We start from the raw sequence: 57,468 nt of genomic DNA, 5'->3' as shown, positions 1-57,468 counted from the left end.
CCAAGCAGGAGATCGTCTGGGCGAACGGACCGACGGCGAGGGCGTCCGACCCGAGATACACTCCCCCTCGCCCCAGCCGACGACCAGGGGACTGCCCTGTCGCCCACCCAGCATCAGATCAGTCTCGGCCTCGATGAGGACGGCCAGCGCATAAGCTCCTGTGAGGCGATCCAGAACCTGGCCCAGCGCCGTGACTGGATCCGGCTCCGTGGTCAAGGCCTGGTCGAGGAGATGAGCGATTGCCTCGGTGTCGGTGTTGCTTTCGGAGGTTCGGCCTTGAGCGCGGCGAAAGTCTCGGTGATGCCGTTGTGCGCCAGGCCAACCTTGGCGGCGCGAAGCGGGTGGGCGTTGGCGGTCGTCGGCGCGCCCTGTGTGGCCAAGCGTGTGTGGCCGATGCCGAGGTGGGAAGATGGGGGGTTCGGCTGCGACCACGGCCTCGAGCTCGCGGATCTTGCCCTGGCGTGACGCCGTTCGATACGGCCTCCACGAGCGCCAACACGCAGGCGGAATAGTAGTCGCGGTACTCCAGTCGTTTGAGGCTTTCGATCAGCCTCTCACACACCCGGTTGGATCCCGACGATCCCGGACATGCCCACCCCCCGGTAGCGTTCGAATGGTGCACGCTCCGAGGGAACGTCTTGCTCGCGGCATTCTGGAACACCGTTCTGCCGCCGGTTCCGGATTCGCCATTTCTTAACCGATTCACAAGTGCGAAATGATCTGAACCGACTCGCTGAAGCCGTATCGGATCCGGAGGCGCTAGCTGATCCCTTTGCGCTGCGGTATGGCCATGGTTGAAACATCCTGGAGACGAAGATGCTGCGCACCCTCCTCATCGCACTGCTGGGCTTGATGTTCGCATCTCTGGTCGCCTCCTGCGCCCAGGGCGTCATGGCATCCGGGACGAGCGCCGAGGCTGCTGCCGATACACGGGTCATCGAGGAGTACCGGCTGGGGGTCGCTGACAAGGTGCGGGTGACCGTCTTCGGCGAGGCCGCCCTGACCGGCGAGTTTCTGGTGGGCGGCAACGGCAGGATTTCCCTGCCCCTGATCGGCGAGACCCAGGCCAGCGGCCTGACGATCGGCCAGTTCCAGCAGGAGGTGGCCACCGCGCTACAGGACGGTTTCATCACCAATCCGCGGGTCAGCGCCGAGGTCCTGAACTACCGTCCGTTCTACATTCTAGGGGAGGTCAACACGCCAGGGGAATACCCTTACACCAATAGTCTGACGGTGCTGAACGCCGTCGCTACGGCGGGTGGCTTCACCTATCGCGCCGACAACCGCCGCGTCTACATCAAGCGGGCGGACGGGGACGCCGAAGAGGAATTCCCTCTGACGACCTCGACCCGCGTGGCGCCCGGCGACACCATCCGCATCCGCGAGCGGCTGTTCTAGCCCGGGTTTCTCGGGGACTGCGGCACCCCGCGATCGCGGAGGACAGCCGAAGGTTTCTGTTGCGGGGAATTGCGGACAGCCCCGTCCCGGTGACAGGCACGGTCCTCCCTGCGGCGGATCGTATCGGTCAATCCGTCGGCTGACGGACGCGCCGGATCGGGCGTTGTGCGCGGCCCTCGTCGTCGCCGGTTGATGTTGACCGTTCAGCCGAGCCATGGCGACAACAGGCTCCACCAGACCGCGACGCTGAAAACAATGGCGATCGTCCAGGCGAGAACCTTCCACGCCGGTGATCGGGGGGGATCAGGGGTCGGCATTGGCCTGTTCCTCAAGTTCCGCGTCGGGTTTCCAGTTCGAACAATTCGTGATCCGCACCCAGCTCGACTCTCCGGGAAAGATCGGTCTGCTTGGACGGGAACTGGCCACTCCAGTTAGCTTCTTCCACCCAAATTAAGCGCCCCGCCAGTCTCTCAAATCCGTCGATGGTCGCTCTATATCGGCCTGGTCTGGCCGGGCCGCATCAGACCGAGGGGGGCGGCCTGCTCGGCCGAGAGGACGCCCCCGATAGAGAATTCCCTCCGCAGGGCGGGAAGTCGCCGCTTGAGCGGATCGCGATCAAGACCTGCGCCTCAGTGTCAGCCCTGACCGCCCACAAACATGCCGATGTCGAGGCCCGGCGTGTTGGGGGCCGCTCCGCTTACAAAATAGCCCGACATGTCTCAGCCCCCGGGAGCAAGACAAGTTGTATACCTTCATTAACTTCTGCGTCCACCGTTCCCTGAGCACCAGATTGCTAGTGTTAACACGGAGCCGGTCGGCACGGGCGAACCCGCCACACCCGAACCTGCGGCGGGGCGGCGCAGGTTCCCCGCAGTGTCGACCTTTTGCAAACCATCTCCCTACACGTCGTTTTCGGAGATCGGCGGCTAAGCGGTTTTCCTCTCGCTGGAGCCGCTCATGACCCCAAACCGCCTTGTCGCCCTTCTGCGCATCTGCGCCCTTTGCTCGGCGGTCTGTCTCACCATCCTGTTCCTCGGGCCGTTCACCTATCTGGTCGACGTCTTCCACGTCACGGACAAGGAGGCTCACGCCCTCGCCTTCTTCGGCGTGACGCTTGGGCTGTTCGCCATCGCCCCCCGGTGGCGCAGAACCGACCTGGCGCTGGCCGCCCTGGCCTTCGGCGTCCTCATCGAGCTGGCCCAGGGCCTTACCGGACGCGGCGTCTCCCTGACGGACCTGATGGCGGACGGCGTCGGGATCCTGGCCGCGCTCGTCCCCGGCATCGTCGAGCGGCTCAGACATCATCTGCGAACCTCACCCGACATCGATTTCGCCAGCATCCGGGCGAGGGACCGTCGCTCGCGGACCGCACCCGTCCCCGCCTCGCTCATCCAGCCCGAGACCCCAGCGGCTGTCCGGGCGCGCTGACTATTTGGCGCCTGCCGTTTCCACTCTCTCGTCGCCACAAGACAGGATCCCGCCCCTCCCCATGCTGTTGCGCCTGTTTGCCAAACGATCCGCCAGGCCGGCGTCGCGCACCCCGCCCGACTGTGTCGTCTGGGCGGTGGGCGACATCCACGGACGCTCGGATCTGGCCGACCGGCTGATCCAGGCCATCCGCACCGACCTCCATGCGGCGGTAGCCTCGCGCAGGGTGGTGGTCTTCCTCGGCGACTATGTCGATCGCGGGCTCGATTCCCGAGGGGTGCTGGACCAACTGGTCAACCTGGCCGCCGATCCGGCGCTGGAGGTCCATCTCCTGCGCGGCAACCATGAAGACCGGATGGAGGCCTTCCTCGACGATCCGCAGATCGGCCCGTCCTGGTGCGACTACGGCGGGCGCGAAGCCCTGGTCTCCTACGGCGTCGATCCGCCGCCGATGCGCGGCGATGCGCAGGCCTGGGCGGAGGCGTCTCGCGCGCTGGGCCAAGCCCTGCCGGCCCCGCACCTCGCCTTGCTGGCCGGTCTGGAGACCTCGGTCTCGATCGGCGACTATTTCTTCGCCCACGCCGGCGCCCGGCCCGGCGTGGCGCTCGAGGCCCAGTCGCCAGACGACCTGATGTGGATCCGCCAACCCTTTCTGAATCACACCGGCCTATTCGAACAGGTGGTCGTCCACGGCCACACCCCGACTGAGACGGTATATTCCGATGCCCGCCGCATCGGCGTCGACACCGGCGCCTATGCGACCAATGTCCTTTCGGCGGTCCGCCTCGAGCGCGAGACGCGCATCCTGCTGCAGGCGACGGGGCGCGCCGGCCGCATCGCAATCACGACCTCGGCCCTGGCTCATGGCTCGAAGAGCCGTTGAGCATCGCCCGGCCGCGAAACACTGACGGTCTTGCGGGCACGCTCTGTTCAGGGCGACGCGGATCCGGTTCAGCGGCGGCCCCTTTACAACGACGGCCTCTCGCCTGCAAATATCGATAAATCAACGACCTATTGCCGCCGCCCTGAGGGTTGTCACGAACCGACGACCCGACTCTGGCCTTACGGTTGCAGGCGTTGGACACACGTGAAGCGATCGTCCCGGGGGGAGACACAATGCCAGCAGTTGCCGACCAGGTTTTCGCCGCTGTGATCGGACTGGGGGTGATCGGGATAGGCTTGTTCGTCCGCGCCATCATCCGTTGGGGCAATCGGCGCATGCCGATGAAGTTCTGACAGGCGGCCTGAAACGTCCGGTCGCCTGAGCACGATCTGTGGGTCTGGGCTGCGGACCAGACCAGACAACGCCGCCAGCCCCCCCTTCCCGCGGCCACCGCAGCGATCGAGGGCCTGTCGCGCCGGCCTTGCCTGAGGCGCTCGGCAGACGCCTTGTGCAGGTCTAGAGGAACCGGCTGAGAAACCCGACGATCACCACACACGCCAGGGAGGCTGCGATCCAGCGCCACGCGGTCTTGCGTTGGGCCTTGGGCGGCGCGGGCCAGAATGGATTTTGACGGTCGTGGCTCATGGGCATCGTCGATCCTTACGGCATCGTCGCCGGTTCGGCCAAGACCGACCTGATCCCGACGACGGAAGCGGCGCAGGCGTGCCGGGCGTCCGCGAGAGGCTGTCCCGCCACCCAGACCCGAAGCCGGCCGTCATGACTTCAAGCGAGCGTGGCCCCGTTCCAGGCGTCGTGCGCCGCACCCCGGAACGTCCGGAGCCTCGACCGGCGGATCAGATGTCGGTGGGCGCCCTGGACCTGCCGACCGGAGACCCTGTGTCATCGGTCTGGCGGCGCCCCGATGCCGCTGTACGCGCGGGGCCGCCCGCCCCCTGCCCCCGAATGCAGGCCTCCAGACAACCGGGGTGGAGACAGGTCGCGATCGAACGGGCGCGCGGACCAAATTTAACGACCCTGGTCGAGCCCCCGCGGGCCGAGGATTTCAACCAGCCCGGTCTTCGACAGGGACAGCCCGACCGTCCGCCCCGTGACCGGCAGGGCTGCACCCGTCCGCAGGCGTCCGTAGTGCTCCATGCCGCCCTTGTCCCGCACCACCACCCAGGGCGAGGCGCCGGCCTCGTCGTGAAAGCCGGTCCTGACCACGACGCCCCGGACGGTTTCGGCGCTCAGCGGACGGATGTCCCGGGCCCCTTCAAGTCGGCGCTGGTTCAGGGTGCGGATCACGTCGCGCCGAACCTGCAGTGTGCGCAGCCTCGTCTCCATCTCATCGTCGAGCCGGTATCGTCGCCCCGACCGCACCGCCAGTCCCAGCGCCTCCAGGTGACGCAGCCGCCCCCGCGTCAACGCCGCCCAGGCGTCGCTTGCGCCGACGCCGTCATCCACCATGCCCGAGGCGTCCGCCGCCGCGAGCAGCCGCCTGTCGAAACGGGTGAACCGGTCGGCCCCGGTCTCCTTCCAGATGCGCCGCTCGGCCTCGACCCGGGACAGATCGCCGAGCCGCTCCTGGGCGACCTCCTGGGCCCGGCCGCGAAATCCGTAGCCCATGTAGTCGCGCGGAATGACCAGATCCCGTCCGTCCCCTCGCCGCCCCCGCACCAGGACATGGGCGTGCGGCTGATCGGTGTCGTAGTGGCAGGTCGCGAACCAGTCGAGACCCGGCTCGCCGAGGTCCGCCGAAACCCGGTCCAGGACCTCCCGGACCCAGGATCCGAGATCCAGCCGGTCGCCGTGTTCCGGCGAGAGGATGAACCGGAAATGGTGCCGGTCGTCGCTCCAGTCCCTCGTCCTCGCTTCGGGTCGAAACCCCTCTTGCGACTGATCGAAGAACGCCGGCCGTTCGCCCTCGACCCCTGCGCCGGAGCGACCGAGGTAGATCGCATGTTTGGCGAGACCGGCGGCCCGGCCCGCCCCCTTGCCGAGATGGCGGCAGACCAGGGCCTTGACGATCACCCGCTGACGGACGTCCAGCCGGAAGGCGCGACCGGAACGGGTCTGCGCCGCCTTGAGGACGCCAGAACGGTCGCCCAGGGCGAAGAGCCGGGAACTGGCCAGACGTCGAAGCATCCCCGTCCTGACGTTCATCCGCTCGGTCTTGAGGCGCAGGGGCAGGCTCACGTCCGGTCCTGTCGCCCGGGCGTCGGAGGCCGCCGACAGCCGGGTCTCGATCGCGTCGCGAAGCAGCATGAGGCCGTGTCCGATCCCGCCCCGCGACGCGCTCCGGTGATCGACTTGCCGCAAGTCGTTCGACACCGCAGATCAGGCCGCCAAGCCACGGACAAGATACGGGAAACAGCAACCGCCAGACACCTCCTTTTATCTTGCCCTCCACCCCTTCTGACGGATTTTTCCACATCGCTGTCATCACCGACCCTATCCGATCAAACCCGATCGACAGCTCCCGCTGAGCCGTTCCAAGACGTGGCTACGCGGCTGCCGGACGCTGGACGTCCCCGGATGACAGACAAAAACCCGCCCGGCCGAAGCCGAGCGGGTCGATAATTCCAGCGGTGTCGGATCAGGCCGCGCGCGCCTTGATGGAGACGTGCCGCAGCCCGGACTCCGTCGCCTTCTGTCCGAGATTGAGCGCCGGTCCGAATGGCCGTCCGTCCGCCCTCCCCCGGTCCACCGACTGGACCAGAGTGAGGCAGACCTCCGGCTCGAGCGCGATCAGGTCGTCGTTCGCCCGGAAGGGAGCCGCCTTGCCGTGGGTGTCGAAATCCGCTCTGGCGAGGATCAGCTTCACCCCCTTCTGCTGGGCCCATTTGATCGCCAGTTTCTCGGAGCCCTTCGCCCCGGTCGTGGCCAGGGCCATGTCCGGCCATTCCTGCTTCGCCCAGTTGAGAGCGTCGAAGATCCGCCCCGCATCCTCGGCGCTGTCAGCCGTCGGCGCGCCCCGGAAGGCGACCACCGGACTACCCGGATCGGCCTCTCTGGACCGCCGTTGCCGGATCGCCCGGATCGCCTGTTTCGCCTCCAGTTGCGCCGCCGTCAGATGCGTGCCGCGCCGGCTACCGCGCCAGGCCGTCCAGACCTCCCCGGTCGCGACCGTCCAGGTTTCGGAAGCCGCGTCCCGGATCAGTTCGCAGGCCTGCGTCGCCGCATCGCCGGCCCGGGCGTTGGCCGTGGCTTCCTGGAGTTCGGTGTCCGCCGCCTCGGATCCGTCGAAGTCGCGGTCGAGCGATCGCATCGTATCTCGGGCCCGATCCGCGTCGCGTTCGATCCGCCCGGCCGCCGAGTGGAAGGCGCCGATCAGGGCCTCCCCGATGATCGTCTGATAGTCCTCGAGCGCGGTGTCCGTGATCACGTCCACCAGTTCGGTCATGAGAGCGCGCCCGAGCTGGACCAGAGCCTCCTCCGTCGGGTGCGGACGGTGATCGCCGAGCGACGCCGACAGGTCGTCGAAGGCGGAGTCGGACTTCTGGGAAGCGGAGGCGGTGAAGGGAGGGCTGTAGAAGGTCATTGGAACATTCCTTTGAGAATGCCGTGCGCCCCATGCGCAACGACCCCGGTCTTGGCCATATCGGGGTCCCCGGTAGTCACCGGAGCGGGTCGCCGCTTGCGACCCGCGGAGGGGAACGGCGCAGCCGTTGACTTCCGGGGTGATATGACAAGATCGGAGGGCGTTGTGTGGGGGCAAGTCGTCGTCGCCCGTCGCGACGACGACACACCTCGGCGCATCGCTTGCGCCGATGCGGACGACGACCCGGGCCCGGCGTCTCCCGACGGCGGCGCGCCGCCGTCCCGTCCGGTGGACGACCCGGACGGCATAGCAAGACGGCGGCCCCCGCGAGGCCGCCGTCGATCATCATCGCTTATGTTGAAAAAACGAAGTCTGTCCTCAACCCAGTCCGGCAAGGTTGAGCAGCGACGAGGCGCCGCCCGGCGGCGTCCGATAGCCCACCGCCGCGTGGCCGATGCAGAAGGCGCCCCGAGCCACCGGCCGGCCGCACAACGAGAAGCCCGCCTGGGCAGGATCACCGTAGGGCCACCGGCACTGCCCGCGCCTCACCGTCAGGATCGTCAGCCCGCCGGTCGGCAGGTCGGGCGCCTGTTCGGCCGGGACCGATGCGGGGCCGGCCGCCCCCCGATCGGCCGGTCCCGCCATGGCCCTGCCGATGCGCGGCCGGGGCGCTGCGGCCTGGGAGACAGCCGGCCGACCCGGCCGACCGGCCGACAGGCCGAGCCGGTGCACCTTTCCCAGGACCGCACTGCGGCTGATGCCGTTCTGCAGCTCGCCGGCGATCTGCGCGGCGGTCCGGCCCTCGAGCCAGAGCGTCTTGAGGCGACCGATCCGAGCGTCGGTCCAGGCGTATGTGGTCATGGCGGAACTCCGAAGCCGGCAGGCCCGATCGGCCCGCCCCCCTCCGCCCTTCCTCCCGCCTTCCGGCCGCCGCCGGTGACGCCGGCGCCGCAGACAAACGGCCCGGGTCGAAGGAACCCGGGCCGTCTTTCACGCGGCAAGCTGTCAGAACGGAATGTCGTCGTTGAGGTCGTAGCCGCCGGCCGGCTCCTGGACCTGGCGGTCGCCGGGATCAGCCTGCGGGTCCGCGGCCCGCCGGTTCTTCAGCCGGATGTCGCTGACGATCAGGCGCAGGTCGTAGTGTTCGACCCCGTCCTTGCCGGTCCAGGTGTCGTTCTCGACATGGCCCTGGAGGACGACACGGCTGCCCTTCCTGGCGAACGGCGCGATGTAGTTCTCGGTCGTCGCCTCGCCGAAGCAGACGCAGTTGAAGCCGGTGGTGCGCTCGCCCGGCGTGCCGTCGGCCTTGCGGTAGCGGGTGGTCTCCAGCACGCGGAAGCTTGCGCGCTTCCGGCCCGAGCCCTGGGCCGAGAGGATGGAGGGATCGGCGGCCAGATAGCCTTCGATGACGAGGGATTGCATGGTCAGTCTCCTGAAGATGAGGATGGGAAAAGGTCAGGCGGCGGCGCGGTCGGACGCCGTCTCGGGGTCGCGATCTTCGGCCCAGTCGAGGACGGTCAGCCGGTTCACCACCAGTTCCTTGGCGGTGCGTTCCTGGCCGTCCTTGGTCGCGTAGGCCGTGTCGATGAAGGCGCCGGTGACGACGGCCTCGCAGCCCTGGGCGAGCCCGCGCGCGATGACCTTCTCGTTGAGCCCCCTCGACCAGCTGACGCAGTTGACGCCGACGAGCCGGTCCTTGCCGGACGCATCGACGCCCCGCTTCTCGAGCAACCGGAAGACGGCCTTGCCGAAGTCGTCGCTGATCTGGGGGTCGGCCGCCAACCGGCCCGTGAACACCATGGTCTGCATGTCAGTCTCCTTGTGATCCGAAGCCGCCGGGGGAGCCGATCTCCCTCATCCCGCTTCACCCGGAGCCGCCCTCCCTCCGGTCTTCGCCTCGCCGGACGGGGCCTTCGTCCCGCCCGGCCGCCGTCAGGCCGCCGTCAGGCCGCCGCGCCCTCGAGGACGCTCTGGACGGGATGGCGACCCAGCACCGCCTCCACCACCTCCGGCCGGTCCACCGGTACGAAGACCCGGGGCGTGAAGGCGATGATCTCGACGAAGCAGCCGAGCGCCACGAGCGCATCGCGATCGGTGCGGCCACCGACCACCTCGATGCGCCAGCGATCCATCACGCGCGCCCGCCTGAGCCAGAGCCCGCCTTCCAACGACAGCTGGACAGTGCGGTCCAGCAGTGTCGTGGCCGTCCGGGCGCCGTCGGCCCAGGCCTCTCCCACCCCGGTCAGTCCCAGCGCGGCCTTCAGGCTGCGCGCCTGCACGCCGTCGAGCACCCGGCCCAGCCACCGGCGGCCATCCGGCGCGCGGACGCGCCGCACCGAGCACCCGCGTGCGGGCAGCCGGCCCCAGATCGGCAGCAGAAGACCCGTGGCCAGGGTCAGTTCACGTGTCCTCCAGGGGTCGGTCCCGGCGACCTCTTCGTCCCAGACGCGCCGCCACTGACCGACCTCGGCGGGCTTCCAGGCGGATTCGTCGAACGCCTTCTCGGGCAGCGTCTGGCGATCATCGGGTCGCACCAGCCGCACAGCCGTGATCAGACGGTTCTCATCGGTCGAGGTGGTCAGGCCCAGCTCGGCGATCGCGGCACGGCCCGACTTCTGGTTGATGACCAGCTCATGGGCGACGTCTTCGGCACACATCAGGGCGTCGTCGGAGGCGAGCAGCTCGCGACGGACCTTCAGCGAGAAGGTGATCAGAGCCGTCTCGGCGCCCGTCGAGACATCAGTCCGGATCACTTCCTCACCCGTGACGTCGAGTTCTTCGGCCTCGATGTCCTCCAGTCCCCGATCCAGATCGCCCGAGGCGGCCGCCCGCTCGAGTATGCCCGACAGGATGCGGTCGAAATCGGCGAACAGGGCGTTCTGGTCGGCGATGCGCAGCGCCAGCAGCCGGTTCAGGAAGGTATGGATCGGCGGCAGGTCGTCCGGCGGCTTCAGCCCGCCGTCGTCGTCGAGCAGCTTCAGGCTCGTCCTGGCCGTGAAGGTCTCCAGCGTCATCGACGCAAGCTCCCCGAAGGTCAGGGCGCCGTAGAAGACCAGCAGGGCGCGGCGCGCCCAGGGGCTTTCGAGGTTGTCCTCGGCCCGGAACAGGCCCGCCCCCGCCGTCCGGCGCTCTCCGCGCGTCAGCGCACCCAGAGAATCCAGACGTCGCGCGATCGTCGAGGTAAACCGCTTCTCGCCCTGGATGTCGGTGGTGACCGGCCGGAACAGGGGGGCCGAGGCCTGGTGCGTGCGGTGGCTGCGGCCGAGGCCCTGGATGGCCGCGTCCGCCCGCCAGCCGGGCTCGACGAGGTAGTGGACACGCCGCTGCTGGTTCCCGGCCGAAAGGTCGGCATGGTAGCTGCGACCGGTCCCCCCGGCGTCGGAGAAGACGAGGATACGCTTGCGTCCGCCCATGAAGGCGTCGGTCTCGGCGCGCGCGGCCGAGGCGCCGCGTCGCTCGACCACCCGGCGGCCGTCCCTCGCCACGACCCGACGCGACCGGCCCGTGATCTCGGCGACGGCGTCCGTGCCAAACGCCTCCAGCAGGGCGTCCAGCACCCCGGGGACGGCGGGCAGGCAGGCCATCCGCTCGATGAGCGCCTCGCGCAGCCCCAGCGCATCCTGGCTTACGACAGGGCGGCCGTCGTCCATGACCGGGACCAGGACGACGTTCCCGTCCCCGTCTTCGATCGCCTCCATCCGATGCACCGGGAAGGCCTCGCGCAGATAGTCGAGGACATATTCGCGCGGCGTCAGGTCGATGGAGAGGTTGTTCCATTCCTCCGGGGGAATGGAGGACAGCCGGCGCTCCATCACCGCCTCGTTGGTCGAGACGATCTGAACCACGGCGGATCGCCCGCACGAGAGGTCCTCCCGGATGGAGGCGACCAGGCTCGGCGCCTTGAGGCCCGCCAGCAGATGGCCGAAGAAGCGCAGCTTGGCGCCCTCGAAGGCGGAGTGGACGGCCGAGGCGGCCTGGCCACTCCGGGCCTTGCCCGCCTCGTCGCTCAGGCCCGTCGCCTTCAGCGCCTCGGCGAGGTTGGCGTGGATGAGCTGGAAGGCGTCGGCCCAGGCGTCCCAGATGCCGACGTCGTCGGCCGTGAGCGGGTGGACGAGCGGCGTGTACTCGACGCCCTCGAACGACAGCGACCGCGCGACGTAGAGGCCCAGCGCCTTGAGCTCGCGCGCCACCAGTTCCATGGCCGCCACCCCGCCCCGGTCCATGGCGTCCAGGAAATCGGCACGGCTCATGAACGGCGCGTCCGGACCGCCCCACAGGCCCAGACGGGCCGCATAGGCCAGGTTCTCGGCCGTGGTCGCCCCGGTCGCCGAGACATAGAGGACCCGGGCGTTGGGCAGCCTGTTCTGCAGCGCCAGCCCGGCCATGCCCTGGAGCGAGGCCTTCTTCGTCCCCCGCGCGCCCTTTCCGCCCCCGGCCGCATTGGCCATGGCATGGGCTTCGTCGAAGGCGATGACGCCGTCGAAGTCCTCCCCCAGCCAGGCGACGATCTGGTCCAGGCGCGACGGCCGGGCGCCGCGCGCCGGCTGGCGCAGGGTCGCATAGGTCGTGAACAGGACGCCGCGATCCAGACGAACGCCATCACCCTGTTTCCAGCTGGAGAGAGGGACGATGTCGTGGGCGCCGCCCCCGATCGCGGCCCAGTCGCGGCGCGCATCCTCCAGCAGGGCGTCGTTGCGGGACAGCCAGAGCGCGCGGACGCGGCCCTGGGCCATGTTGTCGGCGACCACGGCCGCGATCTGGCGGCCCTTGCCGCAGCCGGTCCCGTCCCCGAGGAAGAAGCCGCGCCGGAACTGCACGGTATCGTCCTGGTCGTCGCGTGCGAGCGTCACCTCATGGGCGGCCTCGCCCCGCCGGAACCGGCCCGGCAGGAAGGCCGCATGGGCCTCGCCCGCATAGATCACGGTCTCGACCTGCGCGTCCGAGATCCGCCCCTCACCGCGCAGGACGGGGGGCAGGACCGGCCGGTAGGTCGGGGCCGGCGGCGCGACCGAGGCCATCGGGCCGGACTCGACCAGGGGCGACGGATGCGGCCGGGGATCGGGCAGGACGATCCGCGCCAGGGCGTGGGCCTGATAGAGTCCGACGTCGCGACCTTCCCCCGCCCAGGGCGCCACCTCATAGGCCAGGGGCGTCGCTCCGGCGAGGAAACCGAGCCGGCCTGCAGGCAGGGCGAGGCCACGATCGCGGGGCGCCAGGACGGCCCCGGCGTCCATCGCCAGCCGCGGCCGCGGACGCGCAGTTCTCCGCGGCGGCAGGCCCGCAAGGATGCGGGCCGTCGCCTCCAGGTCCCCCGGCTGGTGCAACCGTCCGTCCCCGCCACACGTCCCGCCGCGATCCATGACCAGCAGACCTGTCTCGACGGAGGTGCCGTGCCTCGTAAAGGCGCGTGCGGGGAAGGCGACGGCGGCCACCATGGCGCCGTGCCCCGCGAGCGCGCGCCTGAGGCCGGTGTCGGCCAGGACGGTGAGGGGCACGATGGCCGCCATGCGCCCGCCGTCGGCCAGGCACCCGAGGGCCGCGACCAGATGGGTGTGGAGGTGCGAGAAGGGCGGGTTGCAGACGACCGCGTCGAACGCGCCGGCCCCGTCCAGAAGATCGCGCAGGTGGCGGCCGTCGTGGCGCCGGCGCACGGCGCCGGGGAACAGGCCGTCGAGGAGCGCGGCGCGCGCCGGCGCGATCTCGTTCAGGGTGAGGCGCGCCCCACAGGCCTCGGCGACGGCGGCCAGCAGACCGGTGCCCGCAGAGGGTTCAAGGACGAGATCGCCCGGCCGGACCTGGGCCGCAAGGACCGTGAGGGCGGCGAGCTCGGGCGGGGTCGAGAACTGGTCGAGCGCGACCTGTTCCTCGCTGCGGCGGCTGTGGGTCAGGCCGAGCGCGGAGACCCCGGCGAGAAGGGCGACGATTCCGGCCGGCGCATCCTCCAGCCGCGCGACCTGGGGCGTGAGGCGGCGGATCTGAAGCACCGTCGCCGCCTCGATGGCGTCATAGGCCTCACGCCAGGCCCAGCCGCCCTCGGCGTCCGACGCGCCGAAGGCGGTGGTCATGATCCCGGCGACCAGACGGCGATCGAGCGGCCGGGACCGCGCCAGGTGGATCGCGAGCGTGCGCGCCGCCGCAAGGAGGTTGGCGGGGGCATCCGCCGATACGCGATCGGAGAACAGGGACAGGCTGGGTTGCGAGGTCATGGCGAGGGCTCCGGCGCCTGGAGCGGAGGGCGCCTCCCTCTCGGTCCTCCAGGCCTGCCGTGCCCCGTCCTTCCTCCCCCTTTGCAGCTCCCGCCGGCCGCCGGCTCCCTGGCGCAGAGCACCCCCCGGCGGGAGGCCGGGGCGGCGCCCGGCAAGGCCTTCGATCAGGCGGCGGCGCAGCCGATCACGGCCAGGCCCTGAGGCGTGATTCCGAAGGCGCCCGCACCATCGTCGTCGCTCCGACCTTCCGGCAGGGCGCCCTCAGCCTCAGGGGGCGCGTCACCGTCCTGCGGGCTTTCGGACCCGACGGCGGGATCAGGTGCGGGATCGTTCCCATCCATCGGGGCCGCCCACGACAGGGCGGCCGGAGCCCAGCCCCGCTGCGCGGCCTGCTCCGCGACCCAGTCGACCAGCTCGGTCTTGCGGAGCGTCGTCGCCCGCGCGTCCGCCGACCCCATGGCCTCGAGCATCCCGGTCAGCAGCCCCTTGGAATGGGGCTGCAGGAAGGGTGCGTCGGGCGTCCAGTGCAGGGCGATGTCCGCCTGACACAGGGCAGCGAGCTCCGCCGCCTCGGCCCGAGCGCTGCGCCGGATCAGGTCCTTGCGCGCCTCACGGACGTCGAGGCTGAGGGCGACGAGTTCCGCCAGCAGCCCCATCTTCTCGCCATGAGGCAGGCCATGGACCCAGGCGATGACGGTCTCGCCCGAGGTCTCCCAGGCTGCGCGGCGGTCGTCGAGCCGCCGGCGAACGTCGCCGTCGAGGGTCTCGATGACCCGGCCGTTCGTCGGGTCGAACCCGGTGGCCGTGATCGCCAGGGCGGACTCGGAGCGGGCCGCGTGGGCGCGCCGGACAAGGATGGTGAACAGCCGGGCGACCAGGGCGGTCAGGGCCGCGCCCGGATCATCGGCCAAGGCGCGGATCAGGCCCCGCGTCGCCACATCGGTCCGCACGGCATGCAGGGCGTGGTTTACGCCCTCGGTGTCCGGCTCGGGCATCTCGGCCACGGGCGGCGCATAGGCGGGGGGAGCAAAGGGACCGACGGGGGGCCCTTCCCCAGCGTCGTCATCCTCGACCGCGGCTTCGGGCGTCTCGGGCGTGTAGCACCGGACGTCCACACCGGTGTCGGCCGCGGGCCAGAGCACGAGCGTCGTCACCAACCGCCCACCGCACCCGGTCTGGTCGGCGGCGATCCTGGCATGGATCATGTCGACGATCGCCAGATCGGCGACATCGGGGTGATCCCTGTCCTCCAGAGCCACACGGGCGGCCTCCGCCCGTTCGCGGACCATCTCGCTCTGGGCGCGGTAGCGGGACAGGACCTCGGCCGGAAGGGAGCCCCCGTAGACGTAGCCGAGCGCTTCGAGATCGTCGGGGAGTTCGGGCTCCGGTCCGGCGGTCACATGGACGGCCACCCCCTCCGCCTCCAGCACGCCCGCGATTCCGCGCGCACGTTGCAGCCAGAGGTCGGTCAGGATGTCGGGGTCGAGCAGGACCGGGACGAGTTCGCCGAACAGGTCGGCTTCCGTCCGGCCGCCGGCTTCGGCGTAGGCCCGGGGACTGACGAGGGCGCACCGGCGGTCCCGCGGGGTGACCCGGGCGTCGTCCAGCCGCTCGAGGATACGCCAGTCCTGGAAGCCGCGGCCCTCGAGCGCCGCCTCGGCCAGCTGCGCGCGCTCGGCCTTGTCAGGCAGACGCGCGAGCAACCGGGCCTGTTTCAGGGACATGCGGCCGATCCGGAGCGCATGGAGCGCATCCTGCGGCAGGTCGGACAGGGCGGCCAGGCGCCGGATGTCGAGCTCGGCATAGCCCAGCGCCCGCGCCATGGCGGAGATCGTCAGCTTCGACTTGAGCATGCGGCTGATCGCGGCGATGACGTCGGCGACGTGGACCGGCACGGCGGTGTTGGTCAGCAGGACCGCCGCGGCCTGGCGGGCCGGGTCCGTCTCGACATAGGCCCGGACGGGATAGTCCTCGTCGATGTCGCCGGCCTCGAGAAGGATCGCGAGAGCCAGCCGACGGCGGCGACCGTCCAGCGCCATCCAAGGCTGTTCCTTCCGGCCGCGCCCCGGCCGGACGGTGACGGGCTGCAGCTGACCGGCGGCCTTCAGGGTGGCGGCCAGTGTCGGGATATCGTCGTCCGGGGGTTCGGCCCAGCGCAGGTTCTCGCGGGCGATGCCGAGATCGCCGAGGCGGACGACGCGCTCGACAGGAGTGAAAATGACGGCGGGCGCGCCCGGCGCCGGGGTAAGGACGGGAACGAGGTCGGTCATGAGATCTCTCCGGCCGGGCGACGAGGCCATCCCCGCCGCTCCGGCGCACCCCGGCGCCCTCCCTCCCCCCTTTGCGAGGCTGCCGCGACCGCGACCTCGTTCCAGTCGCCGAAGGGCGGTTCGGGCCACGTCACGCGGACATCCAGGCCCTGGCGCACCAGGCGGCGGCGCAGCTTCGCCGCCGCCGCTTCGCCGGCCGCGCCCCGGTCCGCGGCGATCAGCACCCGGCGCACCCCGGCGGGCGGCGTCCAGGCCGCCAGGTTGTTGGCGGCCATCAGGGCCCAGCCCGGCAGATGGAACCGGTCCATGGCCGACAATGTGGTGACGACCCCTTCGCCCACGAGCATCTCTCTGGCCGCGGGCGACAGCCGGACGGCCGCGCCCGGCGGGACCTGGCCCACGGTCTTTCGACCCAGCCGCAGGCCCGTGGCGGGCAGACCGTTCGGATCGAGATACGTCAGCTCGACCGCCGTCAGGCGATCGTCCGCGTCGCTGATCCGGGCGACCAGCGCCGGTCGCGTGCGTCCCCCGCCACGGTAGACAGCAGTCGGAGCCGCGGGGTGAAGGCGAAGGTTGGAGACGCCCGCGCCGCCCACCACCGCCCGGCGCCGAACGTAGACGCCGGCCGGTCCGCAGGCGGCCGGTGCGGTGGTCCCGCTCCACAGACGCAGGGCCGTCGCGACTCGCAGACGGCGGTCGGGCCGGGGTGACGATGGCAGGCCGCGCCCGCCCCCCGTGAGCCGGCCGGCGGCGTCCAGGAAGCCCCGGGCCCGCAGGTCATCCCGGGCGGCGCGCCAGTCCGCGCCGCCGAAGCCATGGATCACGACGCGGCCGTCCGTCAGCCAGAGGGAGACGGACCGGTCGGCGGCGCTGTGGCCCGGGGCCGGGATACTGGCGCGCGAGCCTGCGGCGTAGAGGTCGCCGCCCAGGGCGGCCACGATGGCGTGAAGGGTCATGTCCGCCTCAGATCAGGCCGAGGGTCTTGAAGCTGGCCGTGCCGTCGCGCCCGATCACGAGGTGATCATGCACCTGAAGGCCGAGAGCCCGGGCGGCCTCCACCACCTTGCGGGTCATCTCGATGTCGGCGCGCGACGGCGCCGGGTCACCGGACGGGTGGTTGTGCACGAGGATCATCGCCGAGGCCGAGAGTTCCAGCGCGCGACGCACCACTTCCCGGGGATAGACCGGGGCATGATCCACGGTGCCGTCGGCGACCCATTCGTCGCGCAGCAGGTTGTTGCGATGATCGAGGTAGAGAACCCGGAACTGCTCTCTCGGAAGATGCGCCATGGCCGTCCGCGCATAGGCCAGGAGAGCGGTCCAGGACGCGATGGCCGGCCGTCGGCAAGCCTCCTCCCGGGCGAGCCGTACGGCCAGTTCGCGCAGGACCTTCAGGTCGCCAAGACCGGCGGGCCCGGCGTCGCTCGACCGCGTCAGTTCCGACAGGTCCGCCGCCGCCACCGCGCCCAGGCTGCCGAAGCGCGCGAGGAGCCCGCCCGCCAGCCGGTCGGGATCGGCGCCGGACCGGCTGAGCACGAGGGCGAGCAGCGTCTGGTCGTCCAGGGACTCGTACGCGAGCATCGGCATCGAGGGGGCGGTACGTGCCGCCTTGCGGCGAAGAGGGTCGGGGGCCGGGTCGTTGGCCGGTGTCATGGCGGTCTCCTTTTCCGCTCCACCACGGAGCGTCAGCCGCCGGCCTTCCTTTCCCCTCCGGCGGGGTTGTCTCCACCCTCCGGCGACGGCAGGCTGGGACCATGAAATGGCTTCTGATCCCCGCCGCCCTTCTGCTGTGCCCGGCGGTCGCGAAGGCCGATCCGTGCGAAGGCCGGCTGCCCGATCGCGCGGGGCAGACCTTCTCCGGGGTGGTCCGCTACATCGGCGACGGGGACAGTCTCTGCGTGGGTCCCGGCAATGACCCGTCGACCTGGATCGAGGTCCGGCTCTCGGACTTCGACGCGCCGGAGCTGCACGGTCCGCTGGGCCGGGCCGCTCGCGACCGGCTGTCGACGCTCGCGCTCAGCCGGACCCTCAACTGCGTCGCGGTGCGTGGCCGCAGCGGCCGGATCATCGTCTACGACCGGGTCATCGCCGCGTGCCGCCTGAATGGCCGAGGGGTCGGCGACCTCCTGCGGGCGGGAGGAGGCCGGGAGGGCGGAAACTAGCCGCCTCCCCGCGCCCGGCCCGACCCTCAGGCCGCCCCCTCGTCCCCGGACGGTGGTGATGATGTACGTGACCTATCCGCTGTCCCTCCGGAACGTAGAGGACCTGCTGGCCGAGCGCGGCATCGACATCCGCCACGAGACAGTGCGGCTCTGGTGGAACCGCTTTGGGCCGATGTTCGCCGCCGAGATCAGCCGAAAGCGCGTCCAGCGGATGCGATCGTTCACGCCCTGCCGGTGGCGCCTCGACGGATGACCGATCAGGTCGCGCTTCAGACCATCGCGGCGATCGCCGAGCGGGTTCGTGAAGAGGCGCCGGCTGACGGGACGCCGTGATGCGACACGGTGCGTGCGCTGAACCCGCTCCCGTCCTTGAGGGACTTCGGCGCCATGAGCGACTGGGAAGCGATGAAGCTGTTCGCAGTCGTTTTCGATACGCTGCACCTTTCCGAGGCGGTCGCCAGGGCGCCGCTCAGACCATCGCCCACGTTGTTGCGCTGAGAGACCGCGGGGATGTCGGCGATGACCAGGAGAGACGAGGTCGGCACGCGAGCCTGGCTACAGTAGATAATACGCTCCAGCTCCGACCCGCTCATTGGGCCAGGCTGGCGGGTATCGGCGGTCGGACCACGCCGCCGTTTGCGACGATGAAGGCGCCGATCAGGGCATTGTAGTGATGCGAACGCTCCAGGAATCCCATGTGGTTGGCGTTCGAGACCCGTTGCAGCTCGCCTGTCGAAGACTGCGCCCGGATCGCCTCGCCAGCCTCCAGCCTGGTGACCAGATCCTGCTCTCCCCCGATCACCAGCACCGGGCCCGTGAACCCGGCCATCGCGCCCGTGGCGTCCCAGTCGAACATCGCCAGATTGCCCTTGGCGAGCACGGCCGGCGAGTTGCGCGTTCCCAGCAGGGTCGTGTGGTCCAGCTGGCTGTAGGTCACGGAACCCGCGAACTGGAGACGGTTGGCCAGATGTGACATGCCGTTGAAATAGCTCTGCCAGGCGCTGAGCCAAGCCAAAGGCTTGAGCAGGATCGTCAGCCTGAACATCGGCTCGAGCACCGGTTTGCGCAGCGCCTGAGCCAAACCGCTCAGAATCATCGTCTTCAGCGGGTTGGTGTAGGTCGTGTTCACCAGCACAATGCCGGCGACCCGATCGCGGACCAGGGCGGGCGCGTCCCGAACCAGGGTCTGGATTGTCATCCCGCCGATGCTGTGGCCGATCAGGATGACCGGTCGCGGTGCGACCCTGACGATCAGCGTCTCCAGATCGGCGGCGAAGTTTTCCAGCGTGATGCGGCCATCCTCCGGAGCCTTGGACCGACCCACGCCGGCCAGGTCCCAGGTGATGAGCTGGTTCGGGGCCAGTGTGCGCGCCTCGGCCAGATCGCGCTTCAGGTAGCGCCAGATCGTGCTGTCCAGGCCCCAGCCATGGTTGGCGATCACGACCGGGCCCTCCGCCGCGCCGTCGACTTCCACATAGAGTTCGGCGCCCGTCGGGCTGGCCACCATTTCGCCCCGCGCACGCATGGCCCGCGTGGGGTCCGTGTCTGGCTTGGCGATGAGCAACAACATGGGGACACGACCGAGCGCGCTGAACGCCACGAGCGCCAGCGCCGTCCAGAGCCGCCAGTCCTCGCGCACCCTTATGGTCAGGCCGGGGTCGTAAACGACAAGCTCGCCGGACCACCAGGTCCACAGCAGCCAGGCCACCGAAGCGATGAGAACGAGGCCCGCGAGAGACAGAAGGGCTCGAAGAAGGGGGATAAACGGCATGACGAAGTCCTCGGCGATCGAGGCTGGCCCCCGGCTTCCAGACGAAGGCTTCGCAGCGACGGACGTTCCAGTGTCGCGCAGGCATCACAAGGGTTTGCGCCCAGGCTGCCGCGCACAACGTCGGGTGGAGCACAGAGGAACGATCTGCGCCGCGCCGGCTTCATCCGGCCTCAGCTCTTTCGGAAAACACCGCATGTCCATCATCGACAAGATCGCCGCCGCCGTCACGCCCCAGCCCAATGAGAACAAGCGCGCAGAGGCGACAACGGACGCACGCGCCGCAGCGACGCCGGGCGACTGGCTAAGCCTGGTCCTCGACCACCATGACCAGATTCGCGAGGCCTTCACGGCCGGCAAGCTGGCCAAAGGGGCGGCCAATCGGACGGCTGCGATGAAGACGCTGGCGCTCGTCCTGAACGGCCACTCCCTCGCTGAGGAAGTCGTCCTCTATCCCGCCCTTGGCGCGGCTGACGAGAAGGCGCACGCGGCGCAGGCCTATCTCGAACAGACCGTGGCCAAGAACCAGATGGCCGAACTGGAGCGCATTCCGCCGTTGCAGGAGGCCTGGCTCGACAAGTGGGAGCATATCGAAAGCGCGGTCCTGACCCACATGTATGAGGAAGAGTCCGGCTGGTTCCTCGAGCTGCACGAAAAGGGCGACGACCAGGACCGGCTGACCCTTCGTTACGCCGAAGAATACGACCGGTACGTGGGTTGATGCGAGCGGAGCAGCCCTGATGACGCGCGGCAGAGTTCTGGTCACGGGCGGGGCCGGCTATATCGGGTCCCACACCTGCAAGGCCCTGGCCCGGGCCGGCATTGAGCCGGTCGTCTACGACGACCTCAGCAACGGCCACGCCGAGGCCGTGCGGTGGGGCCCCCTGATCCAAGGCGACGTACGCGACCGGGATCGTCTGGCCGGCGCCATGAGCAGCCACGCCGTGTCGGGCGTCATCCACTTCGCCGGGCTGATCGAGGTCGGGCGGTCGATGCACCGGCCTGACCTATACTGGGACCACAACGTCAACGGCGTCGCCGCCGTGCTTTCCGCCATGCGCAGCGCCGATGTCGGGCGGTTGATCTTCTCGTCCACGGCGGCGGTCTATGGCACGCCCGCAGGTCTGTCCGCCCTGTCGGAGACCGATGTCCTGAACCCGATCAACCCGTATGGCGACAGCAAGCTGGCGGGCGAGAAGATGATCGCCGCCAGCTGTGTGGCCTTCGGGCTGGAGGCGGTGGCGCTCCGGTATTTCAACGCATCGGGCGCCGACCCCGAGGGCGAACTGGGTGAGGCGCATGATCCCGAGACCCATCTGATCCCGCTCGCCATCGAGGCGGCCTTGACCGGCTCGCGGCCATTGACGGTGTTCGGACAGGATTTCCCGACGACAGACGGGTCCTGCGTTCGGGACTACATCCACGTGGCGGATCTGGCGCGCGCCCATGTTCTGGCGCTGGGTCTGGACACCATCAGTCGCGGCTTCGAGGCGATGAACCTCGGGCGCGGACGCGGGACGTCGGTCCTGGACGTCATCGAGGCGGTGGGCCGGGCCTGCGGTCGGCCTCCCGCCTATGCGGTCGGGCCCCGACGCGCCGGCGACCCGCCGATTCTGGTGGCCGATCCGGCGCGAGCGATGAAGCGGCTGAACTGGGCGCCGGAGTTTGCCGACTTCCAGGCGATCGTGGATACGGCCGTGGCGTGGAGGCGGAGCCGGCGGTTCGACGCCTCGACCCCGCTGCCGGCGGCGGCATGACCCCGGCCCGGCCGGCGCTCTGGGGCGGGCACGAGTGCACCGTGAATCGCATCGGGGACGTCTGGAGCGACCAGACCCGTCTGACAGGCCACCAGGACCGGATTTACGACATTGACCGGTTCGCGGGCCTGGGCGTGGCGGCCGTCCGCTATCCGGTGTTGTGGGAGCGTACGGAGACCGCGCAAGGGCAGTGGGACTGGACATGGCCCGACCTGCGGCTGATCCGGCTGCGAACGCTAGACATACGCCCGATCGTGGGTCTGCTGCATCACGGATCCGGTCCGGCCTGGACCGATCTGCTGGACCCGGGCTTCGCCGAAGGTCTCGCCGAGCACGCCCGTCGGACCGCCGAACGCTATTCGTGGGTGCGGGACTGGACCCCGGTCAACGAGCCGCTGACCACCGCGCGGTTCAGCGCCCTCTACGGTCACTGGTATCCGCACCAACGCGACGAGCGGGATTTCTGGCTGGCCCTGCTGAACCAGATCGACGCGACCCGCCTGTCGATGCGCGCGATCCGGTTGATCGTGCCGGACGCCCGCCTGATTCAGACCGAAGATTTCGGGGCCACGCACGGGACGACCCCTTGCGCATCGCAGGCGCGGTTCGAGAACGACCGGCGACTGATGACCTGGGACCTGCTGTGCGGGCGCGTCACGCGGGAGCATCCGTTGTTCGACCGACTGGTCGAGTTCGGCTTCGAGGACCGACTGCGGGTCATCGCGGACGCCCCCTGCCCTCCCGACGTGGTCGGCGTGAACCACTACGTCACCAGCGATCGCTTCCTCGATCACAGGCTGGATCGCTATCCGGCGCATACGCACGGCGCGAACACCGAGCTCGCCTACGCCGATGTCGAGGCCGTGCGGGCGATGGAGCCTCGACCGGGCGGGTGGCGTGAATACCTGTCGACCCTGTGGGCACGATACGGCCTGCCCCTCGCCGTCACGGAATGCCACCTGGCGTCCGAGCCCGAGGAACAGATTCGTTGGTTCGACGAGTGCTGGCGCGCAGCGTGCGACCTGACTGACGAAGGGGTGCCGATCGAGGCGGTGACGGCCTGGGCGCTCCTCGGCGCCGTCGATTGGGACAGCCTGTTGACGAACCGGCGCGGACGCTACGAGCCCGGAGCCTTCGATGTGTCCTCAGGCCGTCCGGTTGCGGGTGCGTTCGCCGCCTGGCTCAGGGAGTCGGGGAGCAGGCGTGGCGCCGACCAGGCCTCGGACTGCGGCATTGGCTGGTGGTCGAGGGACGACAGACGCTGTTTCCACCCGGAATGCGACAACGCCGCGACCGCGCCCATGGCGGCCTAGACAATGTCGGAAAGCCGACATCTTAAACTCGAAACTCCATTCAATTTCAAAGCACTGGAACCCATTCAGGCCACGGCCTGTTCGGTGGACCGGACCGGAAGGAACGCCCGTGACGACGATCATTGCTGAACATAAGTCCCTGCCCGATTCCACCGTTGTAGAGCTGGCCCGTGCGGGCGCTCGCGACCCTGTGGTCTGTTTCTCTCACCTGCGTTGGGACTTCGTCTTCCAGCGACCGCAGCATCTGATGACGCGTTTCGCCCAGTCGCGTACCGTCATCTATTTCGAGGAACCCCTGCCCGACGACGGCGACGTGGCGTGGATCCAGACGCGCGTCTGTCCGATGAGCGGCGTGATCATCGCGACTCCGCGTCTGCCGCTCGGCCTCCCCGAGGGCGAAAAGGCCCCGACGCTGAAGTCGCTGCTGGACGGCCTGCTGGCCGAACAGTCCGTGGTTCACCCGGTGCTCTGGTACTATACGCCGATGATGCTGCCGCTCTCGCGGCATCTGCAGGCGGCGGCGGTCATCTATGACTGCATGGACGAGTTGGCCAACTTCCGCTTCGCGCCGCCCGAACTGCGCCCACTGGAACAGGAGCTGATCGCCACGGCCGACGTGGTCTTCACCGGTGGTTACAGCCTCTACGAGGCCAAGGGGCATCTGCACGCCAACATCCACCCCTTCCCGTCGAGTGTAGACCGGGCGCACTTCGCAAAGGCTCGCGCGATTGCGACAGACACCACGCCGACGCTCGGCTTCTACGGCGTAATCGACGAGCGGATGGACCTCGAAATGATCGCCGCCGTCGCCGACGCGAGGCCGGACTGGACGATCGTCATGGTCGGTCCCGTGGTGAAGATCTCGGAGGACGAGCTGCCCCGCCGGGCCAATATCGAGTATCTGGGCGCACGGTCCTACGATCAACTGCCCGCCGAGCTCGGTCGCTGGCACGTCGCCCTGATGCCGTTCGCAATTAACGATTCGACCCAGTTCATCAGCCCGACCAAGACCCCGGAATATCTCGCCGGTGGCCGCCCGGTGGTCTCCACCCCGATCCGGGACGTCGTGCGCCATTACGGCGCGCTGGAAGCGGTCGCCATCGCGGCCGATGCCGAGGCCTTCGTCGAAGCCTGCGACGCCGCCCTATGCCTCGCTGCCGATCCGACCGGCTCTTGGCTGGCGGACGCAGATGCTGCGCTCGCCGACCTGTCGTGGGATCGGACCCAGATCCGCATGAACACTCTGGTGGATCGCGCCGCGAACGCCCGTAAGACCGCCGTGCCGTCGCGAAGGCCGCGTGGCGCCCGGATGACCCACTATGACGCCCTGGTGGTCGGAGCCGGGTTCGCCGGCGCCGTTCTGGCCGAACGGCTGGCATCGGATGCCGGCCTCTCGGTGCTGGTCGTCGATCGCCGTCCTCACATCGGCGGGAACGCCTACGACCGACTGGACGACGCCGGCGTGCTGATCCATGAATATGGACCGCACATCTTCCATACGAACTCGGCCGACGTGTTCGCCTATCTGTCTCGGTTCACCCGCTGGCGGCCCTATGAACACCGGGTGCTGGCCGAGGTCGGCGACAAGCTGGTGCCGATGCCGATCAACCGCACGACGCTCAACCAGTTGTACGATCTGGATTTACAGACCGATGAGGCCGCCGCTGAGTTCCTGGCCGCCCGCGCCGAGCCTGTCGAAAAAGTGCGGACCAGCGAGGACGTCGTCGTCTCGGCCGTGGGCCGCGAGCTCTACGAAACCTTCTTCCAAGGCTATACCCGCAAGCAGTGGGGACTCGACCCGTCCGAGCTCGACAAGTCGGTCACCTCGCGCGTGCCGACGCGGACCAACACCGACGACCGCTATTTCACCGACACCTTCCAGGCCATGCCGCTGGAGGGCTACACCAGGATGTTCGCGCGGATGCTTGATCACGAGAACATCCGCGTCGAGACCGGCGTCGACTATCGTGACATCGTCGACGAGATCACCTTCGACCAGCTGATCTACACCGGTCCGATCGACGAGTTCTTCGACCACTGCCACGGGCCCCTGCCCTACCGCTCGCTGCGCTTCCAGCACGAGACCCTGGACCAGGAGCAGTTCCAGTCGGTGGCGACGGTCAACTCCCCGGACGAGGCGACGCTCTATACCCGGGTCACCGAATACAAACACCTGACCGGTCAGGTTCATCCGAAGACCAGCGTCACTTTCGAGTACCCGACGGCCGAGGGCGACCCCTACTACCCGATCCCCAGGCCGGAGAACCAGGCGCTGTTCAAGCAGTACGAGGCCCTGGCGGCTGGTCGCACCGACGTTGTGTTCGCCGGGCGACTGGCGACCTACCGTTACTACAATATGGACCAGGTCGTGGGTCAGGCGCTGGCGACCTATCGCAAGATGGCCCGTGTCGTTCCTGCCGTTTCGAAAGGGCTCGAAAACGGCGCCGTGGCGGCCACCCTCTAGGGGCTGCCAAGCCGTCGAACCGAGCAAGGAAAAGCCCGCCGCGTGTCTCGCGGCGGGCTTTTCAATGTCAGCGTCGAAGCTATCGAGCGGTGGTGAGACCCTCATACCGGTCGCGCGCCTTGACCGGATCATAGAGGATCTCGGTCTGCCGGGGTGGTGCAATCACGTAGTACATGGTGATGGGCGCGAAGGTGGTGCGTTCGCGCTGCCAAAGGGCCACGCCGTCGACGCCCTCGAGCCGCGTCCAGGTTCCGTCTTCGTTCGGATGAGAGGGGACAGCGGCCATCGGTGCATTCTTTCTTTGGAGGTCAGCAACAAACGCGCCTGGCGCCGATACGACCCTGTTCCACGCCATTGAAAGTCAAAATGGCCTTGGGGGCCTCTGAACTGTTCGAGCATCAGCGTGGCGAGACCTGGGTTGGGCCCGGCGACGCGGACGGTCTACATAAGCTTCCTGTTGCGCGTGAACATGGCGCGATCCTGACCCGCCCCAGTAAAACACCGATCACCAGGTCAGCGATCCTGCGGCCCGTCGGATGAACCGGGTTTGCGGCATTTCGCGAAACGTAACCGCCACTTCCCGGACTGACAGCACTATCGTTGGACTGCCGGCAGCAAGCTGCGAGCCGTCATTATTTTAGACGCCCATTCCGGCCCATAAGGCTGGTCCGTGGCCGCAGCGATCGGTTTTCAACAGATGGAGATGTGCATCCGCCTGCTGGCCGCCTGAAGCCGTTGTTACTGCGAGCCAGTTGAGATCAGGGCCACCGAAGGCGCAGCAGGTCGCATGCTGCGTTGCAAGAGAGACGGCCTTCAGCGAGGAACCGTCCCGCCCAAAGGCCCGGAGCGTTCCGTCTCCGTACTGGCTGGACCAGAGGACGCCGGCGCTGTCGACACACGCGCCGTCGGGCCGGCTTAGGCTCCCGGCAGTCTGAAACGGACTCTCGAGTTGGAAGACCTGCGCCGTCCGTGGGTAAGGAGTCCGCCAGATCGATCCCAACCGGCTGTCAGAGACGTAGGCGGTGCTTGTCCCAACATCGAAAGCCAAACCATTGACCGCTGAAAGACCTGAAGCAAGACGCGTGAGCGCCCCGGAGGCCTCCAGCCGGAAGACGCTTGCAGGAGGTCCGTCGGCCGCAGTCGACAACTCCCCGACGACGAACCGCCCCCACGGATCCACCTTCCCATCGTTCAACCTGAGGCCCGAGGCCATGTCAGGGGCCGCCACGAACACATGGTGGCCCTCCAGGGGCCGGAACAATCCGATTTCGCGCGCGGCCGCGACGAGCAGCCATTCCGGATCTTTGGTCAGGGCGAGTGAATAGACCGGGCGACCGGTCGGGTAGCGCGTAACCTCGCGGGTTGACCAGTCAAGGCGCAGGACGACGGCCTGGCGGGTATCCGTCCACCAGAAACTGTTGCATCTCGAATCCCAAACGATGCTTTCGCCAAGGGCATTGTCAACCTTAACGACCTCCACCGGGCCTGTAATCATTCGACGGCTGCAGTCCAGGCGGCGACCAACGCCTGCGCGCGGGCCGAAACGACCGAAGGGCTATCGCCTGGGCGATAGAGCGTGGCCCCTATTCCCACACCTGCGGCTCCTGCCGATCGCCACCCGGCAAGCCGGGACACATCGATTCCGCCGACAGCATAGACGGGCGTGAAGGCAGGCAAGACAGCGCTCAGAGCCTTGAACCCGGATACACCCACGACATCGGCCGGATAGAGCTTCAACCCCGAGGCTCCGGCCGACAGCGCCTGGAAGGCCTCCGTCGGCGTCATTATACCCGGAAGCGATACGGCTCCGAGATCGCGCGCGCGTGCAATCACGGCGGCGTCGCAGTTGGGGGAGATGATCAGGCGCGCGCCCGCATCATGGGCGGACGTTACGGCCTGGGGTGTAAGGACGGTGCCGACACCGACGAGCATCCGTCCCGCCATGCGATCGGCAAGCCTTGCTATACTGGCCAGCGGATCAGGCGAGTTCAACGGAACCTCTGCCGCGCGAAACCCAGCCTCGAACAGGGCGTCGGCAATGCCGTCGATCTCGGGAGCCGTGATCCCTCGCAGGATGGCGATCAGCGGCGGCAAATCGTACGGGTCTATGGTCATCGGTGGCTCCAGATCCGGGACAGGCCGCGGACGGCTGCGACCGAGGCGGGGACGCAGCGGGACAGGTTCAGCCCTGCCTCGGACAGGGCTGCGGAATAAAGTGCGGCCATCGGGCCGTCCGCAACCAGTACGAGCGGTCGTTCGCCGAACGCGGCTCTCGCCGCACTGATCTCGGCGCCGATCAGCAGGCCGGATAGCCGCGAGGCAGCGTCGGCAGGCTGCATCCCGTCGAGGTGTGCGACGCGGATCGAGAACAGCTGCTGGATTAGGGCCGGCGTAGCCAGGGCGTCGCTGACGCCTGAACGGAACGCGGCTCCGGGTTGCGCGCGGGCCTCGCCGAGGGACTGGGACAACACCGAGTGCCGGGCCAGAAGACCAAAGGCTTCGCCGGTCATGAAGGTGGCGAAATCCTCCAGGCCGGAGGGCCCGGCCAGGATCCATTTGGAATGGGTTCCGGGACACAGGGCGACCTCGCCCGGGAGTATGTCAGCGCCGATTGCAAGGGTCTCCTCGCCGCGCATCACGTCGATGAGCCGTCCCGCCGCGCCCCGTTTGGCTAGACCCGGAACGACCGTCACACTGCGGCGCGAGGGCGCGCGGACGAGGCCGGCGACCAAGCGGCCCAGACCTGACGGCAGGTCGACGTAAGGGGCTTCAACCCAGCCGTGGCGCGCACCGATCATGCCGCAGGCAAGGATCGGTGCGTCGGTGGGCCAGCCCTCTATCAGGCCGGACAACCTCGCCTCGAAGCCGACGCCCGGCAACTGGGCCACGAGGGCGTCACGCTCATCCGCCACAGCGCCCTGCGCGTCGAGACGCCAACCCCGGAGGTGGGTGCTGCCCCAGTCGACGGCGATCACGGTCGGGCCCGAGGCCGGTTGGGTTCGCGGCTCCCACAAAAGAAAACGCCCGGGCAAGATGCCCGGGCGAGTATCCGAAGGGCCGGGAAAGCGCTGCGGTGAGACATCGGCGCCAAGGACCTCAGAACCTGGCGCTCAGGGTGGCCTTGAAGATCCGCCCGTAGATCACATTGGTCCGCAGCGCCTCAGGCACGGCGTCGAAGGTCCGCTGCTGGCTGTTCATCAGATTATTGCCTTCCACGGTCAGGGAGACTGCATCTGTGAAATCGTAGCGGAAGGTCGCCGAAAGATCCTTGTAGGTGTCGTTGAACACGCCTGTGTTCGCCACGGACAAAGCGACCAGATATTCGTCGCGCCAGTTGTAGGCGAGGCGGAAACTGACCGGCCCCTGTTCATAGTAGCCGACCAGGTTGATGTTGTTCTTCGAAAGTCCCGGGAACGTGAGCGTCCGGCCAGTGATGTCGGCGATCGGCGTCTCGGAGTCGATGAACGAGTAGGTCGCAACGACCCCGAAGCCGTCGAGCGCCGGGAGGATGGTCGACAGCGGAAGCTGGCCGAGCAATTCGAGGCCCTGGATGGTGGCTCCGTCGCCATTGACCTTTCGGTTGATCAGATAGTTGGTCCCGGCATAGCTCTCGGCACTCTGTCGCTGGACGATGAAGCTGGAGACATCCTTGTAGAACAGGCCTGCCGACATCATGGCTTCGGGCGCGAAATACCACTCGAGCGACAGGTCAGCCTGGGTCGCTGCGAACGGGTCAAGGTCAGGCGAGCCGCCGGAGCCCGTTCCCGGCGTCGTCTGAACCCCGGCGACAAAAACAGCGTTGTTGGCAAGCGTGACGCCGTTGTTCAGATCCTCTGTGTTGGGGAAGGCGACAACGCGGGCGGCGCCAGCTCTCAGCAACCAGTTTTCGCCCAGTTCCAGCTTGGCCACTGCTGACGGGAGGAACTCCTCGTCCGTCCGTTCGAAGCGTGCGGCAGTCGCCGCGCCCGTACCGCTGAGAACGTTGCCGATTGAGGTCAGCTCTCGACGAACATAGCGCAGCCCGAGGTTTCCAGAGAGTGGCGCAGATCCCAACGCGCCATCGAAATTCACCTTGCCGTAGCCATCGGTGAACTGTTCCTCAATGCTGAAGTTGCCGGCGATCGAGTTCACGGTCGTCGCAGGGTTCAGGCACTGGCTGTTCTGCGAAACAGAGGCGAAGCTGGTGAACGCTCCGCAGCCTGTTAGCGTCCCTTCCGACGCAACCAGGAAGCGACGAGGCAGACCGGCGAACTCGCCATCCATAAAATCTGCATTGTTTCGCGCGTTCACAAACGAACTCAGTTGGCTGGCCACGATGCCGCCGACGGGCCTGATGTCCGCACGCAATGGATTCTGGGTTGAATCGAGGCGATTGATTCTCAGTCCAGCCTGCAGTGACGAGAGAAAGCCGTTGTCGACATCCAGGGTCCAGTCCGTGCGCGCCGCCAGGGTTTCTGTTTCAGCCCGGAAAAGCTGGTCAAACAGGATCGTAAACCGCAGTTGGGCCGGATCCGTCAGATCGATGCCACCGATGGTGAAGCTACCATAATCGCCATCCGTGAAGTCGAAGTTGATCGTTGGTGTGATCGTGGCGATCGGCTGCAGGCGGAAATACAGCTGGCGGAACTCGGATTGCGAAATCCCGTAAGAAATCTCTGCCGAGCCTGACAGTGAATCGCTTATATCGAAGCTTCCGCGCACGGCCGAGGACCAGACTTCCGAGCTGACATCGGCGAACTCGGTGTTCGAGAGCACAGCGCCGGCCGCGCGACCTGAGAGCAGGATGTCGTTGCTGGAATAGGTCGCGTTCGTCAGCCCACCGGTCGGCGTGAAGGAAAGCCAGTACCGGTCACGATCGGACTCTAGTTTCGTATAGAAGGTGTCGACCGTGAATTCCACGCCGTCGCGCGGCCGCCATTGGGCCACCGCGCTGAAGCCCAGCTTCTGGCGCTGTTCCTCGATCTCCTGCGCCCGCACATCGGCGTTACCGAAACGGATGCGTGACGGGGTGACCGTCGTGTCGGTGTAGCGAGCATAGCCCGAGAAGGTATCCAGCCCCTGCTGCGAAATGGCCCGATCAGAGTAGGACGCGGTCAGGAGCAGGCCGAGCGTGTCTTCGGCGAAAGTGTCCGAGATCAGGCCGAACAGCTCGTAACCTGTGCCCTCCGCAAGCTGGTCGTAGCTGACCCCAGCACTCAGGGCGACCTGCGTGCCTCCGGAAGCCAGCGGCAGCCGTGTCCGAATGTCGACGATGCCGCCGAGGGCCCCGGCAATCTGGTCGGCTCCGGCCAGTTTGGTCACTTCCAGCCGGGCGATCAGCTCGGAGGGAACAAGACCCAACAAGCCGTAGGTTGAACCCCCCAGTTGGTCCAGTCCGTTGCCGCCGCGCCCGGTTGCATCCACAATCTGACGGCCGTTGTAGAGGATGACGTTTTCACGCAATCCCCGAACCGAGATATCGGTACCCTCGCCGATGCCGCGCTCGACCTGAACGCCAGACACGCGGGCGAGGGACTCTGCGACGTTGGTATCGGGAAGCTTGCCGATATCGTCGGCGACGATCGCGTCTACGAACTGGTCACTCGAACGCTTGATGTCGCGTGCCGCCTGCAGACTCTGCCGGATGCCGGTGACGATGATCTCATCGACCTGCGCAGCCTCTTGCGCGTCCTGTGCCGGAGCAGCCGCATCCTGAGCCAACGCGGCATCCGCGACGACCAGTGCAAGCGCGGCCCCGCACACCCCTGCGAACAGAGTTCCCCTCATCTCATCCTCCCTTGCGCCGTTTCGGTCAGCGAGCGTTTCACCCGCAGCCCACGGCTTGGAGCGGAAGATTGTTGCAACAATAGCGACAAGTCAAGCTGTGCAAGCGGCGTCAGGGCGAGTCGAACGCCTCGATCCTGGCGGCGGCATGACGAAGGGCTTCGACGATTTCCGGCACCGCCGCTTCGGGTATCCAGCCGTAAACACCAATCGCGCTATGGGTTGGCGTTCCCACGGGGACCGCGACCGTATGCTGGTCCGTGTCCTCCCTGACACGAACCCGCGCGAACCCGCGCTCCCGGGTCAAATGTATCTCTGAGAGCAACATTTCGACGCTCGCGAAGTGGGGAATCTCATGTCCCTCGTAGGTCTCGCGAACGTGGGCATCGTCCAACTGGGCCAGCAGCGCCATGCCGATCCCGCCCGTGGAAGCCGGATAGAGACCGATACGCCCCAGTGCGTCCGAAGTTTGAACTCCGGGAGGGGCATGATACAGATAGCTTACGCTGTCGCGCCACAGCACGCCCATGGCCACGGTATGGCCGAAGCGCCGCAACTCCTCCAGCGCGGGCACGGCACGGCGCACGAGGCCTGAAGCAAACAGGGCTTGGGCGGCCAGAACATGCATTCCGGGTCCGCCTGTGTATTTCCGGTTCGCTGTCTGGCGCGCGATCCCGAGGTAGGCCAGCGTCTTGAGCAATCGATTGACTCGTGTGGGCTCGAATCCCAGCCTTCGGGCCAGCTCACGGCACCCGATTGGCTCAGGAGAGGTGGCAAGCGCCTGGAGCGTGATGATCCCGTCGATCAGGCTCTGGTTCGGTTGGGCGTTCGGACGACTGCGCATGACGCCTAGGTCGGCCAATGACCGCGCGGTGTCTAGAGGGGCTCCAACGCCGCGATCAGGCGATCCGTGGGTTCGAGACCCAACCCGGGACCCTGATTGACGATAAACTCTCCAAGGACGCACTGCGGCGCACCGGTCCAGAGATCGGCCACAGCGTCTACAATCGAATGCTGGTACTCATGCATCTCCACCCCCTGAAGCGCCGCAGAGGCCTGCAGGCTGGCGCTCAGGAAGACTCCGGCGCCGATCGTGGCGTGAGGGATGACCGGGGTGTGAAAACTCTCGGCCAACCTCGAGATTCGCATGAATTGGGTCACGCCCGTATGCCCCATCTCTGGCTGTACGACGCTGACGGCTCCCGCCTGCAATCGTGGCTTCGCATCATGAACCGTGCGCCACTCCTCGCCACCGGCGATGGGGGTTCGCGTCTGGCGTGCAGTCCAGGCCCAGCCTTCGATGTCCTCGGTCTTGCAGGGAGCCTCCGCGAAGATAAGGCCAATCGGCTCGAGGCGCTGGAGCAGGGCGGAAGCCTGCCCGCGGTCGAACATCCAGTGGAGATCAACCATCAGTCCGACGTCGGGCCCGAGGGCCTCGCGCAAGGCCCGCGCCTCGGCCTCGATCCCGTCATGACTGACGACCCCGGCGAACTTGATGGCCCGGCATCCGCCAGCGACCAGGTCTCGCGCCAGGCTGACGCGTTCCGCCAGCGTCGCGCGCGGCAGGCCCGAGGCATAGGCAGGCACCCGGTCGCGCCTCGCGCCGCCCAGAAGTTTGTGCAGAGGCAGGCCCGTCATTCGTCCGCGCAGGTCCCAGAGCGCGATATCCAGTGCGGCGATAGCATCGAGATAATAGCCGCCGATATAGCCCCGTACCCGCATGAGATCGTAGAGGTCCTCCCAGAGCACCTCGACATCATGGGGGTCCCGGTCGATCACGCCGGGTGCGATGACTTCACGGATCAATTCTGCAATCACCCGGGGCGCGATCAGACCATAGGTCTCCCCCCAGCCGACGGCTCCGTCATGGGTCGTTACGCGCAATACGACAGACCGGTCCTCGACCGGGTAGATCGTCCTGTTCGCACCCCTGACGATGTACCCTCGAGGATCGACCCGATCGCCCGGACCCAACGGGCCGAGGTAGGGGGTGTCACGCGCTCGGCGGACCAGAAATGGCTCCAGCCTGGCGATCCCCTTTCGCAGGCTCATCCGACCGCTGCTGTCGCTTGAGGCTCGCGAACGACATGACCCAGCCGGGCCAGCCACGCCTTCATTTCCTCACGGTCATGTAGGTCAAGTGAAGGCCCCGGGGCCCGGGTGAACTCGCTGCAGATGACACCGCGCATCGCGAGGACAGCCTTGGTCAATCTCCACCGGTAAACGGATTGCATCATCAGGATGGGCATCATCCTTTCGTAGTAGCCCCGAGCGGCGGATATGTCGCCCGCATGGAAGGCCGCCACGAGAGCGACGTGGGTGTCAGCAAGTTCGGAAGCCGGCATGGTGCCAACCGCGCCCCGCGTCAGTTCGTCAATGATGTGGCGGCCGCCAGCCCCGCCGAAAACCCCCGCCAAACCGGGCGCCAACGTCAGAAGCTGACTGATGCGCGGGCCACAGGGAACGGTTTCTTCCTTGAGGTGGGTCACCGCTGGCGCTTTGCGGAGGATGTCGACGAGGGCCTCGACATCGAGTCCGAGCCCCATCGGCCGCGGGGCATTCTGGAGCAGGATATCGAGGGGGGCGGCCTCGGCCAGTGCGGTGTAAAAGTCGACCAGGCCCTGCAAGTCACCATCCAGTCGGTGGGGGGTCATCACCATGGCGGCCGATGCCCCGGCAGCGATGCCCGCTCTGGCGAGCGACACGGTCTCGTCGGTCGATATCGAGCCCGCCCCGACGATGAATGTCGTCCGTCCGCGAGCGACTGATCCAATGGCCTTGATCAGGCTCAATCGTTCGTCGAGCGTCAGATGATCGTACTCGCTGGCCAGACCGGGAAACACCACGCCATCCACCCCGGCATCCAGCGTGAACTCCAGCACGTCCAACGTCGAGCGCGTATCGACCTCGCCCGCTCCGTCAAAGATGGTCGGCAAAACCGGAAATACACCGCGCAAGACGCCAGACATCCTCGACCTCAGTTCTTCAGCGCAAAAACGCTGCTAATGTAGCAATGCTTCCTTGCGTTCTGTTGCCGCCGTGTCAAGTTGCCATGCACTATTAAGACGGAAATCGGGCGGAAGACCCGAGTTGGCTTGCGCCGGACGTTGCTGATGCCGGTACATTTTTGACGGGGAGGTCGCAGGGTCATGGAAACCGAGACGCAGTCATCGGACAAGGCGCACGGAGGCGACCGGCTGCGCTGGTGGATCCTCGGTCTCCTGTTTTTCTCGACGGTGCTCAACTACGTCGATCGGCAGACCTTGTCGCTGCTTGCGACGACGGTCCAGGCCGATCTGAAGATGTCGGATATGGACTATGCCGGCGTCGTCCAAGGTTTTCTGATCGCCTACACCCTGGCCTATCTCGTCGTCGGCCGGCTGACCGACCGGTTGGGTTCAAAGATCAGTCTGGCGCTGTTTGTAGGCTGGTGGTCCATCGCCAACATGGCGACCGGCTTCGTGACCAATATGTCCCAGCTCTGGGCCGCGAGGTTTGCCCTCGGTCTGGGCGAGGCCGGCAACTATACGGCGGCCCCCAAGGCTGTCTCGGAATGGTTCGCACCCAAGGAGAGGGCTATAGGCGTTGGAGTTTATACAGCCGGCGCAATGGTCGGCGCCACGATCTCGCCCCCGCTGATCGGATGGCTGGCGCTCGCGCACGGCTGGCGTGCAGCGTTTGTGGTTACGGGGGCCCTGGGCTTCGTGTGGCTTGCGGCGTGGCTCGCAATTTATCGACGGTCTCCACCGGCTCCACCCGAAGCCTCCGAAGCCGCGCCGTCAGAACTTCAAGTCTGGAAACTGGTCGTTTCGGACCGGCGCGTTTGGGCCCTTGTGGGCGCGCGGTTCCTGACCGATCCAGTCTGGTATTTCTACCTTTTCTGGTTTCCAAAATACCTGTCGGACGATCGCGGCATGGGCCTGTTGCTCATCGCTCAACTGGCGTGGATCGTCTATCTGGCTGCCGACGCGGGCAGTCTGACAGGGGGCTTTGCGTCTGGACGCCTGATCAAGCGCGGCTGGGCTCCAGACCGGGCTCGCATGGCTGTCATGGCCGGAGCGGCGCTGATAGCGCCCCTCGGCGCCTTCATTTCGCTAAGCCCAGCCATCGGCATCACTCTGGGGCTCGCGGGAGTCGTCGCGTTCTGCCATCTGGTCTGGCAAGTCAACCTGACATCGCTGGTCGTGGATCAACAGCCCCAGCCGCGTGTTGCGACGGCGTTCGGTCTGATTGCGGCCGGCAGCGGGCTGGGCGGCATGCTGTCGACGGGACTTGTCGGTCGCCTCGTCTCGGTGGCGGATTACCATATCCTCTTCTTGGTCATGGCCTGCCTTTACCCCTTGGGACTGGCCCTGGCCGCAACAGCCGTCATCCCGCGTCGTGGAGACGCTGTCGCACATGTCTGACGAAATCATCCTTGGCCTCGAGTGGGGTCTCGCTGCTCTTCGGGCCCACTGGATCGCCCCGGACGGCCACCGTCTTGCAACGATCGGCGAGACGTTTGCTCTCGATCCCCGGGATCGACCAACTGCCGAGGTCAGGCTCAAAAGCGTTCTTGATCGTGGCCCCGTTCCCGTTCGTACGGGTGTGCTCTGCGGGATGGGCGCCGCAATTTTTGAGGGTGACGCGCCCTGGCTCCGCACAATTTGTCCCGCGACGCCGGAACAGCTTGGTACCGATCTGGTCTTCCAGAGCTTCGCGGGCGTCGACCTCGGGGTCAGCCGTGGGTTGAGGTGCTTATCCCTGTTTGGTGATCCGGACGTCCTGCGTGGAGAGGAGGCCGCCGCGCTCGGCCTCATCGATCGCCAGTCAGGCCCCGGCGTTCTCCTCAGTGTGCCAGGGCGCCACGGCAAATGGATCGTCTGCGATGCGGGTGTCATACAGAGCTTCCATACCGCGATGACCGTCGAACTCCGCCAGTTGCTGGCCCAGCACAGTATTGTCGGACGGGGCTGGACGCCCGACGGACGAGTTGGGCCGGCGTTTTTCGGGGGCCTCGAGCGAGGCCTCGCCGGCCACGGCCTTCCCCGGGCCGCGTTCGTATTGCGCAGCGCAGTCGTGGCCGGAGATCTGACTGCGGCGGAGGCGGGAGACGCGGCGTGGGGGCTGCTAATCGGGGCCGACCTTGGCGATGCCCTGCCGAAACTGCGTCAAGCGCTTGGCGACGTGCTGGTCACTGTGGCCGGAACCCCGTCGGTCGCCGCCCTCTACAGAGCGGCCTTGATGCACCTCCAGGTCGCCGTCAGCATCGCTGATGCCGATGATCTGGCAGCCCGCGGCCTGCGTCGCCTCTGGACCGAAGCCCGCCGACATCAGGTTCAGGCCGCATGACCGTCACCGGTTCAAAGGTCGCTGTCGTCAGCGGCGGCGCCGGCGGCATCGGTCGGGCGATTTGCCGGTCGCTCCAGCGCGAGGGCTATCTGGTCGCCTCGCTGGACCGCCAGCCTTCGGAGAACGCGGACCTGGACGTGCTGGTCGATCTGGCGGACACGAGGTCGGTGGAGGCCTCGCTGGAGCGGGTGAAACGCACACTTGGACCCGTTTCGGCTCTTGTTCATGCCGCGGCGGCTACGGAGCACGCAACCACGCTCGACTCATCGCCGGAAGCCTTTGTCCGGGTCTATGACGTCAACGTTGGCGGAGCCGTCCGGCTCACGCAAGGATTGGCCGCCGATCTCATCGCAGCCCGTGGCGCCATCGTTTTCATCACCTCGATAAACGCGGCGTTCGGCGCTGCGGGCCTGTCCGCCTACGCCGCCTCGAAGGGCGGGCTGGAGACCCTGTGCAGGACGCTGTCGATGGAACTCGCCCCAGCGGGCGTCCGGGTCAACGCGGTAGCACCCGCCTCGATCGACACCCCGATGCTGCAGCAATCGTTCGATCTGAAAGCCGATCCCGCAGCCGCGAGGCAAGCCAACATCGCCCGCCACCCCCTAGGGCGCCTCGGGACGCCGGACGACGTTGCAGAACTGGTGCTATTTCTCGTGTCCGGTCGCAGTGCTTGGATCACCGGTGCCGTCTTTGGCGTTGACGGCGGAGCATCGAACGCCCGGCGTTGATGATGCAGGTCTTCACATTATCCTGCAGAGGCTGGACGGCGGCGGTGGCGCCGGCGAACGGCGCGGCCATACTCGGCTTCGATAACCCCGATGGCGTCGAGGTGTTGCGCCGGGGGCACGATCCAGAGGGTTTGCCTCAGTCCATGGGCTGTTTTCCAATGGTGCCGTTCTGGGGCCGAATTCCGGACCGTACCTTCGAATGGAATGGGCGGCGTGTGACCCTTGCCCCTAACCTTGCCGATGGCGGGGTCGCTCACGGGTTCGGATGGAAAGCGCCGTGGCGGACGGATGTTCAGTCGACCAGCAGCCTGGAGCTGTCGTATTCGCACCCCAAAGGGCTACGCGGCTGGCCTTGGTCCTTCGAGGCCACGCTCAAGATCGACTTGGTGCAAGGCAAGCTTGGCCAGCTTCTGAGGGTCGTCAACACTGACGTGACTCCCATGCCGGCAGCCGTGGGATTTCATCCGTATCTCCCCGCCGCACCGGGGGCGGTGCTGGCCGGAGGCGGTGGTCATGGTTACGATATGGATGCGGCCGGGCAGCCCTCGAAAATTCGGTTACCGGTGCCGGATCGCATGGCGGTAGATCAAGCCCGCCACAGCCTGACCACCTCTGGAACGAGGCTTGTGCTGGAGGATCGCCACACGGCAAGGCGACTCACCGCCTCGACAGACCGGTGGGTGCTGTACCGCCCGCCGGGCGCTCCGCTGGTCTGCCTCGAGCCTGTGATTGGAGCCGCGCCATCACGTTGGGCCGGAGCAGGAGGCATGGGTTTTCGTGGCCTTGAGCCAGGCTGCACGCGCCAAGTCCAGTTGTCGCTTTCCCTCGGACCGCTTTGAAACCCGGACGCCCATCGGAGGGTCATGTCGATCTAAACGATGTGGATTTCCGAAGCGTCCAAATGCCTTCCCGCTCCGGGCCGCTCTTTCTCAGAGCCGCCTATGATGCCCAGCTCTCACGCAGACAGGCACGGAAGGCCGTGCGGAAGGGTTTGGGCTGACAGGACCACCATGACGGTAACCGGATCGGCATGGCCGTGGGCCCGCTCGCCTCCAGGAGGTCGAAGCCGCCGGCGCAGCGCGAACAGAAAGCCGCTGGCGGTCACGGCCCAGATGTGGACGTTCCGGATCTGTGGCAGGGATCGGGGTAGATGGTATAAGAAGCGATAGGGCAAAATCGTCATCTGACCGACAGCTGCCATCGACCTGCCAGAACCGCCGAGGACGACAGCTTGCTGGAAAACATATCGTCTGACCGGCCCGCACGAGCGTTGATCGCTTCTCATCTCTGGGAAACGACGCCGTTGGGTGCGCGGGATGGCTGGCCGTTGCCGGTGCAGACGCTCGTCGACGTGATGCTCGGCTCGACGCAGGCCATGTTCGTCGTGTGGGGGGCCCAGCGCACCCTGATCTACAACGACGCCTATGCCGCGATCCTGGCGAACAAACATCCTTCGGCCATGGGCCGCGATTTCCTGGAGGTTTGGGGAGAGGTACGGGCCGGTCTCCAGCCTATCGTCGACGAGGCCTACGCCGGCTCGCCGGTCGCCATGGACGACATCGCGCTGACCATGACCCGCAGAGGTTATGAGGAAGACGCCCACTTCGCCTTTTCCTACACGCCGGTTCGCGACGAGCGGGGGGTTGTCGGGGGCTTTTTCTGTGCGTGTGTTGAAACCACCGAACAAGTGGTTTCCGGGCAGAAGCTCAAAGAGGCCGAGGCGCGGTTTCGCGCGGTTCAGGAGACGTCGATCGACGGCTTCATGGTGCTCGAAAGTGTGCGCGACGAGACAGACACGATCGTCGATTTCCGCTGGGCCTACGCCAACGCCGCCGCTGAGGCGATCGTGGGAAAGCCGCGCGCCTGGTTCATCGGACGTCGCCTGCTGGAGGAGATGCCGGGCAACCGGGAAGAGGGGCTGTTCGACGCCTATGTTCGGGTCGTCGACGATGACAAACCCTGGGTGACCGAGCTCAGCTACGCCCATGAAGGGGTCGATGTCTTCCTGCGGCTGACGGCCGCCAAGGTCGGCGATGGGTTCGCAGTGTCTTTCGCCGATCTGACCGAGCGCCGCCGTTACGAGGTCCGTCTGGCCGAGGCGGCAACCGCGATCGAGAACATGGCGGAAGGGTTCCTCATTCTCGATCCGCAGTTCCGGATACGCCAGATCAATGCTGAAGCGGCCAGGATGGACGGACGTCGGCCCGAGGAGATCGTGGGATTGCATCTGCTGGAAGCCTGGCCTGAGGCGCGCGATGCGCCGACGCTGGCCGCATACGAGAGAGCGTTGCGGGACCAGGTTCCGGTGGAGCTCGTCTACCAACATCACTCCGAGACGCACGACCTGTGGCTGGAGGTGCGGGCATACCCCACGATCCACGGTCTTGCCGTGCTGTATCGGGACGTCACAGAGCGGTTCAATGCCGAGCGCAGGCTGCAGGAGGCGTCGGAACGCGTTCAACTCGCGCTCGATGCCGGCGCGATCGTCGGCACCTGGGTCTGGGATATACCCACCGACCGGATCACGGGCGATGAACGTTTTGCAGGCGTTTTCGGCCTCGATCCAGAGACCTCGCGTAACGGGATCAGTTTCAACGAGGTGACGAAGGTGGTCCACCCGGACGATATGCCCGTGCTGAGCGACACCATCGCGGAGGCCTTCGAACGCGGCGGCGCGTATCGGTCCCAGTATCGCGTTCGCCATGGTGTGGGCTACCGGTGGCTTGAGGCCAGTGGCCAGGTCGAACTCGCGGCGGACGGCTCGCCGATGCGCTTCCCCGGGGTTCTTATCGACATCGATGAGAGGCGCGCGGTCGAGGCCGAGCGCGACCGCGCACTGGTGCTTCTCGAAGGCTTCACAGCGGCGGTGCCCGGCGTGGTTTATGCCAAAGACCGGGACGGCCGCATGCTCGTCGCCAACCACGGCACAACCGAGCTGATCGGCAAGGCTCCGTCCTTTTATCTCGGCAAGACCGACCTCGAGTTTCTCGAGGACGAGGATCAGGCGCGCGCCGTGATGGCGAACGACCAAAAGATTATGGCCGACGGGAGCCCCACGCAGGTCGAAGAGGTCGTAACGGGCCCCGATGGCGCCCCGATTGTCTGGCTTTCAACCAAGGCGCCTCTTCGAAACGAGGCGGGTGAGATCGTGGGCGTGATCGGATCGTCGATCGACATCACCGCTCGCAAGAACGCCGAATCCGCTCTTGAGGCGAGCCAGTCGGACCTGAAAGCGCTCAACGAAACCCTCGAAATCCGTGTGCTGGAGGCCATCGCCGCGCGCGAGCAAATGCAGGAGGCCTTGAAGCAGAGTCAGAAGCTCGAAAGCATGGGCCAACTTACGGGTGGTGTGGCCCACGACTTCAACAATCTCCTGACGCCTATCCTGGGCAGCCTCGACATGTTGCACAGGCGCGAACTGGGCAACGATCGTGAGCGGCGATTGATCGAAGGGGCCTTGCACTCCGCCGAGCGCGCCAAGGTCCTCGTCCAACGGCTTCTGTCGTTCGCCCGCCGCCAACCGCTTCAGCCGGTTGCGGTGGATTTGAAGACCCTGGTGGAGGGCATGGTCGACCTTGTGGAGAGCACATGCGGTCCGCGCATCCACCTGTCGGTCGACGTGCCTGCCGACCTGCCCATGGTGAATGCCGATCCTCACCAGCTCGAAATGGCGATCCTGAACATCTCCGTGAACGCTCGCGACGCGATGAGCGACGGGGGCACAATAACGATCCGCTGCATGTCTGACGTCACCGACGAAGCAGGCGTCTCTGATCCATTTGTGCGCCTTTCCATCCAGGACACGGGCACCGGAATGGACGCCGCCACGCTTGCGCGGGCCATCGAGCCGTTCTTCTCGACCAAAGGCGTCGGCCAGGGCACGGGGCTTGGTCTGTCCATGGCTCACGGTCTCGCCGCCCAATTGGGGGGCCGTCTCTCTGTCGAAAGCGAGTTGGGCCGGGGAACGACGGCAACCTTCCACCTGCCGATCGCCAGTCACGCCGAAGGTCGTGTGGAGCGGACTGATCCGATGGTGAAACATAGCCTGACAGGCATCGCCCTTCTGATCGACGACGAACAGGCGGTGCGCGACAGCACGGCCAACATGCTCTTCGAACTCGGCTACGAGGTGGTGGAAGCGGGGTCGGCGGAGGAAGCGCTGGAGCGGCTCGACGCCGGCCTTCGACCCTCCATCATCCTTTCCGACCATCTCATGCCCGGGATGAGCGGGACGGAGTTTGCTCGCCAAGTGGCAGCAAGAGAGGGGATGGGACCGGTGTTGTTGGTCTCGGGATATTCCGAAGAGGCAGGCATCGATCCGGAGCTCCCGCGCCTGGTCAAGCCATTCAAGCAGTTCGAGCTCGCCGCAGCTCTCGTGGCCCTCACCGGTTCGCCATGACCGGGCACGCGCGGCCGGCCAGACTGGGACTGCGGCCCGCGTTCCAAAATACGCGGGGGGCGCTGACAGGTTAACCGCCTCAAGTGGAAGCCTACCCTACCCTGCCTGAAATCGGGCAACGGGGGTCGCCCAAGCGCCGCTTCGGCGGAAAGCGAAGTGGGTCTGCTGATCAGATGGCGCTGACTTTTCGAAGTATTCCAGATCGCCGCGTGGATGGTGAGGACTCTCTGGGCTGGGCTTGGGATTTGAACCGCTGCTGCTGCCGGTCTCGTCGTCGGGTCGGAAGGTGTGAGTTCTCTGCCCGATTGTTCTCCCGAAGCCGGCCGGCTCGGTGCAAATGCCCGGGATCCGGGACTTCGAGCGCTGCGCCAGATGACGCGAGGCCGTCGGTCGTGATCGTCTGCGGCTCGACCGGCTGGTTTTGAAGGAGACGCCTTAGCAGCCTCAACGCGGCCTCCGTGTCCCGCCGGCGCTGGACCACGAGGTTGAGGACCTCGCCTTCGTCATCGACAGCCCGCCAAAGATACATCCGCTTTCCGCCGATCCCGCAGACCATTTCATCCGGATGCCAGCGGGCCGAAGGCACAGGCCGTTGGCGCTTCAGCCGCTTCGCGATCTCGGGGCCGAACTTGATCGACCGGCTCCGGATCGTCTCATAGCTGACGTCGATCCCGCGTTGCGCCAGGAGTTCCTCAACGTCACGAAAACTGAGGCTGAAGCGGAATTAGAGCCCGACGGCACGGCGGATCACGTCCGCCGGGAACCGGTAGAGCTTGAACGAAATCCACGTCACGAAATATGATCACCGTCAGTAGCTTACGTCACAAATACCGGAGAGCATTTATCGTTCTTCTGACAGCACCTCGCGCGATACCCGCCGGGAACCTCCAATGCCATACCTGCATTTCGAAAGCGGCGCCTGTCGCTGAGCTGGAGCGGAGCCCGCAGTATGCAGACCCGAGATCCCGAGCGCCCCACCCTGGCGTCGAACTCGTCCATTTTCGACGAGATAGTCCGAGTGATCTCGGATCTGGGCATTCTGTCTCGATCGGTGAATCAAGGGGACACGGTGGCCGGGGGAGCCACTGTCACTCTGGTCTTGACCGGCACGATCGGCCTGTTCGCTCCGAATAAGCAGCATCTCGCCGGCTTGGCCGGGCCGGGTGAAGTCATCGGCCTGGAGGCACTCGCGGGCGTTCGGTTGCCGTTGGAAGGTCGATGGCTAACGCCTGGCAGGCTGTTGAAAGTATCGGCGCCGGCTTTGCTCAGCGACGATGGCGACGACCGCCAGCTGCGTTGGCTTGCCGAGACATCCGCCGCCCGACAGCGGGCCCTGGCGCGCGGAGTGGCCTGCAATCTGGGCCATGCCCTCATCGCCCGGCTCGCCAACCTCCTGTCGGTGCTGACCGACAACGGCAACCTAACGAGCCTCCCGATAACCCAGCAAGAACTAGCCCAACTCTTGGGCGTTCAGCGGACTTCGATCTGCGCGGCGACGGAAAAGCTCAAGAAACTCGGAATCAGCAGGGTGATGCGCGGTCAAATAGCTGTCCGGGATCCCGACCGGATGCGCGCTATGGCCTGCGGTTGCCGATCACAGGAGGCGTTCGAGGGCCAGGAACATAGCGGATGGTTTGCCCCCGGCTTACGTTATGGTGAGGATGGTAAGCGAGCGCCGGCATGATGGGGCTACCCCCTGCCCCTAGGCTCACGGGGCGCGTACGTGGCGCGAAACACGCGTCGGATGGAAATAGCCCGCAAAGGCGGCCTGTCAGTCCCGAGCGAGAAGAGGGCTTTCGCGACCAACAAGGAACTCGCCCAAGAGGCCGGTCGTAACGGCGGAACTGTTTCCATCCGCAGACGTGCAGGAGGCGTCTGATGTCTGACGGCAAAGCCCCTATAGGCGGTCATCGTTGATGGAACTCACCTTCTGGGTGGGGCTGTGTTGGTACAGGCGGAGTGCCGGCCCTCCTGAGCCTGATCTTGGGGATAGCATTTCGCGTCATCCTTCGCCGGCACTCGGGCACCACTCTTGCGCAACCCAGCCTGGACGCCTGACCATGACTGAACCTCGCGATACGAACAGCGCTCAGGGAGACCTTGGCGACGCCAACAGAGGCATCGGCCAGGAGATTGTCGGCGAGCCGTCTTCAGGGCCGCGCCGGCGCCCTCTTGACCCCGCGGCCGGTGGACCCGGCTCTGGCTCCGGCTCGTCCGTTCATAAGCCGAAACATCAGCAGCCCATGAAGGACCCGGCGGCCGAAGAGCCGAAGGGCGCCTACGGGCAGGGCTGACGACCGGCGCGCAGGTTGATTGCGCAGGTCCTCCACGGCCTTCATCGCTGGCGGCCCGTCATCTTGGTCACGCTTGCGGTCCTGGCCTTCGTGGCAGTGGGCGTCGCGATAGACGGCTCTGTCAGCCCAAACTCATTTGCGTAGCGGGCCAGGCGCCGCTGCCTCCGCCCATGGCCCACTCCACCAACCCGTTCCGCTATTTCGACAGTTCGAAGGAGGTGGTCCAGGATCGTCGAAAGCCAGCGGACCGCACGATCTAAACGGTCGTCGCCCGATGCGGGCCAAGGGAACGAGACCTTCGTAGCGGTGGTCGTTGAAGCGCACGCCGCCGACGAATCTCACGCGCACCGTCTTTTACCCCTTCCGCGGATCGGGCTGTCGACAGGTGCTGTCAGGCTCACTTCACTCGGCATTTCCTGGGCGGCATGGGTCCCTTCCCCATCGGAAAATTCAGCAGATTCCGTGGCGGCGAAACGCGAGAGCGCCGGCTTTGCCCGCCTGACCAGGGCCAGATCAACGGCAGCCACCGATTGTGGCCCTAACCTGACAGCAGCGAGCGCTGCAATCGTCCGGCCTGCGGCAGTCGGGTCCGTGGCGTCAGTCCTCGGTCGGTAAGTCAACCGCCTCTTCGACAACCAGATAGGCGCTTCGCGCTTGATCTTGCGACAATACGCCGGTCACAACCAATCCAAAACGCGCGGCCTCAACGAGATCATCGTCGCACATTGTGTCAGCCCGCTCCCCTCGCGCTGTCCATTGGGCCAGCTTGAGTGATCGGCTTTCGTCGAGGTAGGCGGCAACGTTTCGTCGCATCAACGTATCTCCTGGGCTGCAGAGCATCGTGGCTCCGCTCGGGGCGGCGTCGGTGGCGCTCTGGAATGCCAGAAGCGTGGATCGGATCAGAGACGTCGCTGGGGCGCACTGGCTCAAGCTTAGCTGCTCGCTCACATACACGTTGACGAACCGGCAGAATAGCCGGCGGCCGACAGGCTGATGAGCAAGACGCTGCCGATCCGCATACAAGGAGCCTCCAGAGCATCTAGGCTCACGTGGAAACCCGGGCGCTTGGCGTGATCGCCGCCTGAGGAGCGCCTGAATCTTGGCGGCGGCCAAACCGTTCGCGGTAGTCGCCTGGTGTCGCTTTCACTCGCCTGAGAAAAGCACGGTGGAGCGCGTGAACGCCTCCGAACCCGGCTCGATCCGCTATCCGCGCCAGCGGCCAGTCGGACGTTTCCAGAAGCGCCTTGGCGCGATCAACCCTCGCGGTCTCCACATAGGCGGCCGGCGTGAGGCCCGTGTCTTTGACAAAGAGGCGTGAGAAAGTCCGCTCCGTCATCCCCGCGCGCTCGGCGAGAGCAGTCAAGCTCAGATCCCCCACCGGATCGGCGGCGACTTCCGTGATGAGCGTGCGCATTCTGGGGGTCGCGGCGGACTGGACTTTCAGACCGGCGCTGTACTGGGTCTGTCCGCCCGGTCTCCTCATGAACAGCACCAGATTGCGCGCCACAGCCAGAGCGAGCTCTGGACCGCAATCGGCCTCAACGAAGGACAGGCAGAGATCTATGCCGGCTGTGACGCCGGCTGACGTGTAGATCGGAGGGTCTGCGACAAAGATCGCGTCGGCTTCCACGGTCGTCGTCGGGTAGGCCGTACGCAGCTGTTCACACACCTCCCAATGGGTCGTCGCGCGACGACCCTCGAGCAAGCCGGCGGCGGCAAGCACAAAGGCGCCCGAACAGACACTGCCCATTCGGCGGGTCAGGGGCAGCCGGCTTCTCAGCCAGGCCGGAAGGCTGCTTTCGCAAGCCGTTTCGAGGCCGGCCGGCGAACCTCCTGCCACCAGGATGGTATCCAGATCATCCGGCAGATCCGCACACGATCTGGCCTCTCCCAGCGCCAGGCCGGAGTTGGTCTCAATCGGTCCGGAGGATGCGCTGACAAGGATGAGTTCATATCGGGCTCGGCCCGAAAAACGGTTCGCCATCGCAAACACCTCCCAGGGCCCGATCAGGTCGAGGGACTGAACGCCGGGGTAGCCGACGAGCGCAATCTTGCGAGTCGGGAGGTCAGGCATCGGCTATCTCCTGCGACTCAGGTGGGACGCTTGGGCAGTGTAAACCTCAAGGCCGATCCGCCGCAGATCTCCCCGGTGTCCCTCCAGAGGGCCGGGGGTCATCAGGGGGATCGTTGAGGGTCCGCAAGAACGCCACGAGTTGGCGGCGCTGGAGGCGGGAGAGATGGAGCGGTTCGATACCGGATGTCCCGTCGCGCGACGGGGGGGCCCGGTTATAGTGGTCGATCACGGCGTCCAGCGTGGCGAACTGGCCTGAGTGCATATAGGGCGCCCGCTGAGCCACGCCTCTAAGCGAAGGCGCCTTGAAGGCCCGGCGCTGCTCGGGACTGTCCACGAGAGCGTAGTCCAGTTCCTCGCATTGCCCGTTCTCCGCGTCACTGAAGAAGCCTCTGCAGTTGAAGGGATCGGCCAAGGCGGTGCGAATTCCTGTCGTTCTTCCCAGATCCGGCGCCTGTCCCCTCGGCGAGGGGACACCAGTGTTGGCGAAGCCCTCATTGGTGAGCAAGGGGCCGTTGTGGCATTGTACGCACCGCCCCTGGCCGATGAAAATCTGGAGGCCCGCAACCTCTTCGGCGGAGAACACAACGCGTTCCGACGCGTCTCCTGAAAGCGCCGCGACATACGCGTCGAAACGGGTCGGCCGCAGGCGCAGCGTTCGCTCATAGGCCGCCAACGCCTTGCCGAACCGGGCGAATGCGACATCGATCCTGGCTTGGTCGGCCGGTGTCATGCGATCCCACGCCGCCCGTGCCGCCGCGTCGCCGAGCGGGCTGGCGCGGGCCGGGAAGCGTTCTGGATCGGACATATCCGGGAGGGGGCCGAATGTCGCCGCGTACTGATCGCGGTAGCGAGTGGCCAAAAGGCGGACCGCCTCGGTTCGGGTGAAGCCATGCTCCGCCGGGTTTTCGATTGGGCCCAGAGCTTGCGCCCACAGACTGTCCGCTCGTCCGTCCCAGAACTGCCATGTCGAGTAAACGGCCGGCGCGATGGGCATTGTCCGCCGCGCGCCGTTGGAAAGACCTCGACCGACCCGTCGCCGGTCCGTGAAACCTTGGCGAGGCTCATGGCAGGTGGAGCAGGCGACACGGCCGTTCGCACTCAGCCGACGATCGAAGAAGAGCGCCTCCCCCAGGCTTGCCGCAGCGGGGTCGTCTGCGAAGCGGTTTGAGGGATCAGGCGGCGGCGCCCCCAGACCGTTGATCGAAAGGCCTTGCAGCACTGCCAGGTCACCGGCCGACCAAGGATAAAGGCTGGAGGCGGCGCCCAATAAAAGGGCGGCCGCGAGGGCGATGCCGATCCGGCTCATAGGACGAAGCTGAAGGTCACCGTGTCGGAGCGGCCCTCGCGAGCACGGATGTCGAGATTGAGCACCCACTTTCCGGTCATGGAGAAGCGAACGCCATTGATGACGTAGTCGCCGGGAGTGGCGGATTCCGTCACACGGGGTTGGGTCGGGAGGCCATGATGATGTTCAGGCATGCCGCCGGTGACCTGGACGATGGCTTGCGTCAGCGGCGAGCCAGACGCGTCTGTGATGTGCACCCGCCAGGCATGGATGCGCCCCATGGGGACCGGCATCACATCACTCGACACGCGGACATTAAAACGCGCCTGCGCCGTCGGTCGCTGCTGCGGCAAATCTTGGGGGAGCGCCGCCGCGCTAGAGGCCAGAGTTAGACATCCCAGCGCACTGGCCAGGACAAACGTTGAGGGGAAACGCCGGCGAAGGCGAACGGCTGGAGGCGTCGAAAACATGGTGTGGCTCCCGGCCGGCTGGCGGCCGTTTTTTGGTGGCGCTCCACGAGGAGCTCGTTAGGGAGAGGGTCGGGCCAAGGGTCGCAGCGAGCGCCTAGTCAGAGTCGCGGCCCGGCTTCACGATGGCTTCGCCGTCCACGCAGCGATGGCGCCAGTCGTAGTGCATGTACCGCGCGGTTTCGGCCGCCACTGCAGCGCCCGAGAGGCGGGCCACCAGATAGAGGGACGCGTCGATCCCGGCGCTGATCCCGGCCGAAGTTACGATCCGACCGTTGTCGACGACCCGCGCCCGGGGAAAGATTTCCACGCTCGCGTCCAACGCCCGCAGCTCATCGAGCGCGTCGCTGTGTGTGGTGGCGGCGAGATCGCGAAGCAGACCGGCGGCCGACAGCAGGAGTGCGCCGGTGCACACGGAAAGCGTGACCTCGACAAAACCTTGAGCGTCGCGGAGGAAAGCAGCGACGCGCGCGTCCGAAAGCAGGACCCGTGCGCCATAGCCGCCCGGCACCACCAGCACGTCAGCGACCAGGGCGTCGACACCGGCGTGGGGCGTGATGCAGAGGCCGTTCCTGGCGCATATGGGATCGCCGTCGAGCGACACGACGAAGACCTCATAGGCAGGCGCGCCCGATGCAGTCCTTGTCACTCCGAACACTTCGAACGGCCCGGCGAAATCCAGCACTTCCACGTCGTCGAAAATCAGGATCGCCACTCGCCTCGGTGAACGTTTGAGAACAGGTGCTCCCATGTCAGCGAGCCGCCGGAGGGTCGTACTCCAGCCCGGATACAGCCAAACGCCGAGCCAGGGGACCATAGCGCCGGCCCAAGCCATCGATCGCGCCGTCCAGGCGAGCCACCGTGGAGCCCGGCACGCTCGGGATCACAAAGCGATCCGGTCGCGGCGAACCCTCCGGCAGGACGACGAGCCCGTGTTCAGAGACAATCGGCGCGCGGGTGACACTGGTCGTCACCACACGCGCCTGGGCGCTGCGGCCCCAGACATCGCTCTGCAAGGCCATATCGACTTCGTCGATCCCGTCTGTGACCGGAAGTTCGATCTCCTCGTGGTTCCAGACCGCCAACACGCGGAGTACGGCCCGCATGAAATCCATTCGGCTCAGGCTGAAGTCCGCCGTCCGGTGATCGACACCCCAGCGGGTGATGCCCAATCGGGCGGCCGTCGCCATGGCGACGTCTCGGCCCCCGATCGCTTCGACCAGAGCGAGAGAGACAGGAATCGAGGCGGTCACGCCTGTCGTCGAGATGACCGGCCCATCCTGGACATAGCGGCTGTCGCGAACCCATTCGGTTTGGGGGTAGGCGCGCTCGAGTGAGGCCAGCGCACTCCAGTGACTGGTTGCGCGGCGCCCCTCGAAGAGGCCAGCCCGGGCGACGGCGCGGGCGCCCTCGCAAACCGAAACGATTACAGCGCCGCGACCGGCTTGCGACTGAAGCCAGGCAACGAGCACCGGATCGTTTGGCGACATCTGAGCGGGCACGATCACGATGTCCGCCCCCGCGGGCTCAGCCTCGTCGAAAGCGCTGATTGTCTGATCGGCGCGAATAAGGACACCGCGAAGCAACCGGACCGGGCCCTCGCCCGTCGATAGCGACCGGACATCGGCCACACCGGAGTCCTTGAGAACCCCGTACGGGACGACGAAGTCGGTCGTCTCTGCGCCGGCGTTTTCCGCCACCACGACAACCAAGGGTCGGGTGCGCCCCGCCTTCGGCAGCGGCAGCGTCAATGCCGCCGGATCAGGCGAGAGACCGGACACGCTTGGCGGAGCCTCGGTCGCGGCCGCTTCGGACGGTAGAACGACAACGGCTCCGATAGCAGCCGCCACACCCAGCAGAAGATATTTCATTGTGCAATCTCGCGATGACGTCTTGCTCGGTCTGAGCGCCGTCGTGGACTGCTGAATAGGAGCGCTTGGGGCCTGCCGAAATGACAGCGTAGTAGCGTTTCTCGCCAACTCGCGACGTCGTTCGTGTTTGGAACCCCTGGCTCGGACTTCTATTTACCCGGATAAAATACTGGGCTATTATACCCGGGCATAAAGGAGATATCCATGCCCCACCACCAGAGCCGAAGAGCATTGCTCGCGGCGTACAAGGACCGAAAGACCGTCGCTGGCGTCTTTGCGGTCGTCTGCACTGCCACCGGCGAGGTGTGGGTGGGGCGCAGCTCCCACATAGAGAACCACCGAAACGGATTGTGGTTTGCCCTGCGACACAGCGGCTACCCGCGCCCGGACCTCCAAAGCGCCTGGAATACGCACGGCGAGGAGAACTTCAGGTTCGAAGGTCTCGACCATCTTTCGCCCGACCTTTCGCGGCTCGAGCGAGATGGTGAACTGAAGCGACGCGCTGCCCTCTGGTCGGCCGGGCTGCAGGCGTATGCGTTGTGACGGCGAGAGCCGACGTTGCTAAAGCAACATTCCGCCAAACGGCGCCGCCGGTTATTTACCGGCTCCTTCCGGTTGGTCGCCAGTCATCGCGTCCCCTCCCCCTTCGGATTCCAGATATAAAGGCCCACCAGTAGGACCGTGATGGCGATCAGTCCGAGCAAGCTGGCTTCGATGCCGAAGTCGCCGCCGGTGAGCCAGTCGGCCTGGAGGTTGAAGGTCGGCCGCAGAACACTAGGCTCAGCGTAACCGGTCACGCCAAAGCCGAACAGAATTCCCTGCGTGACGTTGGCCATGAAGTGGATCGCGATCGGAAGCGCTAGCCCGCCTGTGCGTAGATAGGCCTGCCCGAACACCAGCGAAGCAATGAAGATGTTCAGCCCAGCCCAAAGCTGGGTCGTGCCATTCATGCCGGGGTTCTGCAGGTGCGTCAGGACGAAGAAGGCGCCGACGACCAGTTGCGCGACCCATACGCCAGCGCCGGCAACCAAGCGCTGGAACAGGACGCCTCTGAACAGCAGTTCCTCTGCAACCGCCACACCGAGCATCATACCTGTGGCCGTCAGGCATGACCTCAGATCAGCCGATGCGAGATCCAGACGCACGATGTCGGAAAGCCAAAGCAGGCAGGCCGGAACCGCCATCAGGACGAAGCCCGCGCACAAACCCACAGCGACGTCCCGAAGAGCCCGACCGTTAAGCGCTCCCGTGACTTCGGCGATCGGCTTGCGCCGAAGGAGCTGAACAACGGCGGTCGCGACCGCGATCAGTCCGGCCTGTTCCCAGACGGAGATCTCATGGCCGGTCTGGGCTGAGACAAGGATCGTCCCGAACAGCAGCGCCGCAAGCACCCCGAGAAAGATGGCGAGCCACCATCCATTCCGGAGGCCGTTTCGGTCGTTCAGGAAGACTTGCGAGACCGAGGGGCGCGCAAGTCGAAGGGTGTTAGAGCGCAGCATGGACAGCGCCATCTTTGCTGGAGGTTCTGACGAGGCTCACCACTCCAGAGGCGAGAGCGAACCCGGCTCCGAGCGCCAGTCCCCAACGCGGAGCGGCCAGGAGCGGCGTGATAACGAACAGGGCGGTCATGAGAAGGGCCCCGGATAGTTGCCCCGTCAGACGCGCCGTTCCCTGCATGCCTCCGGCCGCACCGCTCCGATGCGGGGGCGCGTTGAAAAACATGTTGCGATTGTTGGGGACTTGAAAAAGCCCGAAGCCGACACCGCACAGGGCGGACAGGCCAAGCAACGGAAGCGCCGTTTCTGAGAGAGGCCACGCCGCCATCGCCGCCAGACCCGAAGCGAGCAGCCCGGCTCCGAAGGCGCAGAGCTGGGCCGTCGGAATGCGGTCGGACAGGCGGCCCGCGATACCCGCCGTTACGGCGACCGCAATCGGCCAGGGCGAGAGGTAGAACGCCACCGTCAGCGGGCTGAGACCGAGCCCATGCTGGAGATAGAAGGGGAGCGCGATCAGGGCGGCGGTCTGGCCTGCGAAGCAGCAGACGGACGCCACGACGGACAGGCCGAACGACCGCTCGCGCAAGAGGTCGAGGGGGAACAATGGTGCGGACTTGTTGCCCTCGCGGCGCAGTAAAAGGACGAAGGCAATGACAGCGCCGGCTCCGAGGCCGAGAGCCGAGAAGGGCATGTGATGCACCGCCTCGACTGCGAGAACGAGGAGACCAAATCCGGCAGCGTTGAGCGCCATGCTCAGAAGGTCCAAGGCCTTCGCGCCCGGCGCCGTAGTGGGAAGAAAACGGCTGGCGAAGAGAGCGACCAGGCTCGTCGGGACGCTGAGCAGGAAGAGCCACTGCCAGTCAGCGTGAGCAATGACGAGCGCGCCGAGCGTGGGAGCGCCAGCGGAGCACAGGGCGACCGTGAGCGCATTCCAACCGACGGCGGTTCCCAGTCTGTCGTGCGCCACGGTAAACCGGAGGAGCGCGATCCCAAGCGCCATGACGGCCGCGCCGCCCAGGCCCTGTAGAAAGCGCGCTGCGACTAGCCAAGGTAGTGAGCTGGACGCCGCGCAAAGCAATGATCCGAGCAGGAACAGGCAGACGCCGACCTGGAAGACCCGGCGGTTGCCGAAGCGTTCGCCGAGCGCGGCGCAAGGCAGCAGCGCCATGACGAGGGCCGCCTGATAGGCGGTCACGACGAGCACGACCTCGCTTGGCTTCGCCACCAGCGCATCGGCGATCGACGGCATGGCGACGTTGACCATCCCCGCATCGAGGACGACGAGGCTCATGGCCGCCAGGACCGCCGTGATCGCGAAGCGCCGAGCAGGCTGCGGCAACCCCGAGCGCTGGGTGTCGGTCCTTGGGAGCGAGCCAGCCGTGGTCATTGTCCGGCCAACGTCCAGACCCCGTTGCGCGCTTGGTAGCGGGTGACGCGGTGCTCTTGTCGGTCTTCGACGCGCAGGTCTCGGTCGGTGAAGCGGAAGAGCAGGGCGGATTTGCTTACGCATCGTGTGTCGTGGATGTCGCCCGGCAGGTAAACCTGGACCTGACCGAGGCGAACCAGCGTCGTGTTACGCTTGACGAGACGGATGCCGTCCGCGTCCTCCACACGGCCATACGTGCCCATCTCGATCTCGCCGTGCTGCATGGCGTAGATCACCCACCCTCGACCGTGGTCATGCGGCGGGCGGTAGAGCCCCTCGTTTTCGGTGTGGGCGAGGAGGACAAACCCGTGGTCGGGGTCCCGGTAGAGTTCCTCGTTGACCGGCTTGTTCTGCCGAAGGGCCGCAAGCCACGGCTCTGCCGGGTCGGCCTCCAGGAGCTGCGCAAGCTGGGCTTGGCAATCCTCGACGAGGCTAGTGCTCAAGGGCCCCCATCCGGCGCGGACGGAAGAGATGAAACGATGAAGCGAACTGTCTTGCATGGCGGCTGATCCTCTCGATTGAGAAAGCCTAGCCATTCATCGACAGGCGCGTAATGCGCAGCGTATGCACTTCAATGCTGCATATAACGCTATGCCAAAAGCACACGTTCTGCCAGGCTTGTCGGGTGGCCCTGCCCGACTTCAACCTGCTGATCACCCTTGATGCCGTCCTCACCGAAGGCAGCGTCGTCGGCGCGGCCAAGAGGTTGCGGTTAAGTCCATCTGCGATGAGCCGAGCGCTCACCCGCGTCCGCGAAGAGATGGGCGATCCTCTTCTGGTCAGGGCCGGCAGAGGACTCGTGCCCACCCCGCGCGCCACCGCCTTGCGGGAGCCCGTCCGCAAGCTGGTTTAAGAGATCGAGGCCATCCTTCGGCCCGTCGAAGCGATTGATCTCAGCACCCTGTTGCGGACCTTCACGATCCGAGCGAGCGATGGCTTCGTCGAGAATTTCGGGGCCGAACTTATCTCGAGGGTTCGCAGCGAGGCCCCTGGCGCGCGCCTCAACTTCATCCAGAAGCTTAACAAGGAAAGCGCGCCTTTGCGCGACGGCGTCGTCGATCTGGAGACCGGGGTTGTCGAGGCGACACTTGGCCCGGAAGTGCGGACCCAGGCCCTGTTCCGGGACCGGTTGGTCGGAGTGGTCCGCGCCGGCCATCCCATCGACACCAGGAAGATCACCCGGAACTGGTACGCCGAGGCCGAGCATGTGGTGGTGTCGCGAACCGGCGTTGAGAGTGATGCGCTTGACCTGCCCTACCTCGGCGGCGCAACGCGCCGCCATGTGGCGAGCATCGTCAGCGGATTCTCAGGGGCGCTCGCCGTCGCCCGCGCCTCTGATCTGGTTGCGACCGTTCCCGACCTTCATACAGTCAATCTGCGGAAGGGCATGACGACGTTCTCGCTGCCCATGCCCACGACTGAGTTCACGGTGTCGATGCTGTGGCATCCGAGGTTAAATGCCGACCCCGCACATCGCTGGCTGCGGGAGTGCATGAGGGACGTTTGCGGCCCTGGGGCTGGACCAAAAGGCAGTCGCCGCTGACCACGCTTCATCTGCGCCTAAGCGCCAATTCGCGAAACAGCGCCGCGAGTCGGCTGACCGGCTCCTGCGACCGAAGGACGATCGTGCAGAGTCGTGTTGAACGCGCTCATCGAGAAAGGTCTCCTGTTTCCGAAAAGTCGGTCAGAAGGGGAAGCATGCCGCCGCCAGGATCAACGTCGGCTCCGCCCAGACCGGGCCAGTCGCACCGTCCTGGCCAGCTTTGAAAAGGCTGACATCATGACCAGGGCCACGATCGTGCTGAACCGCCTGATCCGGCGTGTCGAACGTGTCGTCATCGCGCCTCTCCTCTTTGCAAAGGTGGGCTCTGCGCCGGGATTGGGGATGTGATGTACGGGACCCCGGCATCGAGCGCACTCGATGCGGTCCGACATCACGATCACCATGATCGTCAGAGGGGCCCGGGCCGCATACGGACGCTGAGGCGCCCCGGCCCGGAACACCAATGAGTTTCGTTGATGCCCGCGATAACGGCCGCCAATGCCTGCTGCTACGTCGTCCGGAGCTCGCCGGTAGCGATGTCGAACCGCCAAGCCGATAGCGCAAGATGACCCGCCTTCTCGCCATCTCGTATCCAGGGGAAGGTCCGCAGATTGCTGATCGAGAGACTGAGGACTGCGTCCTCAACGGCTGTTTCCAAGGCCTCCCCGGACCCCTGCTCCGGCATCGGCCACAGCACCGGTTCAGCGATGTCCATCCAGGGGCCGAGGAAGTCCTGGGCGTTGCGAAGCGGCCCATGGATCATGGCATGAATGCCGTCGCAACCGGCATGGCCCAGCACGACGATGCGGCGGACTTTCAGGATCTTGACCACATACTCCAGCGCCGCGCTCGTCCCATGACACCCGCCGTCAGGGGCATAGGGTGGAACGAGGCCGGCGACATTGCGGATGACGAACAGGTCGCCCGGCTCGGCGTCGAAGATGGTCTGAGGATCAATCCGGGCGTCGGAACAGGCGATGACGGCCGTGGCCGGCTGCTGACGTCGTCGCGCGAGTTGGGCATAGCGCTGCGCCTGGGCGGGCCAGACGACCCTGCGGAAACGGTGATAGCCCGCAATCAGCGGGTCGTCGGTCAGGACCGTCATGGCGCGGCCGCTCAGACACGAATGTCGAAGGTATGCCGACTGGGTCGGCGGATCCCGGCGTCATCCCTAATAGCCCGCGGCGGATCAACGGGACGATCGGTGGGCGTGCTTTGATGCGCCGCCACCCGGACGGTTATCTGGGAGAGCTGAACCGCCCAGGCGTATGCAGCGGGATCCGATGATGCGCCGACCCTCATCCTGGCCCTCCTTCCCTTGGCATCAGGTGGAAGGACGCAGGATCGACCTCGAGGAGCGTGCAAAGCCGAAAGATCACCGCCCGCTCCTCGGCGTCAAAGCCGCCGTCGGCCTCGGCGACCGAACAGGCGGTCTCGATCAGGAGCCGCGAGGCGCCGGTCTGTCCTCGAAGGCGCGCGACCGCGACTTCCGCCGTCGCCTCGCCATCGTCGAGATCCCGCTCGAAGCGAAGGTTCAGCGCATCAAACAGAACCAGCACATCGTCCACGCCCAGGAAGGCAAGGGTCGGGGAGTTCCGCATCCGATCAATCATGCGTTTGCGCTCGTCGGGCGTGACCCAGCCGTCGGCCTGGGCCACCATGGCGCAGGCGGCGACCATGGCGTCCATCTGGAAGACGTCGCCTGGGGTCAGAACGTCTCCGAAATCGATCGGGGTTTGTTTGCGGAGCATACGGGCCGATTTGGGCATCGAGAACCTCATGTCTGGTCGCCGGAGGGGCGGCGACGCGTGTTGATGTTGGCAAGCAATTGGGGCCGGCGGCCGCGGAAAGCCGCCGGCCCTCCTCGTCGCTAGGGCAACGCGGACGGCATCTGGCGGGCTTGCGCGCTGGCGAGCCGGTCCTTGATGGCGAGCTTCTTCTTCTTGATGCCTGCAACGGTGCGGTCGTCGGGGCGCGGTTGCGCGCGCTCGTCCTTCAGCGCCATTTCCAGCAGGGCGTGCAATCCCCGTAGCCGGTGCGCCAACACGATAGACATGGAGCCTCTCCTTCTCTGAAGGGGAGCGCCCGACGCCGAAGCCGTCGTTGCGATGGGGGAATGGCAGCCGGACCCCGTCATCGAGCGCACCCGATGCGGTCCGACATCACGATCGCCGTCGATCGTCAGAGGGGCCCGGGCCGCACAGACACGCTGCTCGTTCGAAGCCGAGCACGCCAATAAGAATTGCTTATCCAGTGAATGACAAAGTATTATGATAACCGTGTATTGATTGGCAGGCCAGATTCAACAGACCGGCCTCCACAACATACAAAGGATGGCCTTCCATAACAGCCACAGCCTCGGGATTAGAGGCGCAAGACCTTCCCCGATCTCGGTAAACGCTACACCATCTGTTGACGCGGATCGACTCTGCCGTCATTAGCGCACCCTCCACGGGTCCGGGCCCCTCTGGCAGCCGAGGCGTCGGCTGCGATGTCGGATCCCCGCATGGACGGCGCAACGCAACGCCATTTTCCATTATTCGGGGGTGCGGGATGTTTGAATCCCTTCCGTTTTTTGCTGCGACCTATGTCGGACAGCCGATCTGGCTCTGGATCGCCTTTCTGTCATTCATCGGCTTTCTGCTGTGGATCGACCTCGGGGTCGTGAACAACAAGGACGGGGTCGTCTCGGCCAAGAGGTCGGCGGCCATGTGGGCGTCCTTCGCCTCCATCGCCATCGCGTTCGGGGCCTACGTCTATTTCGTATATGAGCCCGATCCGCGCTATTACATGAGCCCGGATAATCTCAACCAACAGGCCGTTCTTCAGTATTTCACGGGTTATCTGCTCGAAACGGCGCTCGCGTTCGACAACATCTTCGTCATCGGGATGATCTTCACTTTCTTCGCAGTACCACGTCAATATCAGCACCGCGTCCTTTTCTGGGGGATCATGGGGGCCATCGTATTCCGGGCGATCTTCATATCGCTCGGTGCTGCGATCGTGAACGAGTTCACCTGGGTGCTGTTTATCTTCGCCGCCTTCCTGATCTTCACGGGCTGGAAGATGATCTTCGGCGGCGACCACGAGATGGATCTCAACCAGAACCCCGTCCTGAAATTCCTCAGGAAACGGATGCGGATCACCGACACCATCGACAACCACAACTTCTTCGTCAAAAAGCCAGATCCCAAGGGCTCGGGTCGGCTCGTCCTGTTCGCGACCCCGCTGTTCCTGGCCCTGATCATGGTCGAGGTGGTCGACGTCATCTTCGCGGTCGATTCCGTGCCGGCGATCTTCGCGGTCACGAAAGACCCCTTCATCGTCTACACCTCCAACATCTTCGCGATACTGGGTCTGCGGTCGATGTACTTCATGCTCGCCGAGGCCGTCGCTCGCTTCAAGTATCTGAAGTACGGCCTGTCGATGGTGCTGGTGCTGATCGGGGTCAAGATCATCTGGAACTTCGGCCTCTACAAGGCGTGGAAGGACATGACAGGCGAGGCGCTGGTGCCCTATCTCGAGCCGCAGTGGTCCCTGATCGCGACCCTCGGCCTGATCGGCGGCTCGATGCTCTATTCCTGGATCAGGACCCGCGACG

51 protein-coding genes and 1 pseudogene are annotated in these 57,468 nt (G+C 66.4%); 20 read left to right on the top strand and 32 right to left on the bottom strand.

Annotated elements, in window-relative coordinates:
* Positions 1-212 precede the first annotated feature (212 nt).
* Positions 213-380, bottom strand: a complete 168-nt coding sequence (locus RMO01_RS17545) for a hypothetical protein (protein ID WP_309630355.1) — start codon at positions 378-380, stop codon at positions 213-215.
* Positions 381-816: 436 nt separating this feature from the next.
* Between RMO01_RS17545 and RMO01_RS17540 the strand changes: the two genes are divergently transcribed.
* The 3 genes from RMO01_RS17540 (at position 817) to RMO01_RS17530 (ending at position 3,709) form a co-directional block, all read left to right on the top strand.
* Complete coding sequence (locus RMO01_RS17540) at positions 817-1,398, top strand: polysaccharide biosynthesis/export family protein (protein ID WP_309630354.1); 582 nt, start codon at positions 817-819, stop codon at positions 1,396-1,398.
* A 957-nt stretch (positions 1,399-2,355) separates the two neighbouring features.
* Complete coding sequence (locus RMO01_RS17535) at positions 2,356-2,826, top strand: hypothetical protein (RefSeq protein WP_309630353.1); 471 nt, start codon at positions 2,356-2,358, stop codon at positions 2,824-2,826.
* A 61-nt stretch (positions 2,827-2,887) separates the two neighbouring features.
* Positions 2,888-3,709, top strand: a complete 822-nt coding sequence (locus tag RMO01_RS17530) for a metallophosphoesterase family protein (protein ID WP_309630352.1) — start codon at positions 2,888-2,890, stop codon at positions 3,707-3,709.
* 1,026 nt (positions 3,710-4,735) lie between these two features.
* On the opposite strand, the gene RMO01_RS17525 is transcribed toward RMO01_RS17530, so the two are convergent.
* The 9 genes from RMO01_RS17525 to radC all read right to left on the bottom strand — a co-directional run bounded on the left by RMO01_RS17525 (position 4,736) and on the right by radC (position 17,307).
* Positions 4,736-5,974: a DUF3363 domain-containing protein gene (locus RMO01_RS17525; RefSeq protein WP_309630351.1), complete on the bottom strand. Its 1,239-nt coding sequence runs from the start codon at positions 5,972-5,974 to the stop codon at positions 4,736-4,738.
* A 331-nt stretch (positions 5,975-6,305) separates the two neighbouring features.
* Positions 6,306-7,250, bottom strand: coding sequence for a DUF2493 domain-containing protein (locus RMO01_RS17520; RefSeq protein WP_309630350.1), 945 nt, complete (start codon positions 7,248-7,250; stop codon positions 6,306-6,308).
* A 378-nt stretch (positions 7,251-7,628) separates the two neighbouring features.
* Complete coding sequence (locus RMO01_RS17515) at positions 7,629-8,111, bottom strand: GcrA family cell cycle regulator (RefSeq protein ID WP_309630349.1); 483 nt, start codon at positions 8,109-8,111, stop codon at positions 7,629-7,631.
* A 144-nt stretch (positions 8,112-8,255) separates the two neighbouring features.
* Positions 8,256-8,672, bottom strand: a complete 417-nt coding sequence (locus RMO01_RS17510) for a single-stranded DNA-binding protein (protein WP_309630348.1) — start codon at positions 8,670-8,672, stop codon at positions 8,256-8,258.
* Positions 8,673-8,705: 33 nt separating this feature from the next.
* Positions 8,706-9,059, bottom strand: coding sequence for a hypothetical protein (locus RMO01_RS17505; protein ID WP_309630347.1), 354 nt, complete (start codon positions 9,057-9,059; stop codon positions 8,706-8,708).
* 134 nt (positions 9,060-9,193) lie between these two features.
* A complete protein-coding gene (locus RMO01_RS17500) occupies positions 9,194-13,456 on the bottom strand; it encodes a bifunctional class I SAM-dependent methyltransferase/DEAD/DEAH box helicase (RefSeq protein WP_309630346.1) in 4,263 nt (1,420 codons plus the stop codon).
* Between the two features lie 164 nt (positions 13,457-13,620).
* Positions 13,621-15,726: a ParB N-terminal domain-containing protein gene (locus RMO01_RS17495; RefSeq protein ID WP_309630345.1), complete on the bottom strand. Its 2,106-nt coding sequence runs from the start codon at positions 15,724-15,726 to the stop codon at positions 13,621-13,623.
* Positions 15,723-16,682 carry a toprim domain-containing protein gene (locus RMO01_RS17490; RefSeq protein WP_309630344.1) on the bottom strand — a complete coding sequence of 320 codons (960 nt, stop codon included), beginning with the start codon at positions 16,680-16,682 and terminating at the stop codon, positions 15,723-15,725. The genes RMO01_RS17495 and RMO01_RS17490 overlap by 4 nt, the downstream gene beginning before the upstream one ends.
* Before the next feature lie 7 nt (positions 16,683-16,689).
* A complete protein-coding gene (gene radC, locus RMO01_RS17485; protein ID WP_309630381.1) occupies positions 16,690-17,307 on the bottom strand; it encodes a RadC family protein in 618 nt (205 codons plus the stop codon).
* Positions 17,308-17,480: 173 nt separating this feature from the next.
* Between radC and RMO01_RS17480 the strand changes: the two genes are divergently transcribed.
* Positions 17,481-17,888, top strand: coding sequence for a nuclease (locus RMO01_RS17480; RefSeq protein ID WP_309630343.1), 408 nt, complete (start codon positions 17,481-17,483; stop codon positions 17,886-17,888).
* 58 nt (positions 17,889-17,946) lie between these two features.
* On the top strand, positions 17,947-18,141 hold the full coding sequence (locus tag RMO01_RS17475) for a hypothetical protein (RefSeq protein ID WP_409013098.1): 195 nt from the start codon (positions 17,947-17,949) through the stop codon (positions 18,139-18,141).
* 336 nt (positions 18,142-18,477) lie between these two features.
* Here RMO01_RS17475 and RMO01_RS17470 read toward each other — a convergent pair whose 3' ends face one another.
* Complete coding sequence (locus tag RMO01_RS17470; RefSeq protein ID WP_309630342.1) at positions 18,478-19,659, bottom strand: alpha/beta hydrolase; 1,182 nt, start codon at positions 19,657-19,659, stop codon at positions 18,478-18,480.
* Between the two features lie 193 nt (positions 19,660-19,852).
* Here RMO01_RS17470 and RMO01_RS17465 point away from each other — a divergent pair, with 193 nt between their 5' ends.
* From RMO01_RS17465 to glf, 4 genes are all read left to right on the top strand, one after another.
* Positions 19,853-20,377: a hemerythrin domain-containing protein gene (locus RMO01_RS17465; RefSeq protein ID WP_309630341.1), complete on the top strand. Its 525-nt coding sequence runs from the start codon at positions 19,853-19,855 to the stop codon at positions 20,375-20,377.
* 19 nt (positions 20,378-20,396) lie between these two features.
* A complete protein-coding gene (gene galE, locus RMO01_RS17460) occupies positions 20,397-21,413 on the top strand; it encodes a UDP-glucose 4-epimerase GalE (RefSeq protein WP_309630340.1) in 1,017 nt (338 codons plus the stop codon).
* Positions 21,414-21,454: 41 nt separating this feature from the next.
* The gene (locus RMO01_RS17455) at positions 21,455-22,726 is read left to right on the top strand and encodes a hypothetical protein (protein WP_309630339.1); all 1,272 of its coding nucleotides are present in this window, start codon (positions 21,455-21,457) and stop codon (positions 22,724-22,726) included.
* A gap of 109 nt (positions 22,727-22,835) precedes the next feature.
* Positions 22,836-25,190 carry a UDP-galactopyranose mutase gene (gene glf / locus RMO01_RS17450; protein WP_309630338.1) on the top strand — a complete coding sequence of 785 codons (2,355 nt, stop codon included), beginning with the start codon at positions 22,836-22,838 and terminating at the stop codon, positions 25,188-25,190.
* A 79-nt stretch (positions 25,191-25,269) separates the two neighbouring features.
* Here glf and RMO01_RS17445 read toward each other — a convergent pair whose 3' ends face one another.
* The 8 genes from RMO01_RS17445 to RMO01_RS17410 all read right to left on the bottom strand — a co-directional run bounded on the left by RMO01_RS17445 (position 25,270) and on the right by RMO01_RS17410 (position 33,922).
* Positions 25,270-25,476, bottom strand: coding sequence for a hypothetical protein (locus RMO01_RS17445; RefSeq protein ID WP_309630337.1), 207 nt, complete (start codon positions 25,474-25,476; stop codon positions 25,270-25,272).
* 351 nt (positions 25,477-25,827) lie between these two features.
* The gene (locus tag RMO01_RS17440; protein WP_309630336.1) at positions 25,828-26,685 is read right to left on the bottom strand and encodes an SMP-30/gluconolactonase/LRE family protein; all 858 of its coding nucleotides are present in this window, start codon (positions 26,683-26,685) and stop codon (positions 25,828-25,830) included.
* A complete protein-coding gene (locus RMO01_RS17435; RefSeq protein WP_309630335.1) occupies positions 26,682-27,305 on the bottom strand; it encodes a 2-dehydro-3-deoxy-6-phosphogalactonate aldolase in 624 nt (207 codons plus the stop codon). Before RMO01_RS17435 ends, RMO01_RS17440 begins: the two co-directional genes overlap by 4 nt.
* Positions 27,302-28,165 (bottom strand): 2-dehydro-3-deoxygalactonokinase, encoded by an 864-nt coding sequence (locus RMO01_RS17430; RefSeq protein ID WP_309630334.1) that lies wholly within the window; start codon positions 28,163-28,165, stop codon positions 27,302-27,304. The genes RMO01_RS17435 and RMO01_RS17430 overlap by 4 nt, the downstream gene beginning before the upstream one ends.
* Before the next feature lie 121 nt (positions 28,166-28,286).
* On the bottom strand, positions 28,287-30,956 hold the full coding sequence (locus RMO01_RS17425) for a TonB-dependent receptor (RefSeq protein WP_309630333.1): 2,670 nt from the start codon (positions 30,954-30,956) through the stop codon (positions 28,287-28,289).
* A gap of 109 nt (positions 30,957-31,065) precedes the next feature.
* The gene (locus RMO01_RS17420; protein WP_309630332.1) at positions 31,066-31,797 is read right to left on the bottom strand and encodes a helix-turn-helix domain-containing protein; all 732 of its coding nucleotides are present in this window, start codon (positions 31,795-31,797) and stop codon (positions 31,066-31,068) included.
* 32 nt (positions 31,798-31,829) lie between these two features.
* Complete coding sequence (locus tag RMO01_RS17415; RefSeq protein WP_309630331.1) at positions 31,830-33,005, bottom strand: mandelate racemase/muconate lactonizing enzyme family protein; 1,176 nt, start codon at positions 33,003-33,005, stop codon at positions 31,830-31,832.
* The gene (locus tag RMO01_RS17410; RefSeq protein WP_309630330.1) at positions 33,002-33,922 is read right to left on the bottom strand and encodes a dihydrodipicolinate synthase family protein; all 921 of its coding nucleotides are present in this window, start codon (positions 33,920-33,922) and stop codon (positions 33,002-33,004) included. Before RMO01_RS17410 ends, RMO01_RS17415 begins: the two co-directional genes overlap by 4 nt.
* 180 nt (positions 33,923-34,102) lie before the next feature.
* Between RMO01_RS17410 and RMO01_RS17405 the strand changes: the two genes are divergently transcribed.
* The 5 genes from RMO01_RS17405 to RMO01_RS17385 all read left to right on the top strand — a co-directional run bounded on the left by RMO01_RS17405 (position 34,103) and on the right by RMO01_RS17385 (position 41,411).
* Positions 34,103-35,359 carry an MFS transporter gene (locus RMO01_RS17405; RefSeq protein ID WP_309630329.1) on the top strand — a complete coding sequence of 419 codons (1,257 nt, stop codon included), beginning with the start codon at positions 34,103-34,105 and terminating at the stop codon, positions 35,357-35,359.
* Positions 35,352-36,284 carry a 2-dehydro-3-deoxygalactonokinase gene (locus RMO01_RS17400; RefSeq protein WP_309630328.1) on the top strand — a complete coding sequence of 311 codons (933 nt, stop codon included), beginning with the start codon at positions 35,352-35,354 and terminating at the stop codon, positions 36,282-36,284. Before RMO01_RS17405 ends, RMO01_RS17400 begins: the two co-directional genes overlap by 8 nt.
* Positions 36,281-37,012 carry an SDR family oxidoreductase gene (locus RMO01_RS17395; RefSeq protein WP_309630327.1) on the top strand — a complete coding sequence of 244 codons (732 nt, stop codon included), beginning with the start codon at positions 36,281-36,283 and terminating at the stop codon, positions 37,010-37,012. The genes RMO01_RS17400 and RMO01_RS17395 overlap by 4 nt, the downstream gene beginning before the upstream one ends.
* 2 nt (positions 37,013-37,014) lie before the next feature.
* A complete protein-coding gene (locus RMO01_RS17390; RefSeq protein WP_309630326.1) occupies positions 37,015-37,851 on the top strand; it encodes a hypothetical protein in 837 nt (278 codons plus the stop codon).
* A gap of 392 nt (positions 37,852-38,243) precedes the next feature.
* Positions 38,244-41,411: a PAS domain-containing protein gene (locus RMO01_RS17385; protein WP_309630325.1), complete on the top strand. Its 3,168-nt coding sequence runs from the start codon at positions 38,244-38,246 to the stop codon at positions 41,409-41,411.
* 155 nt (positions 41,412-41,566) lie between these two features.
* Here RMO01_RS17385 and RMO01_RS17380 read toward each other — a convergent pair.
* A pseudogene (locus tag RMO01_RS17380) lies at positions 41,567-42,204 on the bottom strand (IS6 family transposase); the annotation flags it as partial.
* Between the two features lie 156 nt (positions 42,205-42,360).
* Between RMO01_RS17380 and RMO01_RS17375 the strand changes: the two are divergent.
* Positions 42,361-43,095, top strand: a complete 735-nt coding sequence (locus RMO01_RS17375; protein WP_309630324.1) for a helix-turn-helix domain-containing protein — start codon at positions 42,361-42,363, stop codon at positions 43,093-43,095.
* Between the two features lie 1,207 nt (positions 43,096-44,302).
* On the opposite strand, the gene RMO01_RS17365 is transcribed toward RMO01_RS17375, so the two are convergent.
* The 6 genes from RMO01_RS17365 to RMO01_RS17340 form a co-directional block, all read right to left on the bottom strand.
* A complete protein-coding gene (locus tag RMO01_RS17365) occupies positions 44,303-44,518 on the bottom strand; it encodes a hypothetical protein (RefSeq protein ID WP_309630322.1) in 216 nt (71 codons plus the stop codon).
* A 232-nt stretch (positions 44,519-44,750) separates the two neighbouring features.
* Positions 44,751-45,779 (bottom strand): GlxA family transcriptional regulator, encoded by a 1,029-nt coding sequence (locus tag RMO01_RS17360; protein WP_309630321.1) that lies wholly within the window; start codon positions 45,777-45,779, stop codon positions 44,751-44,753.
* 46 nt (positions 45,780-45,825) lie between these two features.
* The gene (locus RMO01_RS17355; protein ID WP_309630320.1) at positions 45,826-47,085 is read right to left on the bottom strand and encodes a cytochrome c peroxidase; all 1,260 of its coding nucleotides are present in this window, start codon (positions 47,083-47,085) and stop codon (positions 45,826-45,828) included.
* On the bottom strand, positions 47,082-47,357 hold the full coding sequence (locus tag RMO01_RS17350) for a FixH family protein (protein WP_309630319.1): 276 nt from the start codon (positions 47,355-47,357) through the stop codon (positions 47,082-47,084). The genes RMO01_RS17355 and RMO01_RS17350 overlap by 4 nt, the downstream gene beginning before the upstream one ends.
* Positions 47,358-47,628: 271 nt before the next feature.
* Complete coding sequence (locus RMO01_RS17345) at positions 47,629-48,246, bottom strand: DJ-1/PfpI family protein (RefSeq protein WP_309630318.1); 618 nt, start codon at positions 48,244-48,246, stop codon at positions 47,629-47,631.
* Between the two features lie 37 nt (positions 48,247-48,283).
* Positions 48,284-49,282 carry a DJ-1/PfpI family protein gene (locus RMO01_RS17340; RefSeq protein ID WP_309630317.1) on the bottom strand — a complete coding sequence of 333 codons (999 nt, stop codon included), beginning with the start codon at positions 49,280-49,282 and terminating at the stop codon, positions 48,284-48,286.
* A gap of 324 nt (positions 49,283-49,606) precedes the next feature.
* Between RMO01_RS17340 and RMO01_RS17335 the strand changes: the two genes are divergently transcribed.
* The gene (locus tag RMO01_RS17335) at positions 49,607-49,945 is read left to right on the top strand and encodes a GIY-YIG nuclease family protein (protein WP_309630316.1); all 339 of its coding nucleotides are present in this window, start codon (positions 49,607-49,609) and stop codon (positions 49,943-49,945) included.
* A gap of 83 nt (positions 49,946-50,028) precedes the next feature.
* Here the strand turns inward: RMO01_RS17335 and RMO01_RS17330 are convergent, their stop codons facing one another.
* The 3 genes from RMO01_RS17330 to RMO01_RS17320 form a co-directional block, all read right to left on the bottom strand.
* Positions 50,029-50,913 (bottom strand): type II CAAX endopeptidase family protein, encoded by an 885-nt coding sequence (locus tag RMO01_RS17330; RefSeq protein WP_309630315.1) that lies wholly within the window; start codon positions 50,911-50,913, stop codon positions 50,029-50,031.
* On the bottom strand, positions 50,888-52,189 hold the full coding sequence (locus tag RMO01_RS17325) for an MFS transporter (protein ID WP_309630314.1): 1,302 nt from the start codon (positions 52,187-52,189) through the stop codon (positions 50,888-50,890). Before RMO01_RS17325 ends, RMO01_RS17330 begins: the two co-directional genes overlap by 26 nt.
* Before the next feature lie 92 nt (positions 52,190-52,281).
* The gene (locus RMO01_RS17320; RefSeq protein ID WP_309630313.1) at positions 52,282-52,824 is read right to left on the bottom strand and encodes a hypothetical protein; all 543 of its coding nucleotides are present in this window, start codon (positions 52,822-52,824) and stop codon (positions 52,282-52,284) included.
* Positions 52,825-52,949: 125 nt separating this feature from the next.
* On the opposite strand from RMO01_RS17320, the gene RMO01_RS17315 reads away from it, so the two are divergent.
* The 3 genes from RMO01_RS17315 to RMO01_RS17305 all read left to right on the top strand — a co-directional run bounded on the left by RMO01_RS17315 (position 52,950) and on the right by RMO01_RS17305 (position 54,215).
* Complete coding sequence (locus tag RMO01_RS17315; protein ID WP_309630312.1) at positions 52,950-53,177, top strand: LysR family transcriptional regulator; 228 nt, start codon at positions 52,950-52,952, stop codon at positions 53,175-53,177.
* Positions 53,178-53,228: 51 nt separating this feature from the next.
* Entirely contained in the window at positions 53,229-53,867 is a 639-nt protein-coding gene (locus RMO01_RS17310; RefSeq protein WP_309630311.1) for a LysR substrate-binding domain-containing protein, read from the top strand.
* Positions 53,868-53,963: 96 nt separating this feature from the next.
* The gene (locus RMO01_RS17305) at positions 53,964-54,215 is read left to right on the top strand and encodes a hypothetical protein (RefSeq protein ID WP_309630310.1); all 252 of its coding nucleotides are present in this window, start codon (positions 53,964-53,966) and stop codon (positions 54,213-54,215) included.
* 160 nt (positions 54,216-54,375) lie between these two features.
* On the opposite strand, the gene RMO01_RS17300 is transcribed toward RMO01_RS17305, so the two are convergent.
* The 3 genes from RMO01_RS17300 to RMO01_RS17290 form a co-directional block, all read right to left on the bottom strand.
* Positions 54,376-54,972 (bottom strand): carbonic anhydrase, encoded by a 597-nt coding sequence (locus tag RMO01_RS17300; protein ID WP_309630309.1) that lies wholly within the window; start codon positions 54,970-54,972, stop codon positions 54,376-54,378.
* A gap of 193 nt (positions 54,973-55,165) precedes the next feature.
* Positions 55,166-55,618 (bottom strand): TerB family tellurite resistance protein, encoded by a 453-nt coding sequence (locus RMO01_RS17295; protein WP_309630308.1) that lies wholly within the window; start codon positions 55,616-55,618, stop codon positions 55,166-55,168.
* Positions 55,619-55,737: 119 nt separating this feature from the next.
* Entirely contained in the window at positions 55,738-55,923 is a 186-nt protein-coding gene (locus RMO01_RS17290; RefSeq protein WP_309630307.1) for a YdcH family protein, read from the bottom strand.
* 497 nt (positions 55,924-56,420) lie between these two features.
* On the opposite strand from RMO01_RS17290, the gene RMO01_RS17285 reads away from it, so the two are divergent.
* Positions 56,421-57,468, top strand: a 1,048-nt coding sequence (locus RMO01_RS17285; protein ID WP_309630306.1) for a TerC family protein, incomplete at its 3' end; no start/stop codon positions are given.

The sequence above is a fragment of the Brevundimonas sp. genome (assembly GCF_031412435.1).
Classification (GTDB): Bacteria; Pseudomonadota; Alphaproteobacteria; order Caulobacterales; family Caulobacteraceae; genus Brevundimonas.
This window is presented reverse-complemented; position numbering and strand designations above follow the sequence as displayed.

Coding starts and splice junctions, on each gene's coding strand:
- RMO01_RS17540 (WP_309630354.1), top strand. CDS start 817: ATGCTGCGCACCCTCCTCATCGCACTGCTGGGCTTGATGTTCGCATCT.
- RMO01_RS17535 (WP_309630353.1), top strand. CDS start 2,356: ATGACCCCAAACCGCCTTGTCGCCCTTCTGCGCATCTGCGCCCTTTGC.
- RMO01_RS17530 (WP_309630352.1), top strand. CDS start 2,888: ATGCTGTTGCGCCTGTTTGCCAAACGATCCGCCAGGCCGGCGTCGCGC.
- RMO01_RS17525 (WP_309630351.1), bottom strand. CDS start 5,974: ATGCTGCTTCGCGACGCGATCGAGACCCGGCTGTCGGCGGCCTCCGAC.
- RMO01_RS17520 (WP_309630350.1), bottom strand. CDS start 7,250: ATGACCTTCTACAGCCCTCCCTTCACCGCCTCCGCTTCCCAGAAGTCC.
- RMO01_RS17515 (WP_309630349.1), bottom strand. CDS start 8,111: ATGACCACATACGCCTGGACCGACGCTCGGATCGGTCGCCTCAAGACG.
- RMO01_RS17510 (WP_309630348.1), bottom strand. CDS start 8,672: ATGCAATCCCTCGTCATCGAAGGCTATCTGGCCGCCGATCCCTCCATC.
- RMO01_RS17505 (WP_309630347.1), bottom strand. CDS start 9,059: ATGCAGACCATGGTGTTCACGGGCCGGTTGGCGGCCGACCCCCAGATC.
- RMO01_RS17500 (WP_309630346.1), bottom strand. CDS start 13,456: ATGACCTCGCAACCCAGCCTGTCCCTGTTCTCCGATCGCGTATCGGCG.
- RMO01_RS17495 (WP_309630345.1), bottom strand. CDS start 15,726: ATGACCGACCTCGTTCCCGTCCTTACCCCGGCGCCGGGCGCGCCCGCC.
- RMO01_RS17490 (WP_309630344.1), bottom strand. CDS start 16,682: ATGACCCTTCACGCCATCGTGGCCGCCCTGGGCGGCGACCTCTACGCC.
- radC (WP_309630381.1), bottom strand. CDS start 17,307: ATGCTCGCGTACGAGTCCCTGGACGACCAGACGCTGCTCGCCCTCGTG.
- RMO01_RS17480 (WP_309630343.1), top strand. CDS start 17,481: ATGAAATGGCTTCTGATCCCCGCCGCCCTTCTGCTGTGCCCGGCGGTC.
- RMO01_RS17475 (WP_409013098.1), top strand. CDS start 17,947: ATGATGTACGTGACCTATCCGCTGTCCCTCCGGAACGTAGAGGACCTG.
- RMO01_RS17470 (WP_309630342.1), bottom strand. CDS start 19,659: ATGCCGTTTATCCCCCTTCTTCGAGCCCTTCTGTCTCTCGCGGGCCTC.
- RMO01_RS17465 (WP_309630341.1), top strand. CDS start 19,853: ATGTCCATCATCGACAAGATCGCCGCCGCCGTCACGCCCCAGCCCAAT.
- galE (WP_309630340.1), top strand. CDS start 20,397: ATGACGCGCGGCAGAGTTCTGGTCACGGGCGGGGCCGGCTATATCGGG.
- RMO01_RS17445 (WP_309630337.1), bottom strand. CDS start 25,476: ATGGCCGCTGTCCCCTCTCATCCGAACGAAGACGGAACCTGGACGCGG.
- RMO01_RS17440 (WP_309630336.1), bottom strand. CDS start 26,685: ATGATTACAGGCCCGGTGGAGGTCGTTAAGGTTGACAATGCCCTTGGC.
- RMO01_RS17435 (WP_309630335.1), bottom strand. CDS start 27,305: ATGACCATAGACCCGTACGATTTGCCGCCGCTGATCGCCATCCTGCGA.
- RMO01_RS17425 (WP_309630333.1), bottom strand. CDS start 30,956: ATGAGGGGAACTCTGTTCGCAGGGGTGTGCGGGGCCGCGCTTGCACTG.
- RMO01_RS17420 (WP_309630332.1), bottom strand. CDS start 31,797: ATGCGCAGTCGTCCGAACGCCCAACCGAACCAGAGCCTGATCGACGGG.
- RMO01_RS17415 (WP_309630331.1), bottom strand. CDS start 33,005: ATGAGCCTGCGAAAGGGGATCGCCAGGCTGGAGCCATTTCTGGTCCGC.
- RMO01_RS17410 (WP_309630330.1), bottom strand. CDS start 33,922: ATGTCTGGCGTCTTGCGCGGTGTATTTCCGGTTTTGCCGACCATCTTT.
- RMO01_RS17405 (WP_309630329.1), top strand. CDS start 34,103: ATGGAAACCGAGACGCAGTCATCGGACAAGGCGCACGGAGGCGACCGG.
- RMO01_RS17400 (WP_309630328.1), top strand. CDS start 35,352: ATGTCTGACGAAATCATCCTTGGCCTCGAGTGGGGTCTCGCTGCTCTT.
- RMO01_RS17395 (WP_309630327.1), top strand. CDS start 36,281: ATGACCGTCACCGGTTCAAAGGTCGCTGTCGTCAGCGGCGGCGCCGGC.
- RMO01_RS17390 (WP_309630326.1), top strand. CDS start 37,015: ATGCAGGTCTTCACATTATCCTGCAGAGGCTGGACGGCGGCGGTGGCG.
- RMO01_RS17375 (WP_309630324.1), top strand. CDS start 42,361: ATGCAGACCCGAGATCCCGAGCGCCCCACCCTGGCGTCGAACTCGTCC.
- RMO01_RS17365 (WP_309630322.1), bottom strand. CDS start 44,518: ATGCGACGAAACGTTGCCGCCTACCTCGACGAAAGCCGATCACTCAAG.
- RMO01_RS17360 (WP_309630321.1), bottom strand. CDS start 45,779: ATGCCTGACCTCCCGACTCGCAAGATTGCGCTCGTCGGCTACCCCGGC.
- RMO01_RS17355 (WP_309630320.1), bottom strand. CDS start 47,085: ATGAGCCGGATCGGCATCGCCCTCGCGGCCGCCCTTTTATTGGGCGCC.
- RMO01_RS17350 (WP_309630319.1), bottom strand. CDS start 47,357: ATGCCGGTCCCCATGGGGCGCATCCATGCCTGGCGGGTGCACATCACA.
- RMO01_RS17335 (WP_309630316.1), top strand. CDS start 49,607: ATGCCCCACCACCAGAGCCGAAGAGCATTGCTCGCGGCGTACAAGGAC.
- RMO01_RS17330 (WP_309630315.1), bottom strand. CDS start 50,913: ATGGCGCTGTCCATGCTGCGCTCTAACACCCTTCGACTTGCGCGCCCC.
- RMO01_RS17325 (WP_309630314.1), bottom strand. CDS start 52,189: ATGAGCCTCGTCGTCCTCGATGCGGGGATGGTCAACGTCGCCATGCCG.
- RMO01_RS17320 (WP_309630313.1), bottom strand. CDS start 52,824: ATGCAAGACAGTTCGCTTCATCGTTTCATCTCTTCCGTCCGCGCCGGA.
- RMO01_RS17300 (WP_309630309.1), bottom strand. CDS start 54,972: ATGACGGTCCTGACCGACGACCCGCTGATTGCGGGCTATCACCGTTTC.
- RMO01_RS17295 (WP_309630308.1), bottom strand. CDS start 55,618: ATGCTCCGCAAACAAACCCCGATCGATTTCGGAGACGTTCTGACCCCA.
- RMO01_RS17290 (WP_309630307.1), bottom strand. CDS start 55,923: ATGTCTATCGTGTTGGCGCACCGGCTACGGGGATTGCACGCCCTGCTG.